A 57,671-nucleotide genomic window follows, 5' to 3' on the forward strand; every position below is an offset into this window, starting at 1 on the left:
AAAGTGTTCAAAGCCGAAGCTTTGTTACCGATGCAATCGCACAAGCGCCCACACGAATTGTCTGATATCTTGTTAAAGAACTGATTAAATCGTGGTGATTTAATCGCTGATTCAGCAGTCAGTGCCGATCAGCAAGGCCGCCTATCTTACCGTGGCGGCTTTCGTTGTCAAGCGATCATTTTCAGAAGCTTTCCAACTCACTGACGTTGCCCAAAGCCCTGTCAGCGGAGGCGCATCTTACCGCGCCAGTTTGATTTGTCAACCAGTTGTTTTTCGCTCATTTCCAAACAACCTATTTTCAAACCGCACTTCCCGGTCAGCGATGATGATTCATTCTGCTAATCCGTGGGTGACCGTTTCAGGTTTGCCCGTGGAAGAGCGGCGCATTCTACACAAACCAAATGTAATGACAAGTATTTTTATTCCAGGTTGATGCATTCACCCGTGCATCTTTTTGGGAATCACCGGCTGCACACTGGTTGCGGTGCCATTGATTATGCCCGGCTGAAATCAAATGCCAGCACATCCGCAATATTGCCTGTGCCGAGCATCAACATAAGAAGCCGGTCAATACCCATCGCTACACCTGCACAGTCGGGCATGCCATGCGCCAGTGCAGCCACCATGTTTTTATCGTAGGGGTAGATGTCATAGCCTCGCTCCTGACGCTTTTGCTGCTCTTGTTCAAAACGTTGTTTCTGTTCCTCTGCATTCAACAGTTCATGGTAGCCATTTGCCAGCTCGACCCCGTTCACAAACAGTTCAAAGCGTGAAGCGACCGGATGCCCATCCCGATTCGTGGATAACCTGGCCAGTGCTGACATGGTGGCCGGGTAGTCATAGACAAAGTAGCCTTCCAGCACTTCTGAATCTTTGGACCCAAGATTCGGCTCAATAAATTTTGAGAACAGCAGGTCCAGGCAGTCACTTCTTTCAAGCCCCTGAAGTTTGGCATCCACCTTATCCCTGACCAGCTGGCTCAGCGCTTCATCCGATGCAATGTATGGATTGACTCCCAGGTACTCTGCAAACAGCTCCCCATAGCTGCAGCGCCGGACCTCCCGGAAATTGCAGACACTGCTCAGCAAATCAGCAACATCATCCATCAACCGCCGGTCATCCATACCAACGCGATACCATTCCAACATAGTGAACTCCGGATTATGCCGCCCTCCGGCTTCACCATTTCTGAAGACTCGCCCGAGCGAGTAAATATCGCCACTGCCTGCTGCCAGCAGCCGCTTCATGGCAAACTCCGGCGAGGTGTGCAGGTAGCAAAGCTGTGACTGGCCATGACCAATGGGGCTGAACTCTGTGGCAAAGCTGTCTATATAAACATCCACAGTGGCGCTGCCGGACAGCATCGGGGTTTCCACCTCCATGACGCCCCGGGCATCAAAATAAGCCCGGGCCTTCCGTAGCAATCGGGCTCGTTCTTTGAGCGCCATCATGGAAGCCGATGGGTGCCATAAGTCATTGGTCATAAGTGGCTCCTGAGTAATATTCATTATTTAAGGTAAGTGAATACTGCCAGTTGTTGTAGGGCTGAATACAACAAACCCTGCCAACTATGGCAGGGTTTGTTGTTTTTCAGTACCTGTCAGCCGGAGTTGGCTGACCGGGGGTAAGCATCTGTGCTTTACCCGCTGATACTGGTGTAATCCAGTGGTGATTTCTCAGGTTTCTTAAGTCCCATTCTGGCAACTGTACTGAAACCCTTATCAGTCAGGCCTCCGCTGTAATCCGCTGAGCCATCCGGCAGGTCCGCTTTGGACTCGGACGGATTCCACTGTCTGAAGTAGTCCGACAGATCATAATTGCTCAGGTAAGACAAACAGCTCATCAGCAGGTCACCCTGGCTGAGGTCGGTGTCTTTTGCAGAGCAGTAATTGATACCCTTGTTACCATTCAGTTCATCACCCACCAGGTCGCCCCGGGCTTTACGATGGGCCAGCTTGTACATATTCCAACCCCGGTCATCACCAAATACGGCAGGCTGATTACCCTCTGGATACCATTTGCTGATATCGAAGTGATCCTCAGCCCAAAGCTTCAGCTGACCAAACATGGCCAAACGCATGCCATTGTCACCTTCACTCCAGCCGTGACCACGGTGGATGCTCAGCCACAGCTTCACCTTTTGCAGATCACTGCTAATGCGATCCATCTGCGGCAGAGCCTCACGCTGTTCCTACATTTAGAGAGCAAGAATATTGTTGGTCACCTCGGTACCACCAGTGATGCGTAGTCCTGATCATTATTGTGAATGGTGATCTCAAAGGATTGCCGCAACAGTACCAGAGTACTTCTGGCATCAAGGCCCGCAAAGCCGCCTTTGGAGATAGAAGTCAGATTATCCAGGCGATAGCTTTTATTCACGACGAAGTCGTAGATCTGGCCTTTCATTTGGCTACCGTCAAAACGGAACGCATGCCCTTTTTCAATATTGCTGGCTACGTCGATACTCTGGGTACCATTGTCATACTTTGGTACCAGCCAGGTCAGCAGGTTACTGAAGAAGGTCTTCATACTGCCCTGATCATTACGGACATCAGCATGAACTCTTCATGCCCGGCGAAGATGAAACCATTACGGAAAGGGCACGGATTGTAACCACCGTGGTGGGCACAGAATAGCTTCAAAAAAAGCAGGACAAGGCGGCAGAAAGCCGCCCCGCAAAAGAGATCAATTACTTCACACGACCAACATATTCGCCGGTACGGGTATCAATTTTGAGGACTTCACCCTCAACAATAAACAGCGGCACCTTAACCACCGCGCCGGTGCTCAGCTTGGCTGGCTTGGAGCCGCCCTGGGCGGTATCGCCCTTCAGGCCCGGATCGGTTTCCACCACCTGGAGTTCGACAAAATTAGGTGCAGAAACCGAAAGAGGGGAACCATTATAAAGAGTAACCGAGTATACTCCCTGCTCTTTGAGCCAATCGATGGTGTCACCCACGGCTTCACGGCTGGCTGCATGCTGTTCATAGGAACCATCAGTCATCATGAAGTGCCAGAATTCACCGTCGGTGTATAGGTATTCCATATCCAGGTCCATAACGTCTGCCGCTTCCAGACTTTCGCCGGATTTGAACGTACGTTCCCAGACGCGACCGGACATCAGGTTACGGAATTTAACCCGGTTGAATGCCTGACCTTTGCCAGGTTTTACAAATTCGTTCTCAATGATCGAGCAGGGATCGCCCTCGAGCATTACTTTAAGACCTGAACGAAACTCATTGGTACTATAACTAGCCATTGGACCTTACCAGGAGATCAAAAACCCCTATGATAACCCGTTCGGAGCTCAGTGTGCAGTCGAGGGCGCAGATAAGTACGCAGACAATCAGCGATTTCGGCTGCTGGCAGACGCAACTGGCAGGGGCCATCACTTCCCCGGAGCAGTTGCTGGCCATGCTGCAGTTGAGTCCGGGGCTATTATCACCGGCATTGAGAGCCTGTCAGGAATTTCCTCTGAGAGTACCCCATGCCTATATCCAGCGAATGGTGCCGGGGAACCCTGACGACCCGTTGTTGAGGCAGGTTCTGCCTGTTGGCGAAGAGTGTCAACACATTGAGGGTTATGGCCTGGATCCGCTGGCAGAGCAGTCGCAGAACCCAACCGATGGGGTTATCCATAAATACCATGGCAGGCTGTTGCTGATCGTCGGCGGAGCCTGTGCGGTGAACTGCCGCTTCTGTTTTCGCCGCCATTTCCCGTACCAGGATAATCGGCTGGACCGGGACAGCTGGCACAATGCCATAGAGTACATTCGCGCGGATACCAGTATAAAAGAGGTGATTCTCAGTGGCGGAGACCCATTGGCCAACAATGACCGTCGGTTGGCGAACATTGCTGCCGAGCTGAACGCTATTGATCATGTGGCCACACTGCGCATTCATACCCGTTTGCCCGTGGTGATTCCTGACCGGGTCACCGATGAACTGATCAACTGGTTTGCCAGACAGCGCCTGCAACCTGTGATGGTGATTCATGCCAACCATGCCAACGAGATTGATGACAGTGTTCGTGAAGCCTTGTTCCGGCTCAAACAGGCGGGCGTAACACTATTGAACCAGGCGGTGTTGCTTAAGGGCGTTAATGATAGTGCTTCGGCGCTTATTCAGCTTGGCGAAGCGCTGTTTAAAGCTGGTGTACTCCCTTACTACCTGCACCTGTTAGACCCGGTGCATGGTGCCGCTCATTTTGATGTGCCGGACGTTACAGCGACTCGCCTGATACAAGAGGTTATGGCTCACTGTCCGGGCTACCTGGTGCCCAGACTGGTTCGGGAGATTCCCGGCAGACCCGGCAAAACATGGATACTCTGACACTTTTCATTAAAAAGTCAGACATTGGTCATACAATTTAATAAAAGTGATAATAAAAGACTGGACTGGTATATTCGTCTCAGCATAATTATCATCAATACAGAGTTCGCTACTGGAAACAGATGGGTGGAGTGTCACTGGCAACCGACGCTATCACCCGGAAACGCAACATTGATTCAATAAAAAGATTGATCAAGAACCGTTACTGACAGGATGTCAGAGCCCCGCTATTGGAATTAAAGAATGGAATCTGCAAACACTCCTCACCTGGAGCTACCCAGCCGTAGCCTCAATTCTCTTTCATTTTGTCCTGACGGGACAGCGTCAAACAGCAATAAGCTGGAACAGTGGCTGAAAGGACTGCCTCTCACGGATCATCAGCAAAGTGGAGAACTTCTGGTTCACGCTCTGGATGAACTGAGCAGGCTTGACGCCCCCCCTGATGAGCTATTTGCTCTTGCAGAAGCCCTCCGGTCACCTTCCCGGTCAAACGCCGCCAATAGTTATCAACGACATCTGCAGCGATACATTACTTTTGCATCAAGCCAGCAAAGCTGGTTTGATCTGTGCAAACGCCTGTATATGGGCTTGGCAAAAGTCTATAAAGCTGTGGTTCAGTGCTGTCTGGATAATAAAGAGCATGCCAGTATACTGGCAGCCGCACTGCATCGGGCTATTTCGGAGAGTGCTGCAGCGTATTTATTCCATTGCCTGCTTTATCGCCCTGCGCCTGAACGCCTGTGGCTTGAACTGCATACGTTATACCAGCTTGCCGCACGCCATAATCATCAGGGCTTCCAACAGGAAGATCCTTATGACCCCAAATCCAGCCCCATGTCGCTGGAAAGCCTCTATAAACGAGCCCTGATGCTGTCACGCAGTAATACCGATCAATTATCACCCGGTGAAATCCAGCAGGTCTGGCAAATGTTAAGCCTCTGGATCAGCCACGGCAAAATTCAGCCCGAGTCTGGTCTGAAAACCTATTTTTCAGTGCGTCTCAACGGTGACGGAGGCCTTGAATATGCGTTACCAGAGCCTGATAAAGTGCATCCCGGCGTGATTGGTCTGAATATCCGGGTACTGACCGCGCACCTGGCAAAAATAAAAGAAAATCCAAAAGCGGCAAACGTGTTGCCAACGGAATTGATCCAACATCTCATATCAAGCTGGGGACCGATCCAAAAGCGATCCAGTCCGCGCAGAGCTGCTTCGGACCCATGTGAAACCTGCTTTGGATTTACCGCGCTTCATTATCATCTCTCAGGTAAACGACGATTCGAGGATATCATTGCCGCTCATTCTGATACTGCTGGCAAAAGTAGCTTCTCTGAGGTATCTGATGATGTCTGGTCACAGGCCCATGATGCTGAAATCAGAGATAAACAAAACAGCCCTTCAGCTGGCGAGAGAATTGCCTTTAATACGACAGAGACCCCGGGTAATAACCACCTCTCCGTCTTGCCAGCCGAGATCATTAATACCAGCAACACCGGGTTCTGCCTGAAAATCAACAGCACGTTACCCAAACAGTTTCATGCCGGTGAACTTATTGGCATCCGCCTGGATAAAGTGTCACCCTGGGCCCTTTACAGTGTGCGCTGGCTGGGAATCTCAGCGCAGAATGAAGTGACTTTTGGTGTCATTCTTATCAGCCCATCAGTAGAACCAGTGGCCATATCCCTGATACACAAAACTCAGGCAGCCAGCCGCTTCCAGAGATCACTGATGTTAACCGACCCCAACCAGCCCTCTTTGGTCATACCAAATCTCTCCGCCAGGGAGGGAGCCAAGTTTGAGTTGATTCAGAATGACACCCTGCTGAAAGGTCAACTTATGAGCTGCATGAATACAACGCCAACCTGGAGCCAGTACCAATTCAAGCTGTTTGGGTAAACTGTCATTGTTCCTGATCCCGGTAATCAAGTTCCCGGTGCCGGTCACAATTCCGTGGGGGCACTCTATACCTTTGAATTGCGCTTGTCGTAAGATGTTGAAACAGGCTCATACCGTTTCAGGGAGCATCTGCTGACGTAAGAGCTGCCTCATTCAAAATAATAGTGATCAATCTCCCATGAATTACCGCCGACAAACTCTACGCTTGCTTGCCCTGGAAGACTCCCCAAACGATGTGGAACGCTGGGTAAAGTTGTTTCGCAATGCGGGCCTGCCTCCCCGGGTGCAACATATCGCTTCCATCGAAACCATGGAGGAAGCCCTGTCAGAGCAGCCATGGGATGTCGTGCTCAGCGCTGAAGAAACCACCAGGCTTAATGCACAGCAGGTACTGGCCATCATTGAAAAACACCAGAAGGATATTCCGGTTATTGTCACCCTGCCGGAATACAATCCTCAGCGTACTTCTACCTGGCTATCTGCCGGAGCCAGAGACGCGATACCCAGTGCCCATGAAGAGCATATACTGCACGCCGTTCTCCGTGAGCTCACCAGCCTGGAAGACCGGCGAAACCTCAGCAATGTACGTCAGGAGCTGAATGAGTCCAACAAACGTTGCCAACTGTTACTGGCCAATGCCTCTGAAGCCATCGCCTATATTCACGATGGCATGCATGTGGATGCCAATGCTGCGTATCTTCAGCTCACGGGCTACGACCATGCCGATGATCTGGCGGGCATCCCCCTGATCGATATGATCACCGCACAACATCAAGCTGAGATCAGGCAGATGTTGAAGCAGTTTGGGACTAACCAAACGATTGACCAGGTTGAATGTGAGCTGGTTCATACCGATGGCCACAGTACCCCCGTCAGCCTCCGTTTATCCGCTGCGCAATACGATGATGAACCCTGCATCCAGCTGATTCTGTTACCGGTAATGGTTCCCGTACTCAGCCAGCCGGTGAACCATAAGGCCAGTGCAGAAACGAAAGAACAGTTTCTTGAGCAAGCCGCATCTGCGGTCACAGCAGCAACAGAGGCCACACTGGCCTGGATACAGCTGGATGACTTTCAGAATTTACAACAAGAAGCCAGTATCGATGGCATTATCTCCATACAGGGATCCATTGTGCGGATGGCTGAGGAACTCTTCCCCGCTGCCGCTATCTGCCATTATACCGATGACAGCTTTTTGCTGGTTGAAACAGCAGGTAATCCGGATGACACCCATAAGCGCCTCATCACCCTGCAAAGCGCCATTGATGAGCACCTGTTCGGCAGTGACGATGAAACGCTCACAGCGACAGTCAGTATCGGTTTTGCGGTTAAAGAGCATAAACAAGACATCACCATACTGTTAAATAATGCAGAAAGTGCCTGCCAGCGCGCCATTAAAAATGCCGAACGTCTTTGCCGCTACTCCAAAACGGAAGAACTCGATGAGAAAGCCAGGGATGGCGACGTACAGGCCATGATTCGTCAGGCGCTGTCCCAGGACTCATTCCGTCTGCTGTTCCAGCCTGTCATCAACATTACCGGTTCCGAAGAAAAACAGTATGAAGTCTTCCTGCGCCTGCACTCTCACCAGGGTGAAGTGGTAGAAGCCGGCACGTTTATGGCGGCGGCAGAATCCTCCAGCCTGATGCCGCATATTGATCGCTGGGTGCTTCGTCAATGCGTGCGCCAGTTGGCACAGGTCCATAAACAGGGGCAAAGCGTTCGATTGCTGATTCACCTGAGTCACCTGTCCATCCAGGGAACCGAGTTAGCCCAGTATCTTTCCGGCCTGTTGAAAGCAACAGAGTTGCCGCCTGACAGTATTGTCCTGCAACTGCCAGAGTCCATTGTGCTGCAACAGCTGAAACGCATTGTGGATTTTGCTGAAACTATTCACAATATTGGCTGCCAGCTGGCCATTACCCGATTTCAGGGTGACTCTCGTTCCATGAAGATACTGAAACACCTTGATATCCAGTTTGTGCGCCTGGACGGCAGCTTCACCAGCAAGCTGGATGAAAACAGTGATGAGAACATCATCAAAATGCTGGATATCCTCAAAGAACATAATATTCGCAGTATTGTGCCAAAGGTAGAAAGTACCCGGACACTGGCACACTTATGGCGAATGGGCGTTGATTACGCGCAGGGGTATTATATTCAGGGGCCAATGGAAACGATGGACTTTGACTTTGGCTGACAAAAATAAATGACAGACAGGATGTGTAACGGTCCTGTCTGGTTTAACCCGGATTAGAGCGACAAAGTCCCGCGCGAGATTCGGGGCAGTTTATGAAATATCCGGGTTAGTTAAGCAATTTCTGACCGTTCTTCTATATTAATCGTTCGAATAAAAATATTACGGATTTTGCTCTTTATGATTCTTCGTTCTCACAAAAGGCCTCATACAAGCACTGAGACCTTTGGTTCTGCGCATCCTTTGTCCGATGCGTTCCTCAAGGGGAAAAAGATAAGAAAGAATAATAACCAGGACAAACCCGGCCAGTCTTGCTTATCCACAATGGATAACCCAACCACTAAAGCGACTGCCCCAGAGAATAAACAGAGAACCATTTCGTTACGACCATTGCCGGCCAGATTACTTCAGCTACCCCTTCCGGAGACCAACGGAAAAGAAATCAGCCCCATAATTCCCAACAAAGGACGCCGTTCTGCCTATAAATGCCAGAAAATTAATGCGCCTAATATTCGCGGCTCTCAGGCAACGATCATGACCGGCTATATTAACCCGACATTAATCGCAGGCATTAATCGTGATATAGAAACCATGGGCTTGCCATACCACGAAGTAATAGCTCGACAAGGCAATGCTACATGCAGTCTCGTTCCCAAGTGGGAATCCTATCTGGCAAAACTACCGAGTACACAAGCCACGTTCATGTGTCATGGTGATGCCGGGCTTGTACGCTCATGGGCAATCCCGATGCCAGTAGAAGAACCGGACCGCACAATATTGCCTGCCAGCCATGCCACCATTATTCAGCTGGTGAATCATCTTCACACCCTCAACCCTGACCTTAAACGCTATTTTGGCCAGAATGCCCTGCGACTGACGTCTATTAATTTTTATTGTCGCCGATCTGAAAACCCTGAGAATAACGCCATGCTACCATCGAATCACTGTCTTGGCTGGCATGTGGATAAGGGCAAGGTAGGCCAGCTGGTGGCTTGTATCAATCTGGCCGGTCAACGAACGCTAACCATACGAAACAATGATCAGCTGACCACCATTGAATCGAATAAACCCGGCCATTTTTACATAATGGATGCAACCCAGTTCGAGCACGCAGTCCATTTAACCGACACTGACAATAGCATGGCCCTGATTCTCAGATCACCTTACCCTGAGCTTCCCCCGGGCTCTGACACCTCTGATTTCTTTGCCAATACCGATCTATTTTTACCCGGTGCAAAATCAATGATCAGAGCCTAAGCAATAAGCCTTTATCAGGAATATCCTGTTCATCATGGGTCACCATAAGCGCAGGAATGCTTCGGCTCTGAATCTGTTGAAAGACGAAGTGCCGAAAGCTGCTTCTCAGTGTTGCATCCAACTTGGAAAAAGGCTCATCCAGCAGCAGGGCTTTGGGTTCGGATAACAGCGTTCGCATCAGGCTGATTCTTGCTTTTTGGCCACCGGACAGCATGGCTGGATTCAGCTCGAAAAAGCCCGACATTCCGCAGTCAACCAGTGCCTGCTCTGCTCTTTCCCGGCGCTGGGATTTCCGGTAGTGCGCAGGCAGAGCAAAGGCCAGATTCTCACCCACCGTCATATGGGGAAACAACAGGTGATCCTGAAACTGCAGGCCTACCTGTCGTTTACAGGGCGGCAGGTTATTCAGCACTACCCCGTTCAGAATCACCTGCCCTGAGCAACCAAAGCTGTTTGGCAGCGTCCCGCAAATCAGATTTAACAAACTGCTTTTACCGCAACCACTGGGACCCAATACCGAAAGCACTTCACCGTCGTCCACGCAACAACAGATGTTATCCAACAGCTTCTGGCCATTCAGCGTAATATCAATTTGATCAAGAATCAGGCTCAAGAGTTGAGTCTCCTGGCAAAACGTCCATGTCTGATTGTCCAATAGCTCAGGAAAAAAGCCATGGCATAAGCAATGAAAGGCAGCAGCATTTGAACAAGCCCGTAGACGCCAATCAACCGTCGATTTCCGCCGGAAACCAGACTGACGGCCTCGGTTGTCACTGTCTCCACCCGGCCAGCACTGGCAAACAGGGTTGGCAGATATTGGGCAATACTCACCGCAAAGCCCAACGCCAGACTGGCCATCACCGGACGCCAGAGTATGCCCAGCTTCACCCGCAAAAAGGTCTTCAGCCAAGATCCGGATAATAACAGTCCCTGAAGACTGTGACGCTGATCATAATGCTGCCAGGGGCCTGACAAACTCAGAAAGCAGTAAGGCAATACAAATAACAAATGCAGCCCGGTAACCGTCAACCAGTGACCCTCTGCTCCCCATTGCAGCAGAAGCAGTTGAACACCAAACAGAAAAGTCATTTGCGGCAAAAGCAACGGAATATACATGGCCCCCCTGGTCAGCAGGGGCAGCCACTTTCCGGCTGATTCACTGTTTTGTCGCTGGAGATCATTCAGCTCCAGCAAAATAACCGAGATAATGTTGGCCGCTAACGTGGCGGTCACGCCGATCAGCAGGGAGTTCACAATGGGCTCACTGATACCCTCCCAGGCGCGCTGCCAGCTTCGCAAAGACCAGTCTGGCCAGAGAGAAGGGAATCGCCAGCGCCAGACAAAAGACCAGATCAGCAGAGCAGCTCCGCCGGACAGAAACAGCATCACCAAACCCTGCCAGGCTTTCCTGCTGAACGACAGCCAGAGACCACTGAACCGACCACGGTGCCCATTGATCAACCAGTGTCTGAGCCGTCTGTTCATGGTCCATTCTGTCAGGTGAAAAACACCAATAACAGAGGCCACCAGCAGCAATAAAAGCACACTGCCCGATGCGGCAAGCAGGCTTTTACTCAAATCCGGATCATTTATCCACTGAAAAATCTGTACGGCAAATGTCGGAGGGTTTGCAGGGCCAATCACCAGCGCCACATCCACCACAGAGATGGCGAACGCCAATACGGTATACACCGGCAGACGAATCATCGGGTAGAGACGCGGCCAGATCAATTTAAGCCAGATAACAGCTGGCTGATATCCCAGGCTGCCTCCCAGTTTCAGCGTATCGGCGACGGGCAACTGCACGACAGACGCCGCCATCATAAACAGCAAAAAAGGGGTTTCTTTAATAATCAGAATCAGTATCAGGCTTATGCCGTATTGATCCTGGATCGTCTGCCAGTCAGGAGGAAAACTCCACCCGGCAAAAACAGCAATAAGCCGGGCCAGCAAACCACTGGGCATCAACACAAACATAACCCCAAAAGCCAGTGCCACATGGGGCACAGCCATCAAGGGTGCCAACCACCGCTGAACCTTCTGCCAAAGGGGCGTGCCCCAGGTGCAACAGAGCACACCAAAAGCAAGGAACAGTGATAACAACGTGGCTAAAACAGAAGTCCAGAGACTGAGCAACAGCATCTCGATAAGCGCAGGTGTTTCCAGCAGCATTTGCCAGGAAGATAAACTGAATGTGTCAAACCCCAGGACCGGCATATACCCAAAGGCAGGTAGCATAATACTGCCCAACCCGGCCAGGACCGGGAATAAGAACAGTGCCACCAACCCTAAAGCAAGTAACCTTGAAACAGACCTGACCGATACCCGCTCACACTTTATCAATAAACTCACTGGCGGTATCTTGCCTTCCAGGCATCCTCAAGTTCAGCAACCCAGGAGCTGTCAGGTTCCGGAAGCACTTTACCTAACGCTTCAGGCGACAGGGTTGCCGGCCCCAGGGGCAAACTTGAAAAGCGTTTGCGCTCAACCCCCTTTAACTGGCTCATGCTGAGCACCGTAGGGTCTCCCCAGACATCCGGGTTCGCTTTGTGTGCCTGTGCCTCCGGTGATAGCAGAAAATTAATGACGACCTGTGCTGCCCCGGTGGAATCACTGTTGAAAGGAATCGCCAGAAAATGGGTATTTCCCAGTGTACCCACATCATGGACGTATGTTCTCACCGTGTCTGGTAACTCCCCATTGGCAATAGCAGAGCTGGCATAGGCGGGATTAAAGGTCATGGAGAGTAAAATTTCACCGTCGTCCAGCATGGGGGTCAGCGCCAGATTGTTGGCTGGAAACGTCTCGCCTTCTCGCCACAATAAAGGGTGAAGTTCATCAAGATATCGCCATAAAGGGGAAGTTACTGCAGCGAAATCCGCTGCAGAGACAGGCTTTAACAGCGCACCGGGATCTGGCGTCAACTCACTCAACAACTGCTTCAGAAACGTCGTACCGACAAAATCGGGTGGCAGGGGGTACGTCACACGCCCTTTATGCTTTCTGGCAAACTCAAGCAGTTCTGAGGCATTGGCTGGCGGGACTGTTTCTTTTCGGGAAAACGAATCGGTGTCATAAATAAACACCAGTTGTGCCATCCCCCAGGGCGCTTCAAGGCCTTCAACAGGCTCACCAAAGTCAAGCACCGTGGAGGGGTTCTCTTGCGGGTTCACTCCCTTAAACGAGGGTAAGTCCTGGACAAAAGGGCCAAACAACAGGCCGTTTTGCTTCATGGAACGAAAGTTTTCACCATTAATCCATACCAGATCAACGGTGCCATTACTGTTTCGCCCTGCTGCTTTTTCCGCAAGTACACGACTTACGACATTTGATGTGTCACTGACTTTGACATGTTTCAGTGCAATACCGTAACGTTTGTCTACCTGATCGGTAGCCCAGTCAATATAATCATTGATCTGCTCACTTCCCCCCCAGGCATTGAAATACACCGTCTGCCCTTTTGATTGCTCCACTATTGTTTGCCAGGTAGTGGTTTTCGCTTCACTGGCACTGACGCCGCTGATAAAAGCGACGGTAGCCATGACCAAAGCAGCTGAGGCTTGCTTGCTCCATGTCCTTAGGATGTTCATATTCATTTTCATCTCAATAGCCAGACTCTGTCGTTAATTGGCAATAATGGTTACCGTCTTCGTCGATGGCCAGCGTCACAACGATGGGGCGACAGCACACCTGACAATCTTCAGTGTAAAGCAATGATTCATCCGTCTCGGTAAAACCCGCATCCAACAGCAGTTCGATGGGCTCTCCACAGTACGGGCAATGATCCTGCCAGCTTATCCACTCATCCATCGCGAATACCTTTACTCAGTCTGGACAGGAGCTAAGGGTATTAAGTAATAGCTCCTGAATAACTTCCGTCTTTCCCGGATTCCAAACACCGTTCGTCCTGAGGCCTATCGAAGGGCGTGAAATCAGGGCCATTGTGCCTGTCATCCTTCGACTCCGCTCAGGATGAACGGAGATCAAGCTCTAAACCAGCAAAACAATTAAGTACTGCTCCAAAGAGACTCCAGATCTTTCTCACTAAAGCCCAACAGATAAAGAATACTGTCCAACCCCAGGGTGGAAATTGACTGCCGGGCACTTTGTTTCACCATCGGCTTGGCCCGAAAGGCAATTCCCAGCCCGGCCACGCTGAGCATTGGCAGATCATTGGCACCATCCCCCACCGCAATAACCTGATTCAGGGAAATGCCCTCTTCAGCGGCAATCTGCTTCAGCAGTGTGGCTTTTCGCTCACCATTGACAATGTCGCCTTTCACCAGGCCGGTAACCTTGCCATCAACCATGTCCAGTTCATTGGCGTGGATATAGTCTATCCCCAGTTTTTCCTGAAGATAGCGGGCGAAATAGGTAAACCCACCGGATAGAATAGCCGTGCGATAGCCCAGTGAACGGAGGGTACGAATCAACGTTTCTGCACCTTCGGTTAACGGCAGCTGTCTGGCAATATCCCCCAGCACAGACTCATCCAGCCCCCTCAACATGGCCAGGCGCTCACAAAAGCTGTCATTAAAATCCAGCTCACCCTGCATGGCCCTCTCAGTGATCATTGCCACCTGCTCACCCACACCAGCGGCCTCTGCAAGAAGGTCGATAACCTCCGCTTCGATCAGGGTGGAATCCATATCAAAGACAACCAGCCGACGGTTACGCCGATAAATACTGTCTTCCTGAAATGCCACATCAGCGTCCAGGTCAGCGGTAAGATTGAGAAAGTCAGCCCTTAGTTTTTCCTGATCAGGAGCCGTACCCCGAACCGAAAACTCCAGGCATGATGAACGACGGCTGTTTTTTTTATCCCGCTTGTTATCATTGCGCAGCGACCGTCGACCGGAAAGCCGGGCAATATGGTCAATGTTCAGTCCATGAGCGGCGGTAATACCAGAGACTCTGGCGATTTGCTCTGCGGTGACATTACGGGATAACAGCGTCAATATATAACGATTTCTGCCTTGCTCAGAGACCCAGTGCTCGTAGTCTTCTTCAGACACCGGTTGATAGCTGAACTGCAAATCACTTTCATGAAAATGGAACAGAAGATCTTTTAGCATTCTGTTGGCAACAGCAGCGGAATCACCATGACCTGAAGCCTGGTCTGGCAGACGGACAAGAATGCCCCAGGTCAGGGTATCGTGGATGACCGATTGACCAATATCCAGAATTTCCAGACCGTAGTTGGCCATAATAGAGGTTATGGATGAGGTGAGTCCCGGCTGGTCCCGGCCAGTCACATTAATCAGTATTATATTGCTCACTTTTTTCTGCACGTTTGTACTCGTTTTATAACCACTCAAACTTTGATAAATAGGCCATTTATAGTTATCAAAGTTTGTACGATTGTACATATTATCGCGGGTATTTTTATAGCGCCGGGACAAAATTGAGGATAAGAATAATGACAGCAGGCAGCCATTTCCAGTGCACAAACTCTGAAAGAAAAAACACAATACGAGCCGGTTCATGCCTGACCCGGTGATTTTTACGGCAAAAAGGCGCTAAGCAGATAGTTGCTCTGCAAGACCTGAACTACCTGAACTACCTGAACTCGGTTTTTTTCACCAAATGATCCTCTATTGAAAATTGCGTATTCAAAAAAAAATGCAAAAAAAAATTTCTGTTTTGTGGAATTTTCCCTTCTGCTCGTTGTCAAAACCACAGTCTTAAATCCTAAAGTAGGGCAAAGTAATGAATAATGTTGATATGAGCAAGGTGCCTACCGTCAGGTTCAACCTGGAAAATGTCGGTGGTAACGATGAGGATAACGGAGGAAAATTTAATGGGCATTCACTGGTCAAAACCTCTGCCCCCCAAAAATGCATTACCAATGAGCCTGGCGATGGACAGCAGAAGTCAATCAGTCTTGACCAACGCGGATGTGCAGACAAGCAACCAGCACTGCCGATTGATCGGGGCAGTAGCAGCGTCATTGACGGCAAATCAATTGATCAAAAACCCAACCACCCTAGTGAGACACCCCTGCACACTGCTGAACGGCAACGCAGCACCAATGTATTGCAAATACTGAATAAGAACGACGAATTCAGTGAAGACATGGTCAACACTGCCCGGGATGGCAATGCTAAACATCTTCAATTCCTGATCAGCAAAAAACCCGACGAATCTACCCTTAACAACGCCCTGCAAGAAGCCGTCAAATCGGGGCAAAATCATTGCATTGAAATCCTGGTCAAAGCGGGAGCAAAAAACCTTGACGAGGCCCTGCTTGCTGCCGCCGCACAGGGGCAAGCACATTGCCTCCACCCACTGATCAGAACGGATGATAAAGTAAAAGTCCTTAACATGGCCCTGTGCGAAGCCGCAGGGCATGGACAAACCCAGTGCCTCAAACCCCTGATCAATCAGGGAGCAAATAATCTCAATGGTGCCCTGTGCGCTGCCGCCGAACAGGGGCAAAGCAAGTCCCTGCAACTCTTGATCAAAGAGGGAGCGGAAAACCTTAACAATGCTTTGTATTTCGCTGTCCTGAAAGAAAACGATGAGATCCGGGAAGATCTGATTGATAACGGAGCGGATATTACTACCGTAGTGCACACCGCTGCCGAGAAAGATTCTGTGGAACAGCTGAATGACCAGATCATCTCGGCTTACATCAATACTCCCAATAAGTACGGCAGAACACCACTGCATATCAGCGCTGCCATGGGCCATACCAAAAGCTTGGAAAAGCTGCTTAAAACCGATGGTGTGAAAATCAATACCACTGATAAATCCGGCCATACGCCTCTCCACTTTGCTGTCTTTAATATGCGTACAGACACTGCCATGATGTTACTGAAAGCTGACAACATCGATGTCAATGTGAAGGATGAAAATCACTTTACTGCTCTCCACTATGCTATCAATGCAGACAACAGTACGATCGTGGAGGAGTTACTGAAAACTAGTGACATCGCGGTAAATGAGGGGGGTGAAGAGGGCTGGACACCTCTCCATGCTGCTGCCTACAAGAATATTCCAGACGCCGTCAGGCAATTACTGCCCATTAAAAACATCAAGGTCAATCAAAAGGATGACCATGGCGATACAGCTCTCCACCTGGCTGTTAAAAGAGGTAATACAAATATCGTCGAGATATTGCTGGACACGGATGTTGGCATTGAGGTCAAAGAGAAAAATAACAGCGGCCGAACGGCTCTGGATCTTGCTGACGATAATTGCAGGAAACTGCTTAAAGACTTTTTAAAAGCAAATAAACACTAACGCAATATGAAAGGTTAAATCTCATCCAGGATTATTACTATTTCTGGAACCAAATACTCATGATCGTCATAGCCGGTCATGAGTATTTTTAATCTGATTTTTTCCGGTCACCGTTACCAAGTGAAGAGTCACTCTGCAAGACCTCCCTATTTGATTGAGCTCGGTTTTTTTTCAACAAAAAATCATCTGTTGCACATTACATATTCAAAAAGAACTGTGGAAAATTCTGTTTTAAGGAATTTTCTCTGCTGCTTATTGTCAAAGCTGCAGAGTTTAATCTTAAAGTAGAGTAAAGCGATGAATAGCAACACGTTAGATCGTGCCACGGCCAACACAGCCAACACAGCCAATGCCTTCGAAAATCATGGTATCGTTGAAAATGATAACGATTCTGGCACAGGGCAGCTTGCTGGGCGTTTACTGTCCGAAACCTCTTGCACCCGCATCACCGAGCAGCCTTACGATGCACAGCAGGTGTCAACAAGTCTTAACCAACGGGAATGTGCAAGCGGGCATCGGCACTGCCATTGATTGGTCCGGGCAGGAGCGACGTCGCTGATGACGAATCACCTGATTATGCAACCATGGTACTTAATACTGCCAATCAAGATGGGGAGACACCCCTGCATGTTGCTGCCCTGGAGGGCAATCCTGAACTCCTTAGACACCATTTCAGTGCTATACCCGCCGGCCTCTTTAATGACTCCCTGCTCAATGCTGCCAAAAAGGGGCAAACGCAGTACCTTAACATCCTGTTCAAAGCGGGAGCAAACAACCTTGACGATGCCCTGCGTGCTGCCGCCGGGCAAGGGCAAGGGCAGTGCCTCCCCCTCCTGAAAGAATTGGGGGCTAAAGATCTTGACGGTGCCCTGCGCAAAGCCGCCGCGCAGGGACAAACGATGTGCCTTAAACCCCTGAAAAAATTGGGAGCTGAAGATCTTGATGGAGCCCTGCGCGAAGCCGCCGCGCAGGGAAAATTGCAGTGCCTTAAACCCCTGATCAATTTGGGAGCAAGAAATTATGATGATGCCCTGTGCGCTGCCGCCCAACAGGGGCATACGAACTCCCTTTTATTCTGATCAATGAGGGGGCGAAAGACTTTAACAGTGCCTTGTATTACGCCGTTCTGGCGAAAAACGAAGAGTCAAAGGAGATGCTGCTGACGAAGGGAGCAGATATGACTTCCTTACTGCATACTGCTGCCCGTAAAAATTCTATGGAATGTCTGGATGACTCGACCTTCCTGACCTTGGTAGACATTAATGCTACCGATAAGAACGGCAGAACACCACTGCATATCGCCGCTATCCTGGGCCATATCGAAAGCCTGGAAAAGCTGATTCATACCGATGGGGTGAATCTCGATATCACTGATAACAATCACGATTCGGCTCTCCATTTGGCAGTCATAAAAAAACGCGCAGAGGCCGTCAAGTTGTTACTGAAGGCCGGCATCAACGTCAATAAGACGGAACATGATGGCGGTACGGCTCTCCACTTAGCTGCCAGGTACAATGATATAGAGATCATCAATTTGTTACTGAAAGCAGACATCAAGGCCGATGCGAAGAATTATAGGAAAAGGACGGCTCTCCACATGGCTGCCCAATACGCTGATGCAGACGTCATCAAGTTGTTACTGCAGCACATCGATGTCAATGAGAAGAATGACACTGGCTATACAGCTCTCCACATGGCTGCCTACCTCGGTCGCAAAGACGCCATGGAGGCGTTACTGACCTCTGAAGACATCAACATCAATGAGATAACCAATAAAGGCAAAAAGCCTAGGAGGCTGTCCGAGAATAGCGCCCGTAGCGAGGATGGCAGAAAATTGAGGATAAAAAGTCGGAAATTTTTAGTGAATAGTGGTTCTATTTGCTAAAAATTTCCGACTTTTTAGACCAATTTGCTGCCACCGCAGTAGGGCAGTCTATTCTCGGACAGCCTCCTAGCCACCTTGCTAAAAAAAGGGAGTGCAAGGAAGTCTTAAAAGCCTTTGAAAAAGCAAATAACCACAAACACAACAAATAAATGTTAAATGTCGTCTATATTCTTTTCTGGAACCCAATCCTCATGACCGTAATAGTCGTTCATGAGAATTGGCAATCTGATTTTTCCAAGTCACCCCGCACAATGAAACTGCCACACGGTCATCAGGTGGGCCAGTTTTGCTGACAGCCCATTTCTGTCAGTGTTCTGTTTGTCACCAGAATTCAAGTCTTCAATAAACCCAGTCATTCAACTGCGGATAAGCATCAAGCCACTGAGATAGTCCGAAAAGCTGAGTACAGATTTCATGAGGAACGTAATGAAGTTCCATACTATCCTACGGATTGCGTTTCTTGTGCATTCGAAGCCTTCTGTTTTTAGCATTCCCTGATGTTCTAGCTGTAAAAACAACAAAGCTTCAATTATTTTTCAAGATGAATTTCCAGGATTTTCAATTGGTTGTGTTTTTGGACGAGAACTAACTACAGTCTTTAACTCTAAAATTGGACAAAGCGATGGAAAGTGTTTTGAAGGGTTTCATGAATACTGCCTGGGGCAACACAGCAAATGTCCCCTTAACTGGTGGCATCGGTAAGAATGACGACGGGTATAGAGGACAGCTGGATGGGCGTTCACTGGTCAGAACCCAGTGCAACCCGGCATGCATCATTGAAACGCCTGACGATTTACCGCAGAAGTTAAGAAGTCTTGGCCTGCGCGAATGTGCATACGGGCAATCGACACTGCCATTGATTCGTCCGGACATGACCACCGCTATCCAGAAGGGCAATACCGAACTCCTTAATTACCTGATCACCACCCGCCCCGGCCGACCTGCCCTTAATAGCGCCCTGCACGAAGCCGCCAAATGGGGGCAATTGCATTGCCTTGAAATTCTCGTCGCAGCGGGAGCAAACAACCTTGACGATGCTCTGCTTACTGCCGCCGGGCACGGGCACATACTCTGTCTTAGTCGTCTGATCCAAATGGGAGCAAAAGACCTTAACGGTGCCCTGCGTGAAGCCGCCGGGCAGGGGCAAACCTGGTGCCTTAAACCCCTGATCAATAACGGAGCAAAAGATCTTGATGGTGCCCTGTGCACTGCGGCCAAACTGGGAAAAGATCAGGCCCTTTTACTCTTGATCAAGGAGGGAGCGAAAGACCTTAACGGTGCCTTGTATCCCGCTTTCCTGGCGAACAACAATAAGGTCCTGGACGCTCTGATTGCTAATGGTGCGGATATTACTTCCTTAGTGCACAGTGCTGCCAAAACTGATTCCATGGAATATCTGAATGACCGGGTCATCTCGACATACATCAATGCTACCGATGAGAACGGCAGAACACCGCTGCACATCGCCGCTGTCATGGGCCATGGCAAAAGCCTGGAAAAGCTGCTTAAAACCAATGGAGTGAATATCAATATCGCTGATAAATCGGGCCTTACGGCTCTCCACCTGGCAGTCCAACATAATCGCACTGAGACCGTCATGAGGTTACTGACCACTGACGGTATTAACGTCAATAAGAAGGATAAAAATCGCTGGAATGCTCTCCACTTTGCTGTCAAATATGCCAACATAAATATCGTCCGGAAGTTACTGAACACTGACGGCATCAAGATCAATGAGAGGGTTGGACTTTTCAACAATACAGCCATCCTGCTTGCTGTCAAACAGGGCCGTGCAGATGTCGTCACGGAATTACTGGCGGTTAAAGGCACCAATTTCAATCAAATGGACTTCAATGGTGATACGGCTCTTCACCTGGCTGCCAAACGAGATGATGCAAAGATCGTCAGGGAGTTGCTGAAAGCTGTCGGCATCCGGGTCAAAGCGAAAAATAAATGTGACGCTACACCTCTAAGCCTTGCTGACCGTGACAGTGAGTGTAGGGAGCTTATTAAAGCCTTTTTAAAAAGGAAATAACCATTAACGCAATGTTAAAGGTGAAATCTCGCCTGCATTACTATTTCTGAAATAGCAAGGGAAATAGGTTTTGTCTGCTATCATCCTGCCATTGCAACAAGTGGAGCAGCCTGTCTCCACTTTTTTTAGTCTGGCTCTTCCCCGGCGAGGCTGTCAGAATTTACTCATTGACAGTAGGGCCTGTTGATAATTCATCACAATCATTGGCTTTCCTCTCAGGAGCTTAACTTTTGAAGAAGCGTATTTTCACGCCAGATATTTTTGCGCAGTTCACATCCCGCTTTTCCATCCGAACGCAGTTAATGGTCATCTTTGGTCTATTGATGGCCACGCTGACGATTGGGATGTCGTTGGTCATCAGCAATGAGATTGACTCATCAAGCCAGCATCAGGCAGACAGTATCGGTCAATTATTGAGTGAACAGACTGCCAGCGCCGCGACCGATATGCTGGTCACCGGAGACAGGCTCAGCCTCAATGTTCTGCTCAGTCAGCTGGTGCAGAACCCTTATGTTGCCGAAGCCAGTATCTACAGCATCGATAACCAGAGAATTGCCAAAGCCATTGCCAAAACGGCGGATGAAGGCATCAGGCATCCGGTTTATTCATCGCCCATTCATTACCAGGATGTGATTGCCGGTTACGCCCGCTTATCACTCAACGAAGGTCTGCTCAGCCAGAAACCCAAAGAAGCCCTGTTCGTGATTATTGCTATCAGCTTGATACTGCTGCTGGCCGGGCTGATTTTTCTGCACCTCTATGCCTCCGGCCTGGCGACTCAGCTGCGCCTTATTGAACGACAGTTACGTTCCATTCTGCCCACAGGGAACCCAATCCCGTCAATCACTGGCGAAATCACCCGGCTTTCTGCCTTTGCCGAGCAGCAGCTGCTTGAAAAGAAAATGGCGGAGCCGGAAGAGAGTGTCGAAGAGCAGCAGGAAACGTCGATAATTGCCGCAATCAAAGTCAAAAACCTGGGCAGGCTTCAGCAATTGCTGGCCCCCAGAGACTTGCAGGATATTCTCCGCACTCACAGCCAGATCATCAGTGAAGCTGCGGATTATTATGGTGGCGAGGTAACCTATACGCCAGAAGGGAATGCCTATCTGCGGTTTTCCAGCAAAGAGAGCCCGGCATTTACCTCAGATGCTCTATTCTGCTGTCTGATGATCGAAGCGCTGGCTGAAAAAGCCGGAGCAATCAATATTGCCAAAACACATATTGGTATTGGCCTGAGCGTCAGTGATCAACAGGCGGAGTTCCCGGAAGAGCAACACCCGGCCCTGGGTGACAGTGCCGCCAGCCAGGCACTGACTCTGGCTAACCTGCCAGATATGGATGGTATTTATATGCGCCGGTCAGAAGCCAGCTGGCTTCCCTCAGACCTTCCGGATTTTGCCGCCCTGGACAGTGAAGTCATCAATATCAAAGGCATCAAAAACGAGCTGGCCAATGAATTGAGAGGCCAGATTTTTGAGATGGAGTCCATTCTGGAATTAAGAGGCTGTTTTAAAACGACTTAAGCATCCTGCGGGTTATCCACCAAATGTTTAACAGAAATTTCAAATATTTTGCGGCAGGATCTACTCCCGTCTGCTAGGTTTATGGTGTTTTGGAATAGTTACGTTAAGAATGAATATATGAACTCTGTTACTGGTTCAGGAGCTGTTCAGCCCGCCCCTTCTTCGCAAGATCTACTGGAGTCTAAATCAAGCTCTGGAACATACCTCTGTTATGGCAGGCTGGTATCAGCCATGCCGTCCGTGCTTCCTTCTTGTTGTAAAAGTGAACCGTTCCATCGCTATTATGTTGACAGCCCGGTTTACAAGCCGACAACAGTCGCAGTAATTACCTCTCAGCCACTGGGTTCTGACAATCGTGGCCAGGTGTAAATGGAAGCTCGCTGTAAGTGGTAAATGGAAGCCCTCCGCGAGGCACCCTGATAAGCAATCCTGGTCAAATTCTCATCTCAATCCCCCGGGCAGCCATATACTCCTTGGCTTCAGGAATAGAGTATTGCCCGAAATGGAAAATACTGGCGGCCAGTACCGCATCCGCTTTACCTTCTTTTATGCCTGCCACCAGATGATCCAGGTTACCCGCACCGCCGGAGGCAATGACCGGAATACCCACTGACTCCGAGATAGCCCTGGTGACGCCCAGGTCGTAACCATTTTTGACACCGTCCTGATCCATACTGGTCAGCAGTATTTCACCGGCTCCGAGGCTCTCCATTTTCAGTGCCCACTGCACAGCATCAAGGCCGGTAGGCTTGCGCCCGCCATGGGTAAAGATCTCCCAGCGGTCTGGCTCACCGGGCTGGCTCACTTTCTTGGCATCAATAGCCACGACAATACATTGCGAGCCAAAACGGTCAGCCGCTTCCTGCACAAATTCAGGATTGAAAACCGCCGCGGTGTTGATGCTGACTTTATCCGCACCCGCATTAAGCATGGTGCGGATATCTTCCACTTTGCGAATACCACCGCCAACGGTCAGCGGGATAAATACTTCACTGGCCATACGTTCAACGGTATGCACCGTTGTCTCCCGCCCCTCATGGCTGGCGGTAATATCAAGAAAGGTTATCTCATCAGCGCCCGCTTCGTTATACCGCCGGGCAACTTCCACCGGGTCACCAGCATCCCGAATATCGACAAACTGAACGCCTTTAACCACCCGCCCATTTTCGACATCGAGACAGGGAATTATTCTTTTAGCCAGTCCCATGACTTCAACCTTTCCAAACGCTTGTTAATTGGCCAGACGCAGCGACACCGGGTAGCGGTAAAACTCTCCACTGCCCGCCTTCATCGCTGCCCTGACCATAAACACCAGAACCACTATGATGATCACTGGCACCAGTGGCAATAATAAAAACCCAACCAGCATGAACTTGAGGATAACCCAGAGAGTCGCCAGCAGTGTGATGGTGATCTGAAAGTTCAGGGACTCTCTGGCATGGTGCTCAATATAGAGCGACTTGTCCCGCTTCATCAGCCAGATCACCAGCGGTATGGCAATATTCAACCCCGGAACCATAAAGCCGAACAAAGGCAGAAGATGCGCCAGTACGGCCATATTTTTATCGTCCCGGTTAATATCGGGCCTGTTCATTGGAGGGATACCATAATCATTCATCGCAGTAACGTTGCGCTTCGTTCAGATTGAGTGTCCCTTCGTAAATGGCACGACCGGTAATCGCACCGGCAATCCCTTCACCGGCGACGGCTTTGAGGGCACGTATATCGTTCATATCAGTGATACCACCGGAAGCAATCACAGGAATCGCCATGCTGTTGGCCAATTGCCGGGTTGCGGCAACATTGACCCCCTGCATCATGCCATCCCGGGCAATATCGGTATAGACGATGGCAGAGACACCGTCCTGCTCAAACTGACGTGCAAGGTCAATAGCCTGGGTGTCGGTGACTTTTGCCCAGCCATCCGTTGCGACCCAGCCATCACGGGCGTCAATACCCACGATGACATGGCCGGGAAACGACTGGCAGGCTTGCCTGACAAAGTCAGGGTCGGTTACTGCTTTGGTACCGATAATCACCCAGGAAACACCTGAGTCCAGATAGGCTTCTATTGTCGCCAGATCACGAATGCCCCCACCAATCTGTACGGGCAAATCAGGGTACTTTGCGGTGATACCACGAACCGCATCGGCGTTCAGGGGCTTGCCGGCAAACGCCCCGTTCAGGTCAACCAGGTGAAGCCTGCGGCAACCGGCATCCACCCAGCGGCTGGCCATGGCAACCGGGTCATCACCAAAGACCGTGGCATCCGCCATTTCCCCCTGACGCAGCCGGACACAGGCACCATCTTTCAAATCGATTGCAGGAATGATTAACATCGTTATGGCTTCCATGTTAAAAAGTTTTCGAGCAGCTGCAGTCCATTGGCGGCACTTTTTTCAGGGTGGAACTGCACAGCGACAATATTGTCATGACCAAGGGCGACATCGAAACCAAGACCGTAGTCACTTCTACCCACCACCATCGCGGCATTGGCAACACGGGCATAGTAGCTGTGCACGAAATAGAACCGGGCATTGTCTTCGATTCCCTGCCAGAGAGGATGGGATGGTTCAGCCTGACGGACCGGGCTCCAGCCCATGTGGGGAACTTTCAACCGAGCGCCTTCGCTATCCCGAAGGTCTTTCCCAAAGAACTTTACCTCACCGGAAAACAGGCCAAGGCACTCAACCCCGCCATTCTCTTCGCTATGATCGAGCAGTACCTGCATACCCACACAAATACCCAGCAAGGGGCGGTTGGCTGCCACCTCTCGAACCACTTCATCAACACCATGACGCCGTATCTCCGCCATACAGTCACGGATTGCCCCTACGCCGGGAAGCACTGCCTTATCGGCAGCCAGTATCTGCCCGGGATCGGAGGTCACAATGATTCGGGTATTCGCCTCGGCAACATGTTCCAGTGCTTTACTGACGGAGTGAAGGTTGCCCATCCCATAATCAATGACAGCGACTGTCTTCATGGTTACAACGACCCTTTTGTAGAAGGCATCTGGCCCGCCATGCGCGGATCCAGGGCAACCGCCATCCGTAAGGCGCGGCCAAAGGCTTTAAAGACGGTTTCTATCTGATGATGGGCGTTGCGTCCCCGCAGGTTATCAATATGCAGGGTGACACCGGCGTGATTCACGAAGCCCTGGAAGAATTCATAGAACAGGTCAACGTCAAAGCGGCCGATCATTGCACGGGTAAATTCAACATTAAATTCCAGACCGGGTCGCCCGGAGAAATCGATAACGACTCTGGAAAGCGCCTCATCCAGGGGCACATAAGCATGCCCGTAACGATACAGCCCTTTTTTATCACCAATGGCCCTGGCAAAGGCCTGACCCAAGGTAATGCCGATATCCTCAACGGTATGGTGATCGTCGATATCATTATCACCAACAGCCTTGATATCAAGGTCAATAAGGCCATGGCGGGCAATCTGATCCATCATGTGGTCAAGAAAAGGCACCCCTGTATCAAACGATGCCTTGCCAGTACCATCCAGATTGATGGCCACACGAATCTGGGTTTCCAGGGTGTTTCTTTCAACACTCGCCTTGCGCTCAGCCATGAACTTCTCCGGTTGGATTGTCATCTATTCTGTTTGCCGGGATATTATGGTGAGCATTATATAGAGACTGTTAACTGCTCGCTAGGAGGCTGTAAGAGGATATTCTTTATTGGGACCGGACCTGTTCATAAAGATTACCTTCCAGGCTTTCCAGAAGCTTATCCACCTGCAGCCTCTGGATTTGAGCCGGTTTTGCTTTCAATGGGTGTAACCGGTCATTCACCCAGTGTGATGACCAGTTCCAGGTCGTAGTCACACACTCCCGGGCGAAGGATTCAAGACCAAACCGATCCGCCTGCTCAAGACATCCCGTGAGAAATTCATCCACATCGGACATCAGGATCGGATAGCTGCCTGCGGGTTTGCTGCTGTATTTATTCTGCGTCTGATAGAGCCAGAACTGGCTATTCTCCGGGATGTTCCCGTTACTCATGGAGGTTAATCGCCCGGGGTTGACCGGCACGCGGCAGGTCAGTTGCTGCTGACGATCTATGGACTTGATCTTATTGGTTGGCATGGAAATCAACACACCATTAAATCGTCCGCCAACCAGCGGTATAACCCCCAGTTCAGTCACCTTGATAGTGTTATCCTGCCGGGTTCTGGTCTGCCACCCTCTTCTGAATCCATCAACCCAGACCGGAACCTCAGGCTTAAACCCGATATTGGCTGATTTCCTGGCCTGCTCATAAAGCAGGCTACCATAACCGACAATGTACTGAGACTTTGCCTTATCAAACGCAGGGAAGCACTCATTGGCCATGCTGATGACAGGCGCTATGCATAAAATATTCAGTAACCCCATCAGCCAAATTACATTGCCTGGTAATTTGAAAGCAGGGTAATTCACTTTTGACATTTTTTTTCCTCAACAACCTTTCACTCAATCTGAGGAGACCGCCAACCTTTGTTTACACTATTAAAGGCTGGTTTTTTAGATAATCTAATAATCAATTAATGGATAAGCTCGTTTTTTCCAGACTCAAAAAAAACCAAAAAGTGAATACCCTTTGTTTTCCCGAAAAAAACAACTCCGCCGTTAACATAATAGCTCTCTTTATAAGAATCGAAATATTCACAAAAAAATATTTAATAAAAAATTAATTTTTATAAGGGTTGATTTTGTTTACTAGTCAGGTATTGTTGATTTGAACCAAGAAGGATCTGATACCATGTCCGGTCGATTGTTGTTTAAGGAAAAACAACTCAGGCTTTGTGTCGTGGCCGCTCTGACGTCAATTGCTGCACCTGTTGCAGAGAGTCTAGTATTGCCGCCAAAACCTCTGGCTTCGAATATTTCCTGGAACTGCCAGTCAGGCATTAATAATGATTGGCTATGCAACGGCATAAGCAGACAGTTTTATAAAACCGAACCTGCTCAACAGTATGCCGGATACTCCAGGCAAAAACAGTCTGATGAACAACAGCTTTATGCTGAATCCTATAATTCATTATCTATTGAAGCTCGAAACTCAGAATCACTTGTCAGTATTCTGGATGCTCCGAGAGATCATTACGTGCTTCAATGGATGGCAGCAAAAGAGCGTGAACAGCTGGAGGCGCTAAAGCAGCGCTACCCGGTATTAAAAAACGCGACCATTGCTGAATACAAAAGATCAGGCACAGTCTGGTATGTGCTTCTGGATGGCCCATATCCAAGCCATATTGCCGCCATGGCGGAACTGGATTCACCGCCCAGATCCCATATGGCCAGAGAACTTTACCCCTGGACAAGATCGCTGGCCAGTATTCATAAACTGGATATTATCAGGCCGAATTACCCGGTGGAACAGCTGGCCGACCGCTATCAGCCAGAATATCCCCCAGAGCTGTCCATGCGCGACAGCAACAATGCGCCTATTAACTACGATATTTCCTATAGTACAGAGCAAAGCCGTCAACCTTCACAATATCAACGGCAGCCCTCTTATACTCAGCAACCGGAAACATCGGTCATCCGTCGTGATAATAGCTACCCATTGGCTGAGACAGGTTATGATACTGGCCAGCCGCCTGAAATAAATACTGTGTCTTATGGCAGTGAGTTCGAGGGCCAATCCTACTCCGGCTTATCCAGTGATCAAAACTACCGGATTCTGCCAGAGCAGGCTAACCCGCAGGAAATGTATGTCAGTATCTCACCGGCCTATCGCAGTAGAATTCCTCAGCAACATACTCAGGGGAGCCGTGTCGACTACAACACGCCAAACGCGCCTGTTGCACCAGCCCCTGAATACAGACAACCCCGGAGTTATGAAGAGTCGGAACCCTCTCGTCCGGCAATGAATGTTCTGACCGCCAATCCAAAGAGTTATACGATTGAATGGATGAATGCCAGTAGAAAAGCATCACTTGAACGGGCAAGGCTTCGTTACAGCGAATTGAAAAATACCCAGATCATCCACTACCAGAGACACAGCAGGAATCGCTATGCCCTGGTCAGTATGCTGTTTGTGAATCGTTCCCAGGCTCTGGATGCTCTGCTCACGCCTTCACTGTCAAGAGTGTCGGCACGTTTCTCGCCAAAAGTCAGACAGGTCGCCTATTTGCAGTCCCTGGTCGGTTCAACCCCGCAGGCTACCCATGCGTGGGCCAGACCCGTGACAGAGCCGTCTATTGATAGACGCCAATGGATTAGTCAGGAAGACCCCGGCGACAAGACCTATATTGTCCATCGTGAAGACCTTAACCGACAGCCAGTGAAGGCAAGGTTAGTGAGTTCAAACGACGCTGGTACACCGACAATGCACAGACCAGCGGTTGTTCATACGATGCCCAACAGAGAACAACCTCTCCACCCGGGTTATCAGCCGGACAACAACTACCAACACTATGAACAGCCGGACCCTCACAATCCTGTGAATGAACTGCTGAACAGCCCTGATGACAGCTATACCATTCAGTGGTTCGCAGCCAGTAACCGGCAGACAATTGACAAGTTGAAACAGCGTTTCCCGGAGCTGGCTTCAGCAGTCACTGTTCATGTTCAGCGCAACCAGAAGGACTGGTATGTTCTGGTTCAGGGAAAATACAGAAACAGTCAGGAAGCCATCAGGGCGCTGAAGTCCCCGGCAATGAAAAACATTGCCCTGATACTTCATCCATGGACCCGTCCGGTGGAATCACTGAAAAAGCTGCAAATCGCCAGCCTCTGACGCTGTTCCCATTTCCGCAATAAGCCTGTTTTACCCTTGATGACGTTAAGTATCAGGGTAAGATAGGTGTCTTTTATTATCACTCTTCCACAGATCCTGAGGATTCCCATGAACCGCATTCTCAAGTTCATTGCCGTGCTGCTGGCGGCGGTGGTTTTGCTGGGTATTATCGGTGCAGCACTACTGCCACGCATTATCGACCCCAACCAGTATCGCGATGAAATCACCCGGCTTGTTTATGAACAGTCGGGACTGAAAGTCAGCATTAACGGGCCCATTGGCTGGTCAATCTTCCCCTGGGTTGGCCTTTCTCTTGAGGATGTATCCGTCGCAGGGGCCAATAATTCACACTTGGCGCAGCTGGGCTCCGCCGGAGTCAGTGTGAAGTTGATACCCTTAATCAGTAAACGCATTGAAATGCAGACCCTTGAGCTGACAAGGCTGGAATTAACGCTGGTCAAAAATACCAGAGGCCAGGGCAACTGGCAGGTCAGTGCGCCAACGCCCACTGAACAACCCACGCCCAGGGGACAGGAGCCATCCCCGACGCCTGAGTCAGAACCTGCCTCGCCTGTCAAACTGGATATTGCCAGTGTCAACGTCAGTGGACTGCTGATCAGCTACGAAGACCAGGTTTCCGGGCAGAAATACATTATTGACCAGGCCAGTTTAACCACTGGTGCCATCCGCAATCAGCAGCCTTTTGACTTTCAATTAACAGCTCACATCACCATTCCTGACCTGGTGGTAAATTCACTGATCAGTGGCAAGATGACGTTTAATCTGGAAGCGGGTCATTATGACATCCAGAACCTGAAAGTCAGTGCCACACCGGATGTAGAAAAAGGTGAAAGCCTGAGTATTGTGGGTAATGTTCAATATCAGCAAACACCCATGCTGGTTAAGGGCAACCTGGATGTTGCCGAGTTTAACCTTGCCAATCTGCTGAACCAGATCAAGGTGCAACTCCCTCCCATGTCAGACCCAAAAGCCTTGAACCGGCTATCCTTTGACAGTCATTTCAGCACCAATGGTGAAAGCCTGAGCGCAGATAAGCTGCAACTCCAGCTGGACAGTTTTACTCTGGATGGCAATTTCAGGATGAACAGCATTGACCGGGGCGATATGCAGTTCAGCTTTACCGGCAACGACCTTAATCTGGATAACTATCTCCCCCCAGTCACGGATAACGCAGAAGTGCCTGATGAAGAGCAACCCGCTCAATCGGGCTCAGAGCCACCCGCATCCGGTAAAGAGCATCCTCTGATTCCGGAAGCCATGCTGCGCGGCCTTAACCTTGACGGGTCAATGAAGCTGGCCTCTCTCACCGTGGCCAAATTCATTTTTGAACAGCCGTCTGTTTCGATAAAAGCAGCCCGGGGTAAGCAGGAAGTAACCATTGGTTCCCGCTTTTATCAGGGCACTATTGATATGACGTCTAACCTGGATGTGCGTCGGTCAGGCAAGCCAAAAATGGCAGCATCGGCAGAGCTGAAAAATATCAGCCTTGAAGCGTTATCAACCGCTATTCCTGATCTTGCCTCACTGAAAGGCGATGTGAATGCGGGTATGAAGGTCCATACACAGGGTCAATACGCCAGTGTTCTCACCAAAAACCTGAATGGCAACATTGAATTCAAGATTGATAAAGGCGCATTCACTGATGCCAACTTTGACAAACTGGTCTGTGAAGGCGTTGCCAAAGTGCGTAAGAAAGAGCTGAGAGCGACGGATTGGGGCACATCTACCGAGTTTACCGACCTGAGCGGCAGTTTCGTCATCAAAAACGGTGTTGCTAAAAACGACAACCTGATTGCAGCGCTCGCTTATATGAACCTGAAAGGTGATGGCCAGGTAAATCTTGTGGATCGACAGCTGGATTATCGTATGGGTCTCAACATTCGTGGCGAAGAAGCACCAGACAGTGATCCTGCCTGTCAGATCAACAAGGATTACGTCAATGTCACCTGGCCTGTCCGTTGCCACGGTGATCTTGGTGCCCTGAAATGTGGCGCAGATTTCAGACGACTGACTGAAACCATTGCCGAAATCGCTGAAAACCGCCTTAAGCAGAAGATAGAAGACAAGGTGCAGGGACCTGTTAAAGATCTGCTCCAGGGCTTCTTCAAATAAAATTTCTGCCCATAACGACTATACTGCGATCGGCCAACAGGCTGATCGCAAACCTGTTTTTGTAATTTAATGACTCAAAAAGCCCCATATAAAGACCATACTTTCAGCCAGAGACTTCTGGACTGGTTCGATGTACATGGCCGTAAGCATCTGCCGTGGCAGCAAAATAAAACGCCTTATCGTGTCTGGATCAGCGAGATCATGCTGCAGCAGACGCAGGTAACCACCGTCATCCCCTACTACCAGAAGTTTATGGCGCGATTTCCAGAAGTGACTGACCTTGCAGCAGCCAGTGAAGATGAAGTACTCCATTTCTGGAGTGGGCTCGGTTACTACAGTCGCGCAAGAAACCTGCATAAAGCCGCAAAAAAAGTGGTGAGTGACTTCGCAGGGGCATTTCCCCACTCAGTTGAACAGCTTATGGAACTTCCGGGCATTGGCCGATCCACTGCTGGTGCCATTGCCTCCATTAGCATGGGGATCCGGGCTCCCATCATGGATGGCAATGTAAAAAGAGTGCTTACCCGCTACTTTGCCATCTCCGGCTGGCCCGGGCAGACACGTGTCGCCAATGCGCTATGGGAGATTGCTGAACAGCTGACACCTGAGTGTCGCACAGGTGATTACACTCAGGTGATGATGGACCTGGGGGCAACGGTTTGCACAAGAAGTAAACCCGCCTGCCAGGTTTGTCCACTGGAAGCCGATTGTATAGCGCACAAAACAGGCCAGCAGAGGCTGTTTCCGGAATCAAAGCCAAAACGGGAGAAACCGGAAAAGTCGGTTATTATGCTGATGGTAGTGAATCAGTACGGTGAAGTTCTGCTTGAAAAACGACCACCGTCTGGCATTTGGGGAGGACTCTGGAGCTTTCCCGAGATTTCAGCTCCTGATCAGATTATCGAGCAGGCACTTGAGAAGACAGGCCTGTTACTGACAGACTTCGACACATGGCCGTCTTTTCGTCATACCTTCAGCCACTACCATCTGGACATTACCCCGGCACTGAGTCTTGTTGAATATCCGGGGCAAACCAATACGGTAATAAAAGACCATGACAATTATTATTGGTTTGCCCTGGATCAATCGCCTGAATTGGGGTTGGCAGCACCGGTAAAGAAACTTTTACAAAAAGTAGAGAATGCACTGTAAGAAATTACCCTGAGGTTATTTTTATACATTATGTATAGAAGTTTCAGCTCTATGGTTTAACCCATTGGTTGAGGAACCTGAAGAATGATTGGTTGCAAATGTGAGACATTCCATAAAAAAATATTGGTAATTGCCATTTCTGCAATAGTCTCAACATCAAGCCAAAGTGATCACGCTGGAGTTGAAACTGAAAATGCCGGTAATTTATCCAATGACCAGCAAGAAACTCAGGAAAACTCCCCACCGGGTTCCGATGCGAACAATATAAACCCCGGCACTATCTACATCGCCACCATGGGGATGACAGGAATGGAGGCTGAGGGTGAAAAAATCCTGAACCACGGCAATATTGAAATCAATGTACCAGGAACAGGTATGAGGGCCACAGCCAGCCCTGAAGATACAAGCCATCAAACGACAGCCACCAATCACGGCACCATTTTGCTAAACCACCCCGAAAGCACAGGAATGGTCAGTAATGGACAGAACATTGTCTGGTCCGGTATCGGCAAAGAGTGGGATGAACACAGTAATGACTACAAAGCAGGTGCCATAAATTATCCCCATGGCTCTATTAAGGGTCAGGGAACCGGACTGCTGTCTTATAACAATGGCCTGATCAAAAATCACGGCAGTATCCAGATATCGGGTTCGCACTCAACCGGGGCCAGGGCACAATCCATTGACCCGGATAATCCAAATGTCGGTTTCGGACTTATTGCCAACACCGGCACCATAACTGCTACGGATGGTGCCAGCGGCATTCACCTGCACAAAGGCGGGCTTAAGAATTCGGGAACAGTGATCAGTGATGATGCCGCTATCCGGGGAACAGGGCCCTTTAATATCGCCATCTTCACGCCCGGTAGCTATATCAGGGGACAGCGTGCTGCCGTGCTGCTTGAAGGCTCCGGTAATGACCTGAACCTGATTGAACTTCGTGGCGGCACACTACAGGGAAATCTGCTCGGCAACAGCCCGATGGATATTCTGCGTATCAACCCGGCAGACAACATGACTGAAGACATTAACCAGAAGATTTCAGTCAATGGTGAAGTCAGGGACTTTGAATTCATTTATATAACCGGTGACCGGTGGACTGCATCCCGGCCAATTATAAACCCAAAATCACTGATTGCTGCCGGCACTGTGAATGTCACCTTAAGTCCTGTCAGTGAGGATCAGGCGCAAACCCTGCAGCTCAGTTTTACGGATTCGTTTCCATCAGAAAATGGCGTTGATATCGAGGTCAGCGAATCTGGAATAGCCCATATTGATTTATCGGACACCAATAACCGTCCTGCCGCCAGAATATCCCTGGTGGGAGGTAATATCAGCCAGATGACAGGCCATCTGCAAGGCCGTGATGAGCTATCTCTGGCAAGCGGAATCATCAATATCATTGAGGATGTAAATCGAATCAGAGCACAAACCGATGGTGACTGGCAGGTAAAAACGCCGGTCCGTGGCGTAAAACATCTGGTCACTGAATTCGCTGGTGATAAAGAGACACCCACTTTTGAACAGACGTCAATTGTCCTCGGGAACCCAGCACAGTCATTACAAGACAACCGACTGACAGAAAAAGCCAATACACTGGTGGTTGCAACGCCTTCAGAGTCTGACATCAGCTCGGGTCAACCGATCCCGGAATTCGATGGATCAGCGGGTAAAGCAGAAGTCACCATCGCCAACGGGGCGCGTTTTGGCCAACTGATTGCTCCGGAGAAACTGATCGTAAAGGCCTCCGCTGACCAGCCTTTTCACGCTTACGGACCTGTTCGTAATGCCAGACATATTGAAGTTTCAACCTCTGCGCTGGTACAAGGGGTTACACTGGGAGCCTCTCCGGCACATACCGATAGCAGCCTGGGGCTGCTTTTCAGTGACAGCGCATCCGGTGATGCCATCAGGATCACCAATTACGGCACTGTTAATGAGATTGATGCGTCCAACGGCCATCAACGTCCAGACCTTCACTATGTCCACGACAGTGACACGCTGGTAAACCTGCGGGGCAACAACACCAGAAACGACCAACTAACCGTTAAGGGCGGTTCTGCAGAAACCGTACAAGCCGTTTCAAGCTCAGCGCTACAACATGGTTTTGCTACCCTGAATCTTCATGGCGTGGCAGCACCGGTGGAGCTTCCCGCTGATCTTGAGTCATTGACACTCACCAGCACCCTGCCTATTGGGCATATTTATGCGGTCAGTGCTGATCACCTGGAGAAAGAAAGAGCAGACAAGGCCCAGGATATACCTAATCCGACGTTTATGCCGTTTTCAGTCGGGAAGTATGAAAGTACAACATTAAAAACTGACCTCATGACACCGGGTCTAAATTTCAACATTAAAGCACGTCCCAACATGCGTTTTGAGATTCTTAATGGTGAAATAGGTACTCTGACAGGTAACCCGGAAAAAGACGATCAGCTGGTTATTCACGGAGGCCACATTCAGGGTGATACTGACAGCTTCCGGTCCGTTACCGTTGCCAGTAATGACTGGGGTTCCCATGGAACGCTCAATAACACCAGAGAAGTGCTGGTTGATAAGCATGGCATTCTGACATTACTGCGGGTTTATGGACCACAGGAGATCCCTCACCGTACAGAGAATGATCTGACCCTTCAGATAAAAACAGCTGCCGGACAGCGGTTGCCTGTTACGGTAACAGAGGGTGGAGCACTTGGCCTGCTGGAAGTATATGACCAGGCCAGTCTTGGTGATCTATCGTTGCAGGGTGGCGTGGTAAGCATCATGCCCGGTGACCACAAGACGCTGGAGCTGGGAAAAATTACTAATGCCGACGGTGTTTATTCTCCGGAAACCGGGCTTGGCAATGTACTGGTTGGTGGTAACCCGCAACAAAGCCCCTTTGGGAACAACCTGGTACTCAGTACTCCAAGACCCGTCAGTGTCTTCAGCAAAAAAATTGATAGCCTGCAGCTAACTCAAGGAGCAAAGCTTAAAGGTGAGATTCCGGCGGTAGAGCGACTGTTTATCACAACCCCGGATTTTGTATCTGAAGGCCGGATCAGTGCTATTGAACTGGTCGCTGATGCACCTGTTGCTGAAGTCAATGTTGCTGACAGCTCCAAGCCCGCAGCCGATGTGCCGGATACCCCTGCCAGGCTGAATATACAGACATCACCAGAGCGTCCTTTGACGATAAAAAGCAACCAGCCGACTCCGCAGATACAGCGGCTCAATCTCAATGACGGAGCCAATATTGGTGCTGTTGATTCTGTGAAAAATATCTGGATTCATAGCTCAGGCTGGAACAGCCAGGGGCTGGTGAATAATCCCGAAACACTCACTATTGCCCCTGATGGGGCAGCAGATCTTATTGTTGCTGATGGAACGCAGACCAGTGAGCAGGATTTCGCTCAAAAACAGTCGATGCATCTTTCTTTTTCCGGTGATGCCCCCTATGACTGGAATAAGGCATTTGTCGTCACCAATCTCGGTGAGGCTGGCATCAATGAATTACCTGATCACCGGGGAGAGCTGAAAGTACTGGATTTCTCGGCGGATACCCAGCGCCCTCCCCTGTACTTTATGCAACATGGCGGCAATACCGATCGGGTCATCGGCCGACAGGACAAAAACGACACTCTGGCCCTGGTGAATGGCCCACTGAAAACAGCCTCAGGATTTGCCAATATCGATATCTTTGGCGCTGACTGGCACAGCATTCAGTTAACAAATCCTGAAAATATCAACATCCACGAAGCAGCCAGTGCAGCCAATATTCTTGTTTCTGATCAGATGCCAGAGGGCAAAGGAGTACTGGCAACCCACTTTACAGAAGACTGTGGCAGGGTATACGTACATTCCAGAGGAACGCTGGATGAGGTCAACCTGTCACCATTACAGACCCGCCCATCATTCAGCATAGAGCAAACCGGTGGCAAGATTGGTTCACTTAAAGGAGCCAACGGTAAGGATGATCGATTCATTGCCAATAATACGACAGTAGAAGAACAGATATCCGATATTGATTTCATTACCTTTAACGGTATCAACCACTATAAAGGTAACCTGCTTCGGTCCAATGGGCTCATTGATGTGAATGGCCATCTCCATTTTTTGGCAGATAGAATGGCTATCGTTTCCGGCTCGTCAGACAGTCGTCGTGCAGAGGTGCCTGAATCATCACCTGCATTGCATATTCGTCAGGGAGCCGTCGTTACCATTCCATCTGAACTTAATATCGACGGTAACTATCAACAGGATGGTCGCCTGGTGCTGACAGAACAAAGTCCGGACGCGGCAGGGTTTGAGCCGTTAACCGATGGTACGATACCGCAAGCCCCGGTGGTGGCAGCCAAAAATATCCACGTGGGTCCTGCTGCTGATTTTGTGTTTGACAGCGTTATCATTCAAGATCCGGCCATTGGCAAACAATATCTGTTGATGGAAGCAGAGGATTCCAACATTAACCAGCCGGTTAATGTGGATGCTGACAATGAGCTCTATATCCACTATGACGCGATCATTGATCCGGATAACGCAAAAAGAATGCTGCTGATCAGCACGGATCAGGCTGACCATCGGGTATCTCAGGTTCCGGGGCGGTTTCGATCCATGATGCTGGCAGCCACAAAACCTTCCGAAAAAGAAGAACACGACAGTGAAAGTGCCAAATTAACCCGGCATGTTGTAAAAAATGTAAAGCCCGGCAAAGACATGAAAAAAGCCGCAGAGCTTGCCCCTGCCATGTCGCCTCATGCGGTGCACAATGCCAACCTTGCACTGAAAACGGCGGGCAAAACCCTTAACGACAGAATGTCTGGCAAACGAACCGGCATCAACACCGGAGATATCTTCTCTTCTGGCGCGGCCTGGATTCAATACGACTACAGCAAGGCAACACAGGATATCAACGACCATGTACCGGGTTATCATGCCAGAATCACTGGCTTCTCCATGGGGGCAGATAGCCCTCTGGAAAGGGATCAGAATATAGAAGCAGGCATTGCCTACACCTATGCAAAAGGAAACGTAGCAGGGAAAGATGGCTCAAGAAACAAAATTGACACGGATACTCATATTGTCAGCCTTTACTCCTCGTACCTGGAAAATGATTTTTTCTTTGATGGCCGGATGAGTTATTCCTCTGGCAAGAATAAAGGACGCCGCTACGTTGATGGTCACCTGAACGATGCAAAATATGATTCCCGGAGCTGGGGGGTCGGCATGATTGCGGGCCACACTTACTCCCTGGGAGATGAGTGGAGCTGGCAGCCTCAGGTAGCCTTTAATTATTTCACCATCCAAACTGACGATTATACCGAGTCCGCCAGAGATCCTGCCCAGACACACTTATCATACGATCAGGTCAAAAATGGCAAATATGACATCATGGAACTGGGTGCTGGCCTGAAGTTGATGGGAGAAATGAATACCCGGGCAATGGTCATCAAACCAGAGCTTGGGCTGATGGGCTTTCACGATTTCAAAAAAGATCCGATTGCTATTACTGCTCACTTTGCCGCAGGGGGTGAACACTTCCGTATCAATGGTGCCGACAGAGATAACAACCGCTATCAATTTGATGCCAGCATGAGTGTGGAAATTCAAAGCAATACCACCATTACCTTCCGTTACTCCCACCATTGGGCAGATAACTTCAAAGTTGATGGGTGTATTGCCAGGGTTCGCTATAGCTTCTAAAAGCCTTTTCCTTCAGACTCCAGCCGACCTTTCGTTTTCAACATTCTGTCCCGCATGAAGCATAGTCCAGCATCAGAGCCTCTAAAGAAAGCATCAATCTTGCCATTGGCACCTCCTTTACGGCTCGTTACATGATGAATCGCTGCTTCGGCGGATGCAAAACTCTCTAGCCCCGGCCCCTTGCCTGAATCGTAAAAGTCTGGACTACCTTCGAAATTGTGAGGATCGTAGACCGTGTATTCGAACGTACCGTCTCTTTTTTTGTTTCGATAGATACCAAAAGAGTATAAAGGCTGGCAAATCATGGCTGTTGATGAGTAATCCCAGTTTGTGGTTTCCAATATATCCTGACGCGTGCATGTTTTGATACCAAGACCTTCTCTTTCGTCTGGCGAGATTCGACCCTCACCTTCAGACCCCTCTTCCACCAGTAAATTCGAGTAGCCTGATGATGAGGCGATGCCGGTTAAAAGCAGGTGCATTACACATATTGTCATAGGGTAATGGCCATTAGACAAACTACGTCTCAACTCTTGAGCATCACCTCTGGCGCTGATTATTTCTTCTAAATAAGCAACCAGGACCTGAAAAGAAAACTTATAACCTGTTGCCTGGAAAAGCTGCATTCTCAGTACGTCAAAACCGCAACTCCACATACTGCCAACATTATTACTGTCATATTCGCCAATACCAAACCTGGTCTGGGCATAGGGATAGTAATCTTTGCCATCTTGATCTTTAGCCTGGAGATTTTTTAAATAAAGGCCTGCCCTGGTTGAGCTTAACTTTGAATATCCGGGGAAACCGCACCCTCCGGCTGTTGATCCGTCTGCAACTTCACAGAACGAACCAATACGCACCAGCTTGTGCTGCCCAGTCCTTTTATCCATCACATGAAGCACTTCTTCAATCGATTCCCCTCTATGGTCTGGGTGAGTGATAGTTACCAGGAATTTCGATATAGCGTAATGATCTTTATTATTAAATGCGATGTCATCTACAGCATCTTTAGCCACCTGTTTGCAGGTTAACCTGGCGTTTGCAACCCACGAATCACCAGCGGCCATCCTCATCTCTTTATAAGCGTCCCTTACATCTGCTGTTGTCCGGAATCCGTCTATAAATCGAACCCGGTCTGTATCCGTTTCTTTTAAAGAGAATGAGAATAGCGAATTCGCCGGTGGTTGGGGCAATGAGGGAGAACTGCCTGCTGTTGCTGATGACGGAGGAGGACTGCCAGCTGTTGATGGTTGTTGTGAAGTATCCGTTGCATGGGTTATCTTGTATTCAGCCAATGCCCGTGTGACGGGCTTTGCAAACCAGGCGTCAGGATGACGCTTCATCACAGCCTCGGCTTCAATTAATGAGACGGTATATTTGGTAAATATCGCTTTCACCACCACCGCGATGGCTTTCACCGCACGAGCAAGGATGAAACTGTCATCATGCTTGTTCCAACAGTAAGACATGGCGTTCAAAGCGCCCAATTCAACTGAACTCATATACCTCTCTCCTTTTATTATTCTGAACAACTTGTATTCTCAGACAGAAAATCTGGCTATAAGTTCAAAAACTGGCCATTTATATGAATGAATGTGTAGCGCACAGATACAGAGTAAACTGATTCTCTGTGAATCACCCGGGAGCACCACAGGGATGAATAACCTTGATGGCGGACACTTCAACAACACCTTCTCACGCCTGCCTGAATGCTTTTATACAAGGCTGGGCCCAACTCCCCTGGAGAACCCGAGACTAGTGACCTACAGCCCATCAGCCGGCCAGCAGCTGAACCTTGAAGACACCCGAAAAACCCGGGAAAAACTGACATTAATCGGTTCCGGAAACCGTGCATGGCCCGGTTCAGAACCACTGGCCATGGTGTATTCCGGCCATCAGTTTGGTGCCTATAATCCCCAGCTGGGTGATGGCAGAGGGTTGTTATTGGGAGAGCTGGTCAATACCCGGGGAGAAAAGTGGGACCTGCATCTTAAAGGGGCCGGGCCAACCCCTTACTCCCGATTTGGTGATGGCAGAGCCGTCCTGCGCTCCTGCATCCGGGAATATCTCGCCTCAGAAGCGCTCCACCATCTGGGCATTCCGACGACCCGCGCTTTGTGCGTGGTGACCAGTGATACGCCGGTTTACCGGGAAACCAGGGAAGCGGGTTCAACATTACTCAGACTGGCCAGAAGCCATATCCGCTTTGGCCACTTTGAATATTTTTTTTACAACAAACGATATGAAGCCTTAAAAGAGCTGGCTGATTACACCATTGAACACCACTTTCATGATCTTGAAGGAATGAAAGCAGTGGCGGGCAGTGACAAAGGCTATCAGCTGTTTTATGCAGAAGTCGTTCATCGTACCGCAACCTTAATTGCCCGGTGGCAGGCTGCAGGTTTTGCCCACGGCGTTATGAATACCGACAATATGAGCATTATCGGGGATACGTTTGATTATGGCCCCTATGGTTTTATGGACGATTTTAACTGGCACTACATCTGCAACCACTCTGACCACTCCGGTCGCTATGCCTTCAGCCAACAACCCGACATTGGCTACTGGAACTGTGGCAGGCTGGGCCAGGCACTGGTTCCCCTGTTTGATGATGTTGAGTTAATCCAGAAAGCGCTGGATCAATACCCACAAATCTACACCCAAACCTATACCCGCCTGATGCTCGATAAACTGGGGCTGGTGGCAGAAGAGGAGGAAGACGCAGAACTGGTTCGCGATCTCCTTCAGCTATTGCATGACAGTCACTGTGATTACACATTATTCTTCCGAACCCTCAGCAGCTTTCCTTCAGAACAAGCCGTTAACCAGCTGGAGCCGTTAGTTAACCACCCATCACTCGCCCCCTGGCTGGATAGCTATAAGAAAAGGCTCAAGAGAAACCCTCTGGATGACCAGAACCGCCAGAAACGAATGAAACAGGTGAACCCGAAATACATTCTCAGAAACTATCTGGCACAACAGGCGATCGAAAAGGCAGAGAAAGGGGACTACCAGGAAATTGAAAACCTGATGAACGTACTGGTTTCGCCCTACGATGAGCACCCTGATTTTGAGCACTATGCAGGTCAACCGCCTGAATGGGGCAAAAAACTGGAAGTCAGCTGCTCTTCCTGAAGGGAATGAATGTTTATCAGGTAGCTTTCCCGTTAAGATACCCTCAATCCACAGTAACTGAAGCAGTGAGATAACAATGGCCAGAATGATTCAATGCGTCAAACTGAAAAAAGAAGCGGAAGGCCTCATTGTTCCGCCATTACCCGGTCCAAAGGGTCAGTGGATCTTTGAGCATGTTTCCCAGGAAGCCTGGACTGAATGGCAGGCCCATCAGACCCGCCTGATCAATGAAAAGCACCTTAACCTGTTGGCACCTGAAGCCCGGCAGTATCTCATGGAACAAATGGATAAATATTTCTCTGGCGAAGATATTGATGCCGCTGAAGGCTATGTGCCGGAAGATAACTAACTCCCGGCTGGCTATTCTTAGCCAACCTCAGGGGCTGGCATGCCTTAACAGCTGATGGGAAAATCTTTGATCATGTTTATTGTTCAGATAACTCTAGTACATGGTTTCAATGAGTTTGACGGGTTGTCGTGCCTCCGCACTCCGTTCGCCCTGAGGCTGTCGAAGGACCCATAGGGCCTACAGGCGGAAACTCCGGACTCTGATAGAACGTGCCAAGCACCCTTCGACTCCGCTCAGGGTGAACGGAGATCGTACACGTCAAACTCATTGAAACCATGTACTAGACATAACGCGCATATAGAAGACGATAGATGCTTATCAATCGTTGCTTATTTGTTGAGCTGCACAGTGCAACCATTGTGCCTGACACAGCAAAACCTGTCGTCAGGTTTGGCTGTACTTGTTTTTTTGAACTCCAATAACAAAAAAGCCTTGAGCAAGGGCTCAAGGCTTTTTATATGGTGCCTAGGGGCGGAATCGAACCACCGACACGCGGATTTTCAATCCGCTGCTCTACCAACTGAGCTACCCAGGCTAAATTTTGGCACATATATTTTTATCATTTAAGTGTGGTGCCTAGGGGCGGAATCGAACCACCGACACGCGGATTTTCAATCCGCTGCTCTACCAACTGAGCTACCCAGGCGCTGTTCAAACAACGAAAACGATGTGCGAGGCGTATTAAACGGATTTCACCCTGGAGAGTCAAGTCATATATAAATTTTTATGGTCAGTCGGTGAGTATGCAAGCCGGGGATCATCAACCCGTCGTTTATTAACCGTGTACATTTCTCTATTGATACCAACTTTACTATACGCCATGCAGTTGATCCCAAACTTCCTGGTCTCGCTCGGCAGTCCAGATTCTCGGCCAGTCGATACCAGCAAACTCATCCCAGAGGCGCTGAACATCAAATGGCAAACAGTGCTCAAAAATGGGCCAGCTACCATACCGGGGGGCCAGGCTTTTATGGGATGCGGCAAAGGCTTCGGTTAACGTTCCCCCGTTTTTATAAACGGTCCCTACCTGATCAATCAGGGTCTTGAGGAAAGTGCGACTTTGCTCGATAGCGGCATCTACATGATCCCGACCATGCACAACTGCACCCCGGCCACCAACCAACGTTTCAGCACCGTAAGCCTTTATCTTGTCCAACGTGGTGGTGGACCAGTCGAAATGGAAAGCATCACCGGTGTAAAGTGCAGCCCGGGCCTCAACAAGATCTCCCGCAAACAGAATGTTATGCCGGGGCAGCCAGGCACAGATATCCCCGGCGGTATGACCCCGTCCACAGTATTCCAGCACCAGGCTTCCCCGAAGCCCACCCAGCGGGATTTCTAATCGATCATTAAACACAATATCAGGATGGGTCAGCCCCTGGATTCCTTCGGGCTCCCGGAACAACCTGGGCATTCGACGAAACTCACTGCCCCAGTCCTCCATACCACGCTCTTCAATCAGGAACCGGGTGTTCTCATGGGCAATAATCGATTCGGCTGAGAAGGCGGCGGCACCGAGTACGCGCACTGCATGGTAGTGGGACAAAACCAGATACTTAACAGGCTTTGTTGTATGCCTTCTGAGTTCCCGTAACCAGTCGGACGCCGCCGTTGGTGTTGCCCGAGCCTCAAAAGCAATAAGGAAGTCTTCTGCCTCAATGGCCCCGACATTGGGATCCCCCTCAGCGGTAAAGGCATAAACACCTTCTGCCAGCACTTCAAGCGTCTCTTTTTTGGGTTCCAGATCTCTTGATGATGCAAACGCTTTATTAGCCATCCTGTTAAGCCTTCGATTTCAGAAAAGAATTTTTTCCTGAAAGAAAATTAAGTAAATCATTTGGAGATCACTATAGCCAAATAAAATCAACAACAACCATCTATCTGGCAAAAATAACAATGACATTTAATTTTCAAACAATTATTTACAGAATAAAAATACCTCCTATCATTTAACCGGTCAGAACTTGCCATGTTTGATTATAAATAATGTGCTGGTTCAGATAAAAATATTACGATTGGAGGCTTGAATATATATGAATAATTTACCCTCTAGTGACTACCCCAGAGCTCCATCCAATACGTTCTGGGACAACAGTGATTTACCCCTCCCGCAATCCTCAACACAGTCGGCTGATTCCCCAGATTCTGGTACATCAGTAACAAACAATGTCCAACCCTATTTGAAGGGGCTTGTCGATGACGTACAGGAATTTGTTAGAGAATTAACATTATTCGAACGATCAATTAACATTGTTACCTCACCTGCTCTGGTCACAACATCAGAGGCGATCACTACCAATTTAAAATATATGGCGGACTCTATAGGGGATACTGGTGAGCCTTATCAAGTAGGGGATATTGGTGAGCTTCATCAAGCTCGACCATTGATCAAAAGCACCGAAGAAGGCATACATGTCTTTTCAAAAAGACCAAAGATTGATGGAATTCTGAGACAATCCCAGATTCCTCATACAACCAGTGAAGCTTTTTTTCACAAGGGACCTGAACAGGCCACGGCAGAGCTCAATGAGCAAATAACAAAAGACACCCAGGGCCTGATTACTGATTTTCTGCAAGCAAAAGACCTGGATAATCCAGACCTGGCGTTTCAACTGGTCACCTGGTTATTGCAACAGGTCTCATGGCAGTTTCCTTTTAGAGTGATGAATGAAAATGAGAGTTCAGAAATGACATGGGAAAATGCAACCCACTCAGAAATACAGTGGATGGAAAGTGGAAGTGTACAACCCATTAAGCACATAAAAAATAAAGACTATGACTTTGTCGCTGTTCCTGTTATGGAATCGGGCATGAAAGCGGTGTTTGTTTTACCGCCAGAAGGGGAAACGAATCCCGGTAGTGAAGATCTCAACCAGGTTTTGTCAAGTGGCCTCACCACTATCCTGGGCAAATCCGGAAGTAAACACGCGGTGCTAACGCTGCCCAAGTTCAAGTTCAATTATCAATTTACAAAAATATGTGAAGAGGCTGAAGCCAAGGGTAAACATATAGCAGCATTGGACGTTGATGAAAATGGAGCGGCGGTAGCTGCTGCGTCATCTATACTCTCATACGATTTACATATACCTCCTGAAAAACTTCTTCGCTTTAAATTTGACCATCCATTCTACCTGGCAATAATTAACCATAAAAATTCCAACGACCCAAGGGTTATTGGCATGGCCCAGATTAATCATCCCGGAAAGAGCTGATTAACCTTTTTTACTTCTTGCTGCCACGTTCCCAACAGGCAGTAAGAAGTAAGATAATCAGCAAAGCGCTTATTAAGGAATAGTCCCGAAATAACTTCCTCATTTCACCCAGCTTCAGGGATAGCTCTATAGTTCCATTTTGGGAGAATTTTATCGAACTGAATGGTCATTTTCTCCTTGAAATCAGCCGCATACTTCCGGCCAGCCTCAAAGACCTTGTCGATGATTCTGGTAGTTACGGCAAGTCCTGTTGTCTCTGTTTTACTCATGTAGTATGCCGCTGTTTCAATGCTTTCCAGCGATACGCCCTGACAGGCGCGTGTCACGTGTGGGAACAAGCGGTGTTCAACGGGGTTGTATTTAGAGCAGTATGGTGGATAGTGCGCTATCCGGATCTCCACACCCAGACGATTCGCCAGCGCCTGCAGATCTTCCTTGAAAATATATGCCGACGCACTGTTACTGCCACCACCGTCACACAACATGAGCAATTCATTCTGACCCGGATAGTCCCTTTGCCCCTCTTCATTCCACCACAGTTCAACGCTTTCGCAGGCAAACTCAGAAGTTCGGCATGCTGTCCCATGGTTCGCTTTTTCTGTGGTTTCCGACGCCGGTAACCATTCTTGTGCAGTAAGCGGGAAACGATATTTTTGCTGGCAGTAAAAAATTTACTGGCATACTGCAATGCCGCTTCACATGCTACCAGGAGGTAACCAGGCGCTATTCTCAGACAGCCCCTCTGCTCTCACGCTCAGGCAAAAAAACCTCACAAACAGAAATAGGCTTATCCCGCAAAAAAAACAGGGATCGTCTGGCCCAGGCGATTTCTGCCGTAAATTCCACATCAAGGTGTGCGTTAAATTCACTGGCTTTGATATCGGCAACTTCAATCGGTCCACGGCGCAGGCCGGGCTGACTGAAAATATATTCACCTAATGGCCTGTCCTCCAGTTCCAGAAGTACTCTATTCTCACCGGACAGACTGGACTCCGGTAACACACTGCGGGCAAAAACCACCGGTTGACCTGAGCCAAACAGCAGGACTTCTCTTATGCTGGCACGCTGATCATCGCAATGAAGAAAGGCTTTCTCTGATGCATCCGGCTCCTGCCAATCATGGGAAATGACCCGGACAAAAAAATCGTTGTTGTGTGCTTGTTTCAGCCGTCGGGTCAACGAATGTTGATCCAGTATCATCTCACGCAGTGCGCTGGGTATCGCTTTGGCATCCCGGGCGGGTTGCCAGTTCATGTCAGCAAAGGGCATCGGCAGTACATCCTGCCTGGAGCCGATGACTCCAGGATCTGTCAATCAAGTGGGGATCAGTTAGGCAAAGAGCCTTCAACGCCCTCCACATACCAGTTCATGGACAGAATATCACCATCGTTCAGCTTTGTACCCTCTGAAACTTTAATGGAACCATCCTGTGCCTTGATGGGGCCTTCAAAAATGGTGAAGGTGCCATCGGCAATCTGTGTCTTGAAGGCTTCGACCTGGGCAACAACGGTTTCAGGAATGGCTTTGTTATAAGGGGCCATTTCAACCATGCCTGCGGAGAAGCCGCCCCATACATCTTCTGCCTTCCACTGCTTATCCAGTACTGCTTTGGCCGTGTCAGTATAGAAGCCCCCCCAGTGAACCATGCTGCCGGTCAGGTGGGCATCGGGACCAAAGCGTGTCATGTCCGTGTCATAGCCAAAGGCAAATACCCCTTTGTCCTGGGCGGCCTGCACCGGAGCGGGTGAGTCGGTGTGCTGGTTGATGATGTCGGCACCCTGGGCAATCAGTGACTCAGCCGCCTCACGCTCTTTGGCAGGGTCGTACCAGCTGTTGATCCAGACCACTTTCACGGTGGCATCCGGGTTGACACTGCGCAGGCCGAGGGTAAAGGCATTGATCCCCTGGACCACTTCAGGAATCGGGAATGAACCCACATAGCCAATCACATTGTTTTTGGTCATATGTCCGGCAATCACGCCCGTCAGGTAACGGCCTTCATAGAAGCGGGCGGAGTAGGTGCCAACATTCTTGCCACGCTTGTAACCCGTGGCGTGCTGGAACTTAACGTTGGGAAATTGCTTGGCCACTTTCAGAGTTGGGTTCATGTAGCCAAACGAGGTGGTAAAGATCAGGTCGTGTCCCTGCTGTGCCAGTTTACGGATGACCCGCTCGGCATCGGCACCTTCAGAGACACTCTCAACATAAGTGGTTTCGATATTCTTGCCCAGCTTCTCAACCATCTCCAGTCGGCCTTCATCATGACCATAGGTCCAGCCAGCATCACCCACCGGGCCGACATAGACAAAGCCCACTTTCAGCGGCTTTTCAACCGCCGACGAGAGTGTCGACAGGGTCATCAATCCGGCCGTGGCCACAGAGACGAGGGCCTTTTTAATCAGGGATTTCATGGGATGATCAACTCCTTACAGGTCTGTTTTATCGTTAGATTAATGGCCTGAGTTCCCTGTCAGGCCGGGTTGGAACCGTTTTAAAGATTACCCCGCCTGGTGGTAGGGTTTGCCAAGGGACATTGGTGCCAGCAACCGGCTTCTGGACTGGTTGCTTGATAGCAGTACCAGCACCACAATGGTCGCCAGATAAGGCAGGGTCGCCAGCAGATTGGATGAGATAGAGGCACCCATCCCCTGCAGTACCAGATGCATAATGCTTGCCAAACCAAACAGCCAGGCCCCCAGTAAGACCCGTTCTACCTTCCAGCTGGCAAATACCACCAGGGCCAGGGCAATCCAGCCACGCCCTGCGGTCATGCCTTCTGCCCACAGCGGCGTATAGGCCAGTGACAGATAAGCCCCCCCGAGGCCCGCCATGGCACCACCAAACAGTAACGCCAGCCACCGGGTCCGTATTACCGGTAAGCCTACAGCCGTGGCTGAGTATGGGCTTTCCCCGATGGCTTTCACCATCAGGCCGGGGCGGCTGAAGCGGAAGAACAGCCAGATAGCCAACGCGATACCCAGAGAGCAGTAAACCAGAATGTCCTGATTGAACAGGGCTTTACCCAGCACCGGAATGTCTGATAACAGCGGGATCAACATGGGTTGGAAGCCTGCCAAAGCCTGACCGATGTAGTCAGTGCCCACATAAGCACTCAGGCCTGCACCAAAAATGGTCAGGGCCAGGCCGGTAGCCACCTGATTGGCCCGCAACTGGATCGCCAGCAGGCCAAACAACATAGCCATGGCCATGCCAACCAGCAGACTCATTATCACCCCGAAGATCAGGCTGCCTGTGGTGAGTGCGGCAATAAAGCCGATCACCGCGCCCATCAGCATCATGCCCTCCTGCCCCAGGTTAAGCACGCCGCTCTTTTCACACACCAGTTCCCCCAGGGCAACCAGCAGCAGTGGCGTACCGGTTCGAACCATGGCAAACAGAATGTTAGTGATCAGGTCCATATCCATTAGCCGTTGACTCCTACATGATGTCCCTGAGCCGGGAGTGGATAAGTAGAGATGTTCAAGCGGTAACTGATCAGAAAATCACAGGCCAGCAGAAAGAACAGCAACATCCCCTGAAACAGACTGCCCATGGCCAGCGGCAGGCCAAGGTCAATCTGACCCATCTCGCCCCCCATATAAACCAGCGCCATCAGCAGGCTGGCCAGTAAAATACCAATAGGGTGCAGGCGACCAAGAAAGGCAACAATAATGGCCGCATAACCGTAGCCGGGGGAGACCGATGGCACCAGCTGACCAATCGGGCCACTGACTTCCGAGATACCGGCAAGCCCGGCCAAAGCACCACACAGCAACAGGCTGAAATACACCAGACGGCGTTCACGGAAACCGGCAAAGTGCCCGGCACTGGCATCCAGACCAATGACCTTCAGCTGAAAGCCCAGAAAGGTCCTGGTCATCAGGACCCAAATGCACACCCCGGCCAGCAGTCCGAAGGCCAGACCAATATGCAGGCGGGTTCCTTCCAGCAACAGTGGCAGCGTGACCGCATCGGTAAACAGTGCAGATTCCGGGAAGTTAAAACCATGAGGATCTTTCAGGGGGCCGTGCACGGCATAGAGCAGCAGATTCAGGGCAATATAGTTCAACATAATGGTGGTGAGGATTTCATTGGTATTGAAATGATTCCTCAGCACCGCAGGGATCAATGCCCAGAGCAAACCAGCCACAGCGCCGGTTATCAGTACCGCGGGGAGCACCCAGACGCCTTCCGAATCCATCCAGCTCAGGGCGGCCCAGCTGCCCATCAGAGCCCCCATCAGTAACTGTCCTTCCGCGCCAATGTTCCAGATATTGGCTCGAAAACACACCGCCAGCCCCATGGCACAGAGCAGTATGGGGGCGGCTTTGACACCCAGCTCGGACAGGCCATAGCTATCGCTGATGGGCAGAATGAAGAAGGTATATAAGCCGGTCCACGGGTTCTGCCCCTGCATGGCAAAAATCACACTCCCGGCCATCAGGGTGAGCAACACCGCCAGAACGGGGGACAGATATTTCATCAGGCTGGAGTCTTGCGGCCTTCTTTCAATGGCAATCTTCATCAGGGGGTATACTCCTTTGCCTGTCTGTCAGGTTCCATTGCCATCGGTGCTGAGGCTGATTTTTCCGGATGACCAAACACACCGGCCATCCATTGACCCACTTCGTTAATGGAGGTTTCCCTGACCGGTTTCACCGGCGACAGTTTGCCGTGGCAGAGTGCACCAATTCGGTCCGAAATCTGGAACAGTTCATCCAGGTCTTCAGAAAGCACGACGATGGCCGTGCCCTTGTCCCGCAGATCAATCAGGGACTGATGGATCAGGTTGGCGGCACCAACATCAACGCCCCAGGTAGGGCTGGCACAGATCAGCAGTTTGGGATTCTGTAAAATTTCACGGCCAATAATGAACTTCTGCAAATTACCGCCGGACAGGCTTTTGGCATCCGCTGAGTTGCCGTGGGCTTTTACACGAAAGCGACTGATAACGTTGTTGGCAAATCCGTGAATTCGTCGCTGTCTTAAAAATCCCCCGGACACCAGGTTTTGTAAAAAGCCAGTGAGCAGGCCATTATCTGACAGCGACATGTCGGGCACCGCTCCCCGACCCAGGCGCTCTTCCGGCACGACGGCCATGCCCAGGCGTCGTCGTTTACCGGGGGTTAGCTGGCCAATGGGCTGGTTATCCAGCGTGATAAAGTCCGGTGAGGTAGCCAGTCTCTCCCCGCTGAGCAGCTGAATTAATTCTTTCTGGCCATTGCCCGCTACACCGGCGATGCCAAGAATTTCCCCGGGTTTTACCGAAAAATGGATGTCATGCAATGGGGTGCCAAAGTCACCCAGTGCCGCTTCCGTCAGCCCTCTGACGACGAGGCGTTTATCGTCATTCTTATTGGTGGAAAAACTGTAGCGCTGACCCAGTGTCGTCTGGCTGCCCACCATCATACTGGCCATATCCTCAGTGCTGGTGGTTTTCGGATCACAGGTTCCGGCAATCTTTCCGTGTCTCAGTACCGTGGCGCTATCACACAGGGCTTTAACTTCCTGAAGCTTATGGCTGATAAACAGCAGACTGCAGCCTTCAGCGGCCAGCTTTTTCAAGGTGACAAACAAACTGCTGACTTCCTGTGGTGTCAGCACTGAGGTGGGCTCATCCAGAATCAACAGGCTAATGTCTTGTACCAGGCAGCGGATGATCTCAACCCGCTGGCGCTCTCCGGTGGATAAACTGTGCACATGACGATGAGGGTCAATGGGCATACCGTAATGGCTGGAGATTTCCTCGATGCGTCGGGCCAGATCCTTCAGCTGGCCTGCTGCTCTTTTATCCATCGCCTTCCCGTAAAAAGAGAGCGCAATGTTTTCCACCACGGTTAAGGTTTCAAACAATGAGAAGTGCTGGAATACCATGCCGATGCCAAGGCGTCTTGCATGGGCTGGCGATTTCAGGGTGTGCTGCTGGCCATCAAACCAGATATGTCCGCTGTCTGGTTGCGTCACGCCATAGATGATTTTCATCAAGGTACTTTTGCCTGCACCATTTTCGCCCAGCAGCGCATGGATTTCGCCAGGCCGGATGGCCAGGCTTACCTGATCATTGGCAACAACACCCGGATACACTTTGGTGATTCCTGCACAGCGAATACGGTAGCAGCGCTCTTCACCGCTGCGGTTGTCAAAAACAGTGCCTTTGCTGTCCAGGCGGTGTGAACGGCTGGATTCCGGCTCGTGACTTGCGGGCATGATGATCTCTGATAACGTATATTTATTCTTCTTGGTGAATCTTTGTTTACAGATTGACCTGTTGAGCATTTGGGGTGATTTCAAAAGCACAAAGCATACCAGAAACAAACAACAGTTAGCATGTATGAACCGGAGAGAATGATGAAAAAGTGGCAGTGTATTGTCTGTGGTTTTGTCTATGATGAGTCTGTCGGCTGGCCTGACGATGGCATACCTGCCGGAACGGCCTGGGAGGATGTTCCGGAGGACTGGCTCTGCCCGGATTGTGGAGCCAGCAAATCTGACTTTGAGATGATGGAAGTGGGTTGAATGATCGAAAAACCCGGATTTCTGACAAAAATCCCACAAACAGTTGGTTCAGACTATTGCCCTGAGAGCGGCTGTGTTTTAGTCTGTTTTTGTCTGTGAGCCATACACCTGTAGTCAAGAGCTGCTGCTGTCCTTGCTCAGGAAGCGAGAAACCCTTGATTCAAGGGAAGAAACAAGAAAAACAAAACGGAGTGTATTTCCTATGCGTAAACCCGATCTGGTCAATGTCATCGCTGACGAAGCGGATATCAGCAAGGACAAGGCTTCCCTGGCGCTCAATGCCATTCTTGAAGCCATCACCAGTGCCATGAAATCAGCAGACTCTGTCAACCTTGTTGGCTTTGGTACTTTTGAACAGCGCAGCCGTGCTGCCCGTACCGGTAAAAATCCCCAAACCGGCGAAACCATCCAGATTAAGGCCAGTAAGACAGTGGCTTTCAAGCCGGGCAAAGCCCTGAAAGAAGCCGTAAACTGATAGCTCTCTATCTGGCCAGCTGCGATTGATGTGCCAGATAAACCGGCTACCGGTTTCACCATCTTCATAAATACTGTTTGCACAACCTCTCAGAAAGCATTTTTCCATTGCCAGCTTTTGCAAGCTGCGCCATGGGGAAGTGTTTTTTTATATAGAGTTCGGGACTGAAGTAGTGAAATTCAAATTGTTGTTATGGGCACTGGGTTTCATGATGAAACGTGCCAGTCGAAAGAACCCCTCATTTCAAAAGACGCTGGAAGGCCAGGACCTGACCTTTCAGCTCAGCAGTAAAGACGGTGTCGCCCGGCACTATATTGTCAAAGACAAACAGGTTTACCCGGTTGCCGGAACCACCACCGAGCCAACATTTGAGCTTTCTTTCTCCAGTGCCACTAAAGGCTTTGAAATCCTGACGGCAAAAAATACCCAGGAAGCCTTTATGCGTGGTGTCCAGGAGCAGAATATCGTGGCAACCGGTGATCTCAGTAAAGTGATGTGGTTTCAAACCATGACCAGAGCCATGAAGAGATAGTCAATTCCACCCTCTTTACGCCTTGCTATTGGGTGTGAGGTGAATAACCGATAGCTGGATACGTAGCTTCCATAATCTTTGGTTAATCTGATGTTAAGTGGTTGACAGTCCATCCAGTGATCTCTAATATGCGCCGCATCGCTGAGATGTTGGACAGCGATGGCAAGGCCCAGGTGGCGGAATTGGTAGACGCGCTAGCTTCAGGTGCTGGTGTGTGTTTGACGGTTCGTCGTTTTGTTTTCAGACTTTTGTCCTTGGAAAACAAAGGCTTGCAGGTTTGTTAAGGTAGATGACATATGTCGTTTCCTAAAATAAATCCTAAAACCTCTGGCTAAAAAATCGCCTTGTTTTTTGCGCCAAAGTGCAATAAAGTTCAGCAACATTTTTGACGATGCCCAGGTGGCGGAATTGGTAGACGCGCTAGCTTCAGGTGCTAGTGACTGTATGGTCGTGGAAGTTCGAGTCTTCTCCTGGGCACCAAACATCGTTAAAAAGTAGTAAATTGTCGTATATGCCCAGGTGGCGGAATTGGTAGACGCGCCAGCTTCAGGTGCTGGTAACTGTATGGTTGTGGAAGTTCGAGTCTTCTCCTGGGCACCAATACTCAAAGATATGTCGTGTAATTGACGGCAAAAAAAACCGGACAACTGCCCGGTGATATCTTCTCTCATCTCTCTTCCCTTTTGTTATCTCGTACCCTGTACTTCCTGGGTTTTCCGGATGTAGATTTTCTTTGCTTCCAGTGTTTTGTGGCCGGAGACTAGTCCTTCATGGTCAGAGACTCCCTTTGCCTTGAGATCGTGGAAGTGCCATTTCTCGTCAATGAGCCCTTCATCCACTGCTCGATTGATCAGTTTCTGCCACTGGCTGTCCAGCGTGTTTTTATGCATCTTTTGTCCCGGTGACATCTGAATGCCTTTTTTGGCGATTACGTTGGGCGCACCGAACACATATTCAAACTTCTCACCGTTGTTGTAATCTTCAAGAAGCTTGAGTGCTTTTCTCAGGCGTGGGGTCCAGAGGGTGATTTCATCCAGTGAGCCTTTGACCCGTTTCAGCTGTATGCCTTTCTCCAGCAGCTGGTCCCGCTTCATATTGATCAGCTCGGAACGTCTTGCCCGGCAGATGTAGGCAAACTCCATCATGGCTTTCCAGAAGGGATTGGCCAGATAGTAAACGCAGGCGTAGTCTTCATCGCTGACGTACACATCTTGCCGGTTTGGTCTTGGCAGTGCTTCGCAATCCAGCGATGGGTTAGGTGGTACCCCTTCAAGATGGCTTCTTCCCCAGCTCCATGCACTGGAGATCAGTTTGCGGGCATTGGCGACGGCGCCCGGTTTGTCGGAAAATTTTTCATAGAACCGGTTCAATGATGGTGGGGTGATCAGCGCCAGCGGTACTTTACCGAAAGTGCCATACCCTTCCACGGGGAAGTTTTTCACCTTGGGGGTATACAGCCTTTTGTTGTACTGCCAATCCTTGCTCTGGCTTCTGAGTTTTCGGGACTCCAGATATTCATCCAGCAGCCAGCCCAATGTCTGGTCTGAACTTTTCTCCAGGTTCTCAATGGCCATGTAGAGTTTGGACATGGCCATGGTTTCCGGACCCAGAACGATTTCAGCACCGTACACATTCTTTTGACCAACCCGGCCATGGTAAGGCTTATAAATGAAACGCCCTTTGCTTCGGTAAACGCCATCCGGCAATTGAGCATTCTCTTTATTGCGTGGTCTTCCCATCAATACATCTCCTACAGGAATTTGAGTGGTTGTTTTTTGGGTTGTTGTATCTCTGTGCCGATCAATGGCTGGTTAATGGCGGCGTAGGTGGTGACCACTTCGCCATTACGTCCGTAGTAAAACGGTATCCGGTTTTGAACCATCCATTTGACCAGCGCCGCTTTTTGCTTAATGCCTGACCACGCCATCAGGTCAGGCTGGGAAATCAGCGCATCCATGTCGCATTTCCATTAAAAAAATTTCAGGATGTCGTACCCCAACACCGGCTGGGCATTGCTGGTGGTCAGTCGCTTACTGTTCCGGTTGTGAAAGCAGATCTCGGAAGGGTCGTACATCAGACCATACTGCCAGCCCTTTTCGGTGAGCAGGTACTTGCCTTTTTTACCCTGACCGATCCATTTGATGAGCCGGTGCTTTTCCAGTACCTCCACCACATGCTGACGGCTGCGACCAATAAATTCGCCCAGCTCCACCAGGGAGAAGTAATCATCCAGTTCGTAGCGGTTGCGTTTGCGTTTTTGTTTTCTTTGTACTGGCTCTTCATCGGTATCAGAGCCAACTATTTCCGATTCAGGCGCAGGATCAGCATAGCGGCTATCCTGATCGATCGATTCAGTTTTAGATTCGTCGGGGAGAGCCGGTTGCAAGCGATCCAGTACGTTTTGATACCACTTCACCTGTTTTACTGGCGTACCGTTGTTATGGGCTTTGCCGGTATCAAGGATTTCACACAGAGGCTGGCCCTGATCGGTGGGTACCCACAGGCTATCGATTTTGATTTGAAGTCCTGCCGATTCCAGTAACTTGTTTACCTGACGGGGATCTTGTGGTGGTTCCATCATCTGCCCGAGCTGGGTTGGGGTAAACGTCATGGCCTGGACAGGTGCCACCAGTTGTTTCTGGCCCATGGCTTCCAGTGGTGAAAAGTTGATCTGGCTTTTCACCAGTCGGTCTGCTGCCAGCATGGCCTGATTGCCTTTAAAGCCGTATTCTTTAACAAAGGATATGGCTTTCAGGCTGGTGTCCATATTGATTTCCAGCAGTTGATGGGGGTCAAGCTGTGGTTCCTGGATAAGAGGGGCAAGGGGTTTAGATTGTCCGGATTCCAGTTCATACCATCGATTGATAACCGCCGCCCGACGCTTAACATCGTATCCGGTGATCAGCACTTCGAACTCAAACCTGGGTAACTGATATTCAGTGTATTCCTGCTTGTTCTGCGGGTTGACGTAGGTATGCTCAAATTTGAGCGTACCCATTCCAAGCTTGCTCAGCATGACTTCAATGTCTCTTTTGACATTTTTATGCTCCTTGTCCAGCACCTTGGCAATCTCCCGACTGGACATAACCATTTCTGTTCTGGTCACGGCATTGTCTGGAATAAATCCATACTGGCTGGAAGAGGGCTTGATGGGAGTATGGGGGGTGTTTATATTGATTCCTTTCATGCTCTTACCATTTTGATGAAGAGTGTTTGCGGCCATTTTCAATTCCCTTTTCTGGTTATGGTCTTGTTATGGTGTTTCAGTGGATGGCACTGCTCTTTACGACAGGGTCCTGATTGATATCCCTGATTCGTTGCAGGATCAGCCCAGTGACCAGCATCGCCTGATCTCGCGCCTGGGGGCTGTGAATACCTACGGTGATGGCCACAATCAGCGTCGTCATTTCAATCAGTACGGTTTCTGCATTCAGCTGCAGGCCTTCCATTTCGTCACCGATCCGGTCCGCCAGCATGATTTTTCTTGCCAGTTCCTTTTCCTCCTGTTCCGAGCTGAGACCAGCGGTCTGCTTCTGTTTTATCTCTATGACTTCAATGTCTCTTTTGACATTTTTATGCTCCTTGTCCAGCGCCTTGGCAATCTCCCGGCTGGACATAACCATTTCTGTTTTGGTCACGGCACTGTCCGGAATAAATCCATACTGGCTGGAAGAGGGCTTGTTGGGAGTCTGGGGGGTGTTCATATTGATTCCTTTCATGCTCTTGCCATTTTGATGGAGAGTGGTTGCGGCCATTTTCAATTCCCTTTTCTGGTTATGGTCTTGTTATGGTGTTTCAGTGGATGGCGCTGCTCTTTACGACAGGGTACTGATTGATATCCCTGATTCGTTGCAGGATCAGCCCAGTGACCAACATCGCCTGATCCCGCGCCTGGGGGCTGTGAATACCTACGGTGATGGCCACAATCAGGGTGGTCATTTCAATCAGTACGGTTTCTGCATTCAGCTGCAGGCCTTCCATTTCGTCACCGATCCGGTCCGCCAGCATGACTTTTCTTGCCAGTTCCTTTTCCTCCTTTTCCGAGCTAAGACCATTGGTCTGCTTCTGTTTTATCTCTATGGCCAGGGCCAGATCATCGGGTGTGAGTGGGCACATTCCGGCTTTCATTAAAAGCTCCTTTAAAATGGAATGGAGTCGTCGTAGGAGTCATATTGTTGTGTCTGCATGGCTTGGGGAGCATGACCACCATTCCGGGCATTGGCGTATTGGTTCTGATGTGTGCCTGGTTGTGACTGATAGTTCTGAGGCTGAGCCTGCTGAGCATTGGGGTTCTTTTCCAGAAACAGTAGCTTGCCGTTGTACCCGATGTACACGACTTCGGTCTGATAGCGATCCTGACCATTCTGGTCCTGCCATTTACGGGTCTGGAGTTGACCTTCGATCATGACTCTGTGGCCTTTGGCCAGATACTGAGCGGCCAGTTCAGCAGGTTTGCCGTACAGTACTACCCGGTGCCATTCGGTGCGGGTCTGTTTCTGGCCATCTTTTTTCCAGCTCTCTTCCGTGGCGATGGAGAGAATGGTGACGGCATTGCCGTTGGCGGTGGCTTTGCCGTCCGGATCTTTGCCCAGTCTGCCAATAAGGGTGACACGGTTCATGGATGCGGCCATCAGGCGATCTCCTTTTGTTTTTGTAGTGAAGGTTGTTGAGTTGGAGTGATCATTCCGGCACGACGGATGACCAGTTCGATGCGGTATTCGTTGCCGTAACTGTCAAAGCGGTAACAGTCCAGTGAGCCTTTGCCGAGCCACTTTTCCATGTTGTGGATATCGTCGGTCAGAATCTCTTCGGTGACTTCACCATCGGTGTAAAGCAGGTCGGGCTGGTCTTCGGCTTTCTCTGTTTCAGGCTCCGAGTTAATTGTGCAAGCTTTAGTCTGGTTTTCCTGGTGCAGCCGCAGTTCAATAATGGCCATCAGGTCGGTTTGCTCTTTATGGAGAAGCACATCCAGATCCGGAAACAGGTAGTCCTTATCAACTGCCATTTTCCGGTACACAGCCAGATTGTTTTTTATGTCCTGTGCCTGCTGCTTCTGTTCGATCCGTGCCTGTGCCAGGCGATCATTTACCGCAGACTGCATGCTGGATACGTTCTTTTTTCCCTTGATCACTTCCTGAAAATCAGCAGGCATAACCACGGCAGCGATCCAGCCGGGAGTGAGTTCGGTATTGATCACCTGACGTTCTTTTTCCAGGGTGGTGACGGCTTTCAGTACGATGCTGTCTTTGATGTGCTGCTTCTGATGCTTGACCTGCTTATCCAGAGACTTGCGTTTGGTAGCCATGGCCTCGGTCAGGTGGTCTATGCGGGTGAAGAGTCGGGCGATGTCCGGTACCTGGGCAAGCGCAGTCTCTTTG

51 protein-coding genes and 4 tRNA genes (1 of these 55 running past the window's edge) are annotated in these 57,671 nt (G+C 49.8%); 23 read left to right on the forward strand and 32 right to left on the reverse strand.

All coding sequences use genetic code 11. The annotated features are described in order from the left end of the window. Nucleotides 1-121 precede the first annotated feature (121 nt). Complete coding sequence (locus tag ACO6VE_RS14275) at nucleotides 122-433, forward strand: hypothetical protein (protein WP_422461909.1); 312 nt, start codon at nucleotides 122-124, stop codon at nucleotides 431-433. A gap of 61 nt (nucleotides 434-494) precedes the next feature. On the opposite strand, the gene epmA is transcribed toward ACO6VE_RS14275, so the two are convergent. The 4 genes from epmA to efp all read right to left on the reverse strand — a co-directional run bounded on the left by epmA (nucleotide 495) and on the right by efp (nucleotide 3,259). After that, nucleotides 495-1,484 (reverse strand): EF-P lysine aminoacylase EpmA, encoded by a 990-nt coding sequence (gene epmA / locus ACO6VE_RS14280; protein WP_422447763.1) that lies wholly within the window; start codon nucleotides 1,482-1,484, stop codon nucleotides 495-497. A gap of 155 nt (nucleotides 1,485-1,639) precedes the next feature. Then, nucleotides 1,640-2,167: a hypothetical protein gene (locus ACO6VE_RS14285; protein WP_422447765.1), complete on the reverse strand. Its 528-nt coding sequence runs from the start codon at nucleotides 2,165-2,167 to the stop codon at nucleotides 1,640-1,642. Nucleotides 2,168-2,220: 53 nt separating this feature from the next. Next, entirely contained in the window at nucleotides 2,221-2,529 is a 309-nt protein-coding gene (locus ACO6VE_RS14290) for a hypothetical protein (RefSeq protein ID WP_422447767.1), read from the reverse strand. Between the two features lie 160 nt (nucleotides 2,530-2,689). Beyond that, on the reverse strand, nucleotides 2,690-3,259 hold the full coding sequence (gene efp, locus ACO6VE_RS14295; RefSeq protein WP_101745846.1) for an elongation factor P: 570 nt from the start codon (nucleotides 3,257-3,259) through the stop codon (nucleotides 2,690-2,692). 29 nt (nucleotides 3,260-3,288) lie between these two features. Between efp and epmB the strand changes: the two genes are divergently transcribed. From epmB to ACO6VE_RS14315, 4 genes are all read left to right on the forward strand, one after another. After that, nucleotides 3,289-4,332 (forward strand): EF-P beta-lysylation protein EpmB, encoded by a 1,044-nt coding sequence (gene epmB / locus ACO6VE_RS14300; RefSeq protein ID WP_422447769.1) that lies wholly within the window; start codon nucleotides 3,289-3,291, stop codon nucleotides 4,330-4,332. A gap of 243 nt (nucleotides 4,333-4,575) precedes the next feature. Continuing rightward, nucleotides 4,576-6,228, forward strand: coding sequence for a hypothetical protein (locus tag ACO6VE_RS14305; protein ID WP_422461911.1), 1,653 nt, complete (start codon nucleotides 4,576-4,578; stop codon nucleotides 6,226-6,228). A 178-nt stretch (nucleotides 6,229-6,406) separates the two neighbouring features. Then, complete coding sequence (locus tag ACO6VE_RS14310; RefSeq protein WP_422461913.1) at nucleotides 6,407-8,428, forward strand: EAL domain-containing protein; 2,022 nt, start codon at nucleotides 6,407-6,409, stop codon at nucleotides 8,426-8,428. A 531-nt stretch (nucleotides 8,429-8,959) separates the two neighbouring features. After that, complete coding sequence (locus ACO6VE_RS14315) at nucleotides 8,960-9,682, forward strand: hypothetical protein (RefSeq protein WP_422461915.1); 723 nt, start codon at nucleotides 8,960-8,962, stop codon at nucleotides 9,680-9,682. Here ACO6VE_RS14315 and ACO6VE_RS14320 read toward each other — a convergent pair. The 5 genes from ACO6VE_RS14320 to serB all read right to left on the reverse strand — a co-directional run bounded on the left by ACO6VE_RS14320 (nucleotide 9,672) and on the right by serB (nucleotide 14,961). Next, nucleotides 9,672-10,295: an ATP-binding cassette domain-containing protein gene (locus ACO6VE_RS14320; protein ID WP_422461917.1), complete on the reverse strand. Its 624-nt coding sequence runs from the start codon at nucleotides 10,293-10,295 to the stop codon at nucleotides 9,672-9,674. The genes ACO6VE_RS14315 and ACO6VE_RS14320 overlap by 11 nt on opposite strands. After that, entirely contained in the window at nucleotides 10,292-11,920 is a 1,629-nt protein-coding gene (locus tag ACO6VE_RS14325; protein ID WP_422461919.1) for an ABC transporter permease, read from the reverse strand. Before ACO6VE_RS14325 ends, ACO6VE_RS14320 begins: the two co-directional genes overlap by 4 nt. Nucleotides 11,921-12,030: 110 nt before the next feature. Beyond that, nucleotides 12,031-13,224 (reverse strand): ABC transporter substrate-binding protein, encoded by a 1,194-nt coding sequence (locus ACO6VE_RS14330; protein WP_422447781.1) that lies wholly within the window; start codon nucleotides 13,222-13,224, stop codon nucleotides 12,031-12,033. Nucleotides 13,225-13,285: 61 nt separating this feature from the next. Continuing rightward, a complete protein-coding gene (locus tag ACO6VE_RS14335) occupies nucleotides 13,286-13,492 on the reverse strand; it encodes a CPXCG motif-containing cysteine-rich protein (RefSeq protein WP_269671786.1) in 207 nt (68 codons plus the stop codon). Nucleotides 13,493-13,689: 197 nt separating this feature from the next. Continuing rightward, nucleotides 13,690-14,961, reverse strand: coding sequence for a phosphoserine phosphatase SerB (gene serB / locus ACO6VE_RS14340; RefSeq protein WP_422461921.1), 1,272 nt, complete (start codon nucleotides 14,959-14,961; stop codon nucleotides 13,690-13,692). A gap of 430 nt (nucleotides 14,962-15,391) precedes the next feature. On the opposite strand from serB, the gene ACO6VE_RS14345 reads away from it, so the two are divergent. From ACO6VE_RS14345 to ACO6VE_RS14370, 6 genes are all read left to right on the forward strand, one after another. After that, complete coding sequence (locus ACO6VE_RS14345; protein WP_422461923.1) at nucleotides 15,392-16,927, forward strand: ankyrin repeat domain-containing protein; 1,536 nt, start codon at nucleotides 15,392-15,394, stop codon at nucleotides 16,925-16,927. A gap of 297 nt (nucleotides 16,928-17,224) precedes the next feature. Further along, nucleotides 17,225-17,458 carry a hypothetical protein gene (locus ACO6VE_RS14350; RefSeq protein ID WP_422447787.1) on the forward strand — a complete coding sequence of 78 codons (234 nt, stop codon included), beginning with the start codon at nucleotides 17,225-17,227 and terminating at the stop codon, nucleotides 17,456-17,458. Further along, nucleotides 17,428-18,006 (forward strand): hypothetical protein, encoded by a 579-nt coding sequence (locus tag ACO6VE_RS14355; protein ID WP_422461925.1) that lies wholly within the window; start codon nucleotides 17,428-17,430, stop codon nucleotides 18,004-18,006. The genes ACO6VE_RS14350 and ACO6VE_RS14355 overlap by 31 nt, the downstream gene beginning before the upstream one ends. Beyond that, on the forward strand, nucleotides 17,961-18,812 hold the full coding sequence (locus ACO6VE_RS14360; protein WP_422461926.1) for an ankyrin repeat domain-containing protein: 852 nt from the start codon (nucleotides 17,961-17,963) through the stop codon (nucleotides 18,810-18,812). The genes ACO6VE_RS14355 and ACO6VE_RS14360 overlap by 46 nt, the downstream gene beginning before the upstream one ends. Nucleotides 18,813-19,458: 646 nt before the next feature. Continuing rightward, nucleotides 19,459-20,847 (forward strand): ankyrin repeat domain-containing protein, encoded by a 1,389-nt coding sequence (locus tag ACO6VE_RS14365; RefSeq protein ID WP_422461928.1) that lies wholly within the window; start codon nucleotides 19,459-19,461, stop codon nucleotides 20,845-20,847. A gap of 230 nt (nucleotides 20,848-21,077) precedes the next feature. Next, complete coding sequence (locus ACO6VE_RS14370; RefSeq protein WP_422461930.1) at nucleotides 21,078-22,370, forward strand: AhpA/YtjB family protein; 1,293 nt, start codon at nucleotides 21,078-21,080, stop codon at nucleotides 22,368-22,370. 433 nt (nucleotides 22,371-22,803) lie between these two features. Here the strand turns inward: ACO6VE_RS14370 and hisF are convergent, their stop codons facing one another. From hisF to ACO6VE_RS14400, 6 genes are all read right to left on the reverse strand, one after another. Beyond that, nucleotides 22,804-23,577, reverse strand: coding sequence for an imidazole glycerol phosphate synthase subunit HisF (hisF, locus tag ACO6VE_RS14375; RefSeq protein ID WP_422447797.1), 774 nt, complete (start codon nucleotides 23,575-23,577; stop codon nucleotides 22,804-22,806). 24 nt (nucleotides 23,578-23,601) lie between these two features. Beyond that, complete coding sequence (locus ACO6VE_RS14380) at nucleotides 23,602-23,964, reverse strand: DUF4870 domain-containing protein (RefSeq protein ID WP_269671794.1); 363 nt, start codon at nucleotides 23,962-23,964, stop codon at nucleotides 23,602-23,604. 16 nt (nucleotides 23,965-23,980) lie between these two features. Continuing rightward, nucleotides 23,981-24,709, reverse strand: coding sequence for a 1-(5-phosphoribosyl)-5-[(5-phosphoribosylamino)methylideneamino]imidazole-4-carboxamide isomerase (gene hisA / locus ACO6VE_RS14385; RefSeq protein WP_422461932.1), 729 nt, complete (start codon nucleotides 24,707-24,709; stop codon nucleotides 23,981-23,983). Between the two features lie 2 nt (nucleotides 24,710-24,711). Further along, nucleotides 24,712-25,356 carry an imidazole glycerol phosphate synthase subunit HisH gene (hisH, locus tag ACO6VE_RS14390; RefSeq protein ID WP_422461934.1) on the reverse strand — a complete coding sequence of 215 codons (645 nt, stop codon included), beginning with the start codon at nucleotides 25,354-25,356 and terminating at the stop codon, nucleotides 24,712-24,714. Between the two features lie 2 nt (nucleotides 25,357-25,358). Beyond that, entirely contained in the window at nucleotides 25,359-25,952 is a 594-nt protein-coding gene (gene hisB, locus ACO6VE_RS14395) for an imidazoleglycerol-phosphate dehydratase HisB (protein ID WP_269671797.1), read from the reverse strand. Nucleotides 25,953-26,058: 106 nt separating this feature from the next. Continuing rightward, nucleotides 26,059-26,811 carry a hypothetical protein gene (locus ACO6VE_RS14400; RefSeq protein WP_422447805.1) on the reverse strand — a complete coding sequence of 251 codons (753 nt, stop codon included), beginning with the start codon at nucleotides 26,809-26,811 and terminating at the stop codon, nucleotides 26,059-26,061. Nucleotides 26,812-27,124: 313 nt separating this feature from the next. Here ACO6VE_RS14400 and ACO6VE_RS14405 point away from each other — a divergent pair, with 313 nt between their 5' ends. The 4 genes from ACO6VE_RS14405 to ACO6VE_RS14420 all read left to right on the forward strand — a co-directional run bounded on the left by ACO6VE_RS14405 (nucleotide 27,125) and on the right by ACO6VE_RS14420 (nucleotide 38,074). Beyond that, nucleotides 27,125-29,107: an SPOR domain-containing protein gene (locus ACO6VE_RS14405; protein ID WP_422447807.1), complete on the forward strand. Its 1,983-nt coding sequence runs from the start codon at nucleotides 27,125-27,127 to the stop codon at nucleotides 29,105-29,107. Between the two features lie 108 nt (nucleotides 29,108-29,215). Beyond that, nucleotides 29,216-31,240, forward strand: a complete 2,025-nt coding sequence (locus ACO6VE_RS14410; protein WP_422461936.1) for an AsmA family protein — start codon at nucleotides 29,216-29,218, stop codon at nucleotides 31,238-31,240. A gap of 69 nt (nucleotides 31,241-31,309) precedes the next feature. Next, the gene (gene mutY, locus ACO6VE_RS14415; protein ID WP_422447811.1) at nucleotides 31,310-32,392 is read left to right on the forward strand and encodes an A/G-specific adenine glycosylase; all 1,083 of its coding nucleotides are present in this window, start codon (nucleotides 31,310-31,312) and stop codon (nucleotides 32,390-32,392) included. Between the two features lie 84 nt (nucleotides 32,393-32,476). Continuing rightward, nucleotides 32,477-38,074: an autotransporter outer membrane beta-barrel domain-containing protein gene (locus ACO6VE_RS14420; protein WP_422461938.1), complete on the forward strand. Its 5,598-nt coding sequence runs from the start codon at nucleotides 32,477-32,479 to the stop codon at nucleotides 38,072-38,074. Here the strand turns inward: ACO6VE_RS14420 and ACO6VE_RS14425 are convergent. Further along, nucleotides 38,071-39,576: a hypothetical protein gene (locus tag ACO6VE_RS14425; RefSeq protein WP_422447815.1), complete on the reverse strand. Its 1,506-nt coding sequence runs from the start codon at nucleotides 39,574-39,576 to the stop codon at nucleotides 38,071-38,073. The two genes, ACO6VE_RS14420 and ACO6VE_RS14425, sit on opposite strands and share 4 nt — an antisense overlap. A gap of 154 nt (nucleotides 39,577-39,730) precedes the next feature. On the opposite strand from ACO6VE_RS14425, the gene ACO6VE_RS14430 reads away from it, so the two are divergent. Next, the gene (locus tag ACO6VE_RS14430; RefSeq protein WP_422447817.1) at nucleotides 39,731-41,209 is read left to right on the forward strand and encodes a protein adenylyltransferase SelO; all 1,479 of its coding nucleotides are present in this window, start codon (nucleotides 39,731-39,733) and stop codon (nucleotides 41,207-41,209) included. Between the two features lie 76 nt (nucleotides 41,210-41,285). After that, entirely contained in the window at nucleotides 41,286-41,558 is a 273-nt protein-coding gene (locus tag ACO6VE_RS14435; RefSeq protein WP_422447819.1) for an oxidative damage protection protein, read from the forward strand. Nucleotides 41,559-42,017: 459 nt separating this feature from the next. Here the strand turns inward: ACO6VE_RS14435 and ACO6VE_RS14440 are convergent. From ACO6VE_RS14440 to ACO6VE_RS14450, 3 genes are all read right to left on the reverse strand, one after another. Continuing rightward, nucleotides 42,018-42,093: transfer RNA gene (locus tag ACO6VE_RS14440), tRNA-Phe, on the reverse strand. Between the two features lie 35 nt (nucleotides 42,094-42,128). Next, a tRNA-Phe gene (locus ACO6VE_RS14445) sits at nucleotides 42,129-42,204 on the reverse strand. A gap of 165 nt (nucleotides 42,205-42,369) precedes the next feature. Beyond that, nucleotides 42,370-43,335, reverse strand: coding sequence for an MBL fold metallo-hydrolase (locus ACO6VE_RS14450; protein WP_422461940.1), 966 nt, complete (start codon nucleotides 43,333-43,335; stop codon nucleotides 42,370-42,372). Nucleotides 43,336-43,591: 256 nt separating this feature from the next. On the opposite strand from ACO6VE_RS14450, the gene ACO6VE_RS14455 reads away from it, so the two are divergent. Then, a complete protein-coding gene (locus ACO6VE_RS14455; protein WP_422461942.1) occupies nucleotides 43,592-44,770 on the forward strand; it encodes a serpin family protein in 1,179 nt (392 codons plus the stop codon). Nucleotides 44,771-44,874: 104 nt separating this feature from the next. Here ACO6VE_RS14455 and ACO6VE_RS14460 read toward each other — a convergent pair whose 3' ends face one another. The 6 genes from ACO6VE_RS14460 to ACO6VE_RS14485 form a co-directional block, all read right to left on the reverse strand. Further along, nucleotides 44,875-45,441, reverse strand: coding sequence for an ISAzo13-like element transposase-related protein (locus tag ACO6VE_RS14460; RefSeq protein WP_422461977.1), 567 nt, complete (start codon nucleotides 45,439-45,441; stop codon nucleotides 44,875-44,877). Nucleotides 45,442-45,499: 58 nt separating this feature from the next. Beyond that, nucleotides 45,500-46,039 (reverse strand): chorismate--pyruvate lyase family protein, encoded by a 540-nt coding sequence (locus tag ACO6VE_RS14465; protein WP_422447825.1) that lies wholly within the window; start codon nucleotides 46,037-46,039, stop codon nucleotides 45,500-45,502. Nucleotides 46,040-46,095: 56 nt separating this feature from the next. After that, nucleotides 46,096-47,181: a BMP family ABC transporter substrate-binding protein gene (locus ACO6VE_RS14470; protein ID WP_269672022.1), complete on the reverse strand. Its 1,086-nt coding sequence runs from the start codon at nucleotides 47,179-47,181 to the stop codon at nucleotides 46,096-46,098. 87 nt (nucleotides 47,182-47,268) lie between these two features. After that, entirely contained in the window at nucleotides 47,269-48,195 is a 927-nt protein-coding gene (locus ACO6VE_RS14475; protein ID WP_422461944.1) for an ABC transporter permease, read from the reverse strand. Next, complete coding sequence (locus tag ACO6VE_RS14480) at nucleotides 48,195-49,295, reverse strand: ABC transporter permease (protein ID WP_422461946.1); 1,101 nt, start codon at nucleotides 49,293-49,295, stop codon at nucleotides 48,195-48,197. The genes ACO6VE_RS14475 and ACO6VE_RS14480 overlap by 1 nt, the downstream gene beginning before the upstream one ends. Next, nucleotides 49,295-50,977 carry an ABC transporter ATP-binding protein gene (locus tag ACO6VE_RS14485; protein ID WP_422447831.1) on the reverse strand — a complete coding sequence of 561 codons (1,683 nt, stop codon included), beginning with the start codon at nucleotides 50,975-50,977 and terminating at the stop codon, nucleotides 49,295-49,297. The genes ACO6VE_RS14480 and ACO6VE_RS14485 overlap by 1 nt, the downstream gene beginning before the upstream one ends. A gap of 141 nt (nucleotides 50,978-51,118) precedes the next feature. On the opposite strand from ACO6VE_RS14485, the gene ACO6VE_RS14490 reads away from it, so the two are divergent. The 5 genes from ACO6VE_RS14490 (at nucleotide 51,119) to ACO6VE_RS14510 (ending at nucleotide 52,893) form a co-directional block, all read left to right on the forward strand. Beyond that, nucleotides 51,119-51,286, forward strand: coding sequence for a rubredoxin (locus ACO6VE_RS14490; protein ID WP_422447956.1), 168 nt, complete (start codon nucleotides 51,119-51,121; stop codon nucleotides 51,284-51,286). Nucleotides 51,287-51,488: 202 nt separating this feature from the next. Continuing rightward, nucleotides 51,489-51,761 (forward strand): HU family DNA-binding protein, encoded by a 273-nt coding sequence (locus tag ACO6VE_RS14495; protein WP_163371979.1) that lies wholly within the window; start codon nucleotides 51,489-51,491, stop codon nucleotides 51,759-51,761. 208 nt (nucleotides 51,762-51,969) lie between these two features. Further along, nucleotides 51,970-52,293, forward strand: coding sequence for a helicase (locus tag ACO6VE_RS14500; RefSeq protein WP_269672018.1), 324 nt, complete (start codon nucleotides 51,970-51,972; stop codon nucleotides 52,291-52,293). A 393-nt stretch (nucleotides 52,294-52,686) separates the two neighbouring features. Continuing rightward, nucleotides 52,687-52,773: transfer RNA gene (locus tag ACO6VE_RS14505), tRNA-Leu, on the forward strand. Between the two features lie 33 nt (nucleotides 52,774-52,806). Continuing rightward, nucleotides 52,807-52,893, forward strand: a tRNA-Leu gene (locus ACO6VE_RS14510). Between the two features lie 86 nt (nucleotides 52,894-52,979). Here ACO6VE_RS14510 and ACO6VE_RS14515 read toward each other — a convergent pair. The 7 genes in view from ACO6VE_RS14515 to ACO6VE_RS14545 are tightly spaced (at most 40 nt apart) and all read right to left on the reverse strand, a layout consistent with a single transcriptional unit that may run on beyond the window. Continuing rightward, nucleotides 52,980-54,032, reverse strand: coding sequence for a tyrosine-type recombinase/integrase (locus ACO6VE_RS14515; RefSeq protein ID WP_422461948.1), 1,053 nt, complete (start codon nucleotides 54,030-54,032; stop codon nucleotides 52,980-52,982). An 11-nt stretch (nucleotides 54,033-54,043) separates the two neighbouring features. Beyond that, nucleotides 54,044-54,250 (reverse strand): DUF4224 domain-containing protein, encoded by a 207-nt coding sequence (locus tag ACO6VE_RS14520; protein WP_101746061.1) that lies wholly within the window; start codon nucleotides 54,248-54,250, stop codon nucleotides 54,044-54,046. 12 nt (nucleotides 54,251-54,262) lie between these two features. Beyond that, the gene (locus ACO6VE_RS14525) at nucleotides 54,263-55,516 is read right to left on the reverse strand and encodes a Rha family transcriptional regulator (RefSeq protein ID WP_422461951.1); all 1,254 of its coding nucleotides are present in this window, start codon (nucleotides 55,514-55,516) and stop codon (nucleotides 54,263-54,265) included. Nucleotides 55,517-55,556: 40 nt separating this feature from the next. Continuing rightward, nucleotides 55,557-56,048 carry a hypothetical protein gene (locus ACO6VE_RS14530; protein WP_422461953.1) on the reverse strand — a complete coding sequence of 164 codons (492 nt, stop codon included), beginning with the start codon at nucleotides 56,046-56,048 and terminating at the stop codon, nucleotides 55,557-55,559. Between the two features lie 40 nt (nucleotides 56,049-56,088). Next, the gene (locus ACO6VE_RS14535) at nucleotides 56,089-56,421 is read right to left on the reverse strand and encodes a hypothetical protein (RefSeq protein ID WP_422461955.1); all 333 of its coding nucleotides are present in this window, start codon (nucleotides 56,419-56,421) and stop codon (nucleotides 56,089-56,091) included. A gap of 11 nt (nucleotides 56,422-56,432) precedes the next feature. Then, nucleotides 56,433-56,924: a single-stranded DNA-binding protein gene (locus ACO6VE_RS14540; protein WP_422461957.1), complete on the reverse strand. Its 492-nt coding sequence runs from the start codon at nucleotides 56,922-56,924 to the stop codon at nucleotides 56,433-56,435. Next, nucleotides 56,924-57,671, reverse strand: the end of a protein-coding gene (locus ACO6VE_RS14545; protein WP_422461959.1) for a YqaJ viral recombinase family protein. 803 nt of this gene lie beyond the right edge of the window; only the last 748 of its 1,551 coding nucleotides appear in the window; its start codon lies beyond the right edge, outside the window — the gene reads right to left on this strand; it ends in the stop codon at nucleotides 56,924-56,926. Before ACO6VE_RS14545 ends, ACO6VE_RS14540 begins: the two co-directional genes overlap by 1 nt.

Origin of the sequence: Endozoicomonas sp. ALB115 (genome assembly GCF_049310245.1) — a bacterium.
GTDB lineage: Bacteria > Pseudomonadota > Gammaproteobacteria > Pseudomonadales > Endozoicomonadaceae > Endozoicomonas.

Bases quoted from the DNA above. Each gene is read 5' to 3' on its own strand.
- ACO6VE_RS14285 (WP_422447765.1), bottom strand. From the start codon at position 2,167: ATGGATCGCATTAGCAGTGATCTGCAAAAGGTGAAGCTGTGGCTGAGC.
- ACO6VE_RS14305 (WP_422461911.1), top strand. From the start codon at position 4,576: ATGGAATCTGCAAACACTCCTCACCTGGAGCTACCCAGCCGTAGCCTC.
- ACO6VE_RS14435 (WP_422447819.1), top strand. From the start codon at position 41,286: ATGGCCAGAATGATTCAATGCGTCAAACTGAAAAAAGAAGCGGAAGGC.
- ACO6VE_RS14495 (WP_163371979.1), top strand. From the start codon at position 51,489: ATGCGTAAACCCGATCTGGTCAATGTCATCGCTGACGAAGCGGATATC.
- ACO6VE_RS14400 (WP_422447805.1), bottom strand. From the start codon at position 26,811: ATGTCAAAAGTGAATTACCCTGCTTTCAAATTACCAGGCAATGTAATT.
- ACO6VE_RS14315 (WP_422461915.1), top strand. From the start codon at position 8,960: ATGACCGGCTATATTAACCCGACATTAATCGCAGGCATTAATCGTGAT.
- hisA (WP_422461932.1), bottom strand. From the start codon at position 24,709: ATGTTAATCATTCCTGCAATCGATTTGAAAGATGGTGCCTGTGTCCGG.
- ACO6VE_RS14335 (WP_269671786.1), bottom strand. From the start codon at position 13,492: ATGGATGAGTGGATAAGCTGGCAGGATCATTGCCCGTACTGTGGAGAG.
- efp (WP_101745846.1), bottom strand. From the start codon at position 3,259: ATGGCTAGTTATAGTACCAATGAGTTTCGTTCAGGTCTTAAAGTAATG.
- ACO6VE_RS14540 (WP_422461957.1), bottom strand. From the start codon at position 56,924: ATGGCCGCATCCATGAACCGTGTCACCCTTATTGGCAGACTGGGCAAA.
- ACO6VE_RS14355 (WP_422461925.1), top strand. From the start codon at position 17,428: ATGTGCAAGCGGGCATCGGCACTGCCATTGATTGGTCCGGGCAGGAGC.
- ACO6VE_RS14310 (WP_422461913.1), top strand. From the start codon at position 6,407: ATGAATTACCGCCGACAAACTCTACGCTTGCTTGCCCTGGAAGACTCC.
- ACO6VE_RS14290 (WP_422447767.1), bottom strand. From the start codon at position 2,529: ATGAAGACCTTCTTCAGTAACCTGCTGACCTGGCTGGTACCAAAGTAT.
- mutY (WP_422447811.1), top strand. From the start codon at position 31,310: ATGACTCAAAAAGCCCCATATAAAGACCATACTTTCAGCCAGAGACTT.
- ACO6VE_RS14455 (WP_422461942.1), top strand. From the start codon at position 43,592: ATGAATAATTTACCCTCTAGTGACTACCCCAGAGCTCCATCCAATACG.
- epmA (WP_422447763.1), bottom strand. From the start codon at position 1,484: ATGACCAATGACTTATGGCACCCATCGGCTTCCATGATGGCGCTCAAA.
- ACO6VE_RS14525 (WP_422461951.1), bottom strand. From the start codon at position 55,516: ATGGCCGCAAACACTCTTCATCAAAATGGTAAGAGCATGAAAGGAATC.
- ACO6VE_RS14425 (WP_422447815.1), bottom strand. From the start codon at position 39,576: ATGAGTTCAGTTGAATTGGGCGCTTTGAACGCCATGTCTTACTGTTGG.
- ACO6VE_RS14420 (WP_422461938.1), top strand. From the start codon at position 32,477: ATGATTGGTTGCAAATGTGAGACATTCCATAAAAAAATATTGGTAATT.
- ACO6VE_RS14330 (WP_422447781.1), bottom strand. From the start codon at position 13,224: ATGGCTACCGTCGCTTTTATCAGCGGCGTCAGTGCCAGTGAAGCGAAA.
- ACO6VE_RS14490 (WP_422447956.1), top strand. From the start codon at position 51,119: ATGAAAAAGTGGCAGTGTATTGTCTGTGGTTTTGTCTATGATGAGTCT.
- ACO6VE_RS14405 (WP_422447807.1), top strand. From the start codon at position 27,125: ATGTCCGGTCGATTGTTGTTTAAGGAAAAACAACTCAGGCTTTGTGTC.
- ACO6VE_RS14485 (WP_422447831.1), bottom strand. From the start codon at position 50,977: ATGCCCGCAAGTCACGAGCCGGAATCCAGCCGTTCACACCGCCTGGAC.
- ACO6VE_RS14450 (WP_422461940.1), bottom strand. From the start codon at position 43,335: ATGGCTAATAAAGCGTTTGCATCATCAAGAGATCTGGAACCCAAAAAA.
- ACO6VE_RS14365 (WP_422461928.1), top strand. From the start codon at position 19,459: ATGAATACTGCCTGGGGCAACACAGCAAATGTCCCCTTAACTGGTGGC.
- epmB (WP_422447769.1), top strand. From the start codon at position 3,289: ATGATAACCCGTTCGGAGCTCAGTGTGCAGTCGAGGGCGCAGATAAGT.
- hisF (WP_422447797.1), bottom strand. From the start codon at position 23,577: ATGGGACTGGCTAAAAGAATAATTCCCTGTCTCGATGTCGAAAATGGG.
- ACO6VE_RS14515 (WP_422461948.1), bottom strand. From the start codon at position 54,032: ATGGGAAGACCACGCAATAAAGAGAATGCTCAATTGCCGGATGGCGTT.
- ACO6VE_RS14465 (WP_422447825.1), bottom strand. From the start codon at position 46,039: ATGCCCTTTGCTGACATGAACTGGCAACCCGCCCGGGATGCCAAAGCG.
- ACO6VE_RS14430 (WP_422447817.1), top strand. From the start codon at position 39,731: ATGAATAACCTTGATGGCGGACACTTCAACAACACCTTCTCACGCCTG.
- ACO6VE_RS14530 (WP_422461953.1), bottom strand. From the start codon at position 56,048: ATGGCCGCAACCACTCTCCATCAAAATGGCAAGAGCATGAAAGGAATC.
- ACO6VE_RS14500 (WP_269672018.1), top strand. From the start codon at position 51,970: ATGATGAAACGTGCCAGTCGAAAGAACCCCTCATTTCAAAAGACGCTG.
- ACO6VE_RS14535 (WP_422461955.1), bottom strand. From the start codon at position 56,421: ATGAAAGCCGGAATGTGCCCACTCACACCCGATGATCTGGCCCTGGCC.
- ACO6VE_RS14325 (WP_422461919.1), bottom strand. From the start codon at position 11,920: ATGCTACCTGCCTTTGGGTATATGCCGGTCCTGGGGTTTGACACATTC.
- ACO6VE_RS14410 (WP_422461936.1), top strand. From the start codon at position 29,216: ATGAACCGCATTCTCAAGTTCATTGCCGTGCTGCTGGCGGCGGTGGTT.
- hisH (WP_422461934.1), bottom strand. From the start codon at position 25,356: ATGAAGACAGTCGCTGTCATTGATTATGGGATGGGCAACCTTCACTCC.
- ACO6VE_RS14380 (WP_269671794.1), bottom strand. From the start codon at position 23,964: ATGAACAGGCCCGATATTAACCGGGACGATAAAAATATGGCCGTACTG.
- ACO6VE_RS14345 (WP_422461923.1), top strand. From the start codon at position 15,392: ATGAATAATGTTGATATGAGCAAGGTGCCTACCGTCAGGTTCAACCTG.
- ACO6VE_RS14350 (WP_422447787.1), top strand. From the start codon at position 17,225: ATGAATAGCAACACGTTAGATCGTGCCACGGCCAACACAGCCAACACA.
- hisB (WP_269671797.1), bottom strand. From the start codon at position 25,952: ATGGCTGAGCGCAAGGCGAGTGTTGAAAGAAACACCCTGGAAACCCAG.
- ACO6VE_RS14475 (WP_422461944.1), bottom strand. From the start codon at position 48,195: ATGGATATGGACCTGATCACTAACATTCTGTTTGCCATGGTTCGAACC.
- ACO6VE_RS14470 (WP_269672022.1), bottom strand. From the start codon at position 47,181: ATGAAATCCCTGATTAAAAAGGCCCTCGTCTCTGTGGCCACGGCCGGA.
- ACO6VE_RS14480 (WP_422461946.1), bottom strand. From the start codon at position 49,295: ATGAAGATTGCCATTGAAAGAAGGCCGCAAGACTCCAGCCTGATGAAA.
- ACO6VE_RS14520 (WP_101746061.1), bottom strand. From the start codon at position 54,250: ATGGATGCGCTGATTTCCCAGCCTGACCTGATGGCGTGGTCAGGCATT.